General features: G+C 64.6%; 42 protein-coding genes and 2 pseudogenes (2 of these 44 running past the window's edge). 13 read left to right on the plus strand and 31 right to left on the minus strand.

The annotated features are described in order from the left end of the window. Window positions 1–495, plus strand: partial view of a serine hydrolase domain-containing protein gene (locus HGI30_RS17270; RefSeq protein ID WP_168908692.1) — the end only. It extends 1,578 nt beyond the left edge of the window; only the last 495 of its 2,073 coding nucleotides appear in the window; its start codon lies beyond the left edge, outside the window; its stop codon occupies window positions 493–495. Between the two features lie 92 nt (window positions 496–587). On the opposite strand, the gene HGI30_RS17275 is transcribed toward HGI30_RS17270, so the two are convergent. The 8 genes from HGI30_RS17275 to HGI30_RS17310 form a co-directional block, all read right to left on the minus strand. Further along, window positions 588–2,354: a glycoside hydrolase family 2 protein gene (locus HGI30_RS17275; RefSeq protein WP_407945044.1), complete on the minus strand. Its 1,767-nt coding sequence runs from the start codon at window positions 2,352–2,354 to the stop codon at window positions 588–590. A gap of 19 nt (window positions 2,355–2,373) precedes the next feature. After that, window positions 2,374–4,005, minus strand: coding sequence for a response regulator (locus HGI30_RS17280; protein ID WP_168908694.1), 1,632 nt, complete (start codon window positions 4,003–4,005; stop codon window positions 2,374–2,376). Further along, window positions 3,980–5,830, minus strand: a complete 1,851-nt coding sequence (locus tag HGI30_RS17285; RefSeq protein ID WP_168908695.1) for a cache domain-containing sensor histidine kinase — start codon at window positions 5,828–5,830, stop codon at window positions 3,980–3,982. The genes HGI30_RS17280 and HGI30_RS17285 overlap by 26 nt, the downstream gene beginning before the upstream one ends. A gap of 21 nt (window positions 5,831–5,851) precedes the next feature. Beyond that, window positions 5,852–7,300, minus strand: a complete 1,449-nt coding sequence (locus HGI30_RS17290) for an extracellular solute-binding protein (protein ID WP_235680168.1) — start codon at window positions 7,298–7,300, stop codon at window positions 5,852–5,854. A gap of 63 nt (window positions 7,301–7,363) precedes the next feature. Next, the gene (locus tag HGI30_RS17295; protein ID WP_235680169.1) at window positions 7,364–9,028 is read right to left on the minus strand and encodes a glycoside hydrolase family 43 protein; all 1,665 of its coding nucleotides are present in this window, start codon (window positions 9,026–9,028) and stop codon (window positions 7,364–7,366) included. Window positions 9,029–9,125: 97 nt separating this feature from the next. Next, on the minus strand, window positions 9,126–9,965 hold the full coding sequence (locus HGI30_RS17300; RefSeq protein WP_168908696.1) for a carbohydrate ABC transporter permease: 840 nt from the start codon (window positions 9,963–9,965) through the stop codon (window positions 9,126–9,128). Then, a complete protein-coding gene (locus tag HGI30_RS17305; protein WP_168908697.1) occupies window positions 9,966–10,853 on the minus strand; it encodes a carbohydrate ABC transporter permease in 888 nt (295 codons plus the stop codon). A 111-nt stretch (window positions 10,854–10,964) separates the two neighbouring features. Continuing rightward, window positions 10,965–12,263, minus strand: a complete 1,299-nt coding sequence (locus HGI30_RS17310; protein WP_168908698.1) for an ABC transporter substrate-binding protein — start codon at window positions 12,261–12,263, stop codon at window positions 10,965–10,967. 237 nt (window positions 12,264–12,500) lie between these two features. Between HGI30_RS17310 and HGI30_RS17315 the strand changes: the two genes are divergently transcribed. Beyond that, window positions 12,501–12,767: an AbrB/MazE/SpoVT family DNA-binding domain-containing protein gene (locus tag HGI30_RS17315; RefSeq protein ID WP_235680170.1), complete on the plus strand. Its 267-nt coding sequence runs from the start codon at window positions 12,501–12,503 to the stop codon at window positions 12,765–12,767. Continuing rightward, window positions 12,764–13,099 (plus strand): type II toxin-antitoxin system PemK/MazF family toxin, encoded by a 336-nt coding sequence (locus HGI30_RS17320; RefSeq protein ID WP_168908700.1) that lies wholly within the window; start codon window positions 12,764–12,766, stop codon window positions 13,097–13,099. Before HGI30_RS17315 ends, HGI30_RS17320 begins: the two co-directional genes overlap by 4 nt. 18 nt (window positions 13,100–13,117) lie before the next feature. On the opposite strand, the gene HGI30_RS17325 is transcribed toward HGI30_RS17320, so the two are convergent. From HGI30_RS17325 to HGI30_RS17360, 8 genes are all read right to left on the minus strand, one after another. After that, window positions 13,118–14,536, minus strand: a complete 1,419-nt coding sequence (locus HGI30_RS17325) for a family 43 glycosylhydrolase (RefSeq protein WP_168908701.1) — start codon at window positions 14,534–14,536, stop codon at window positions 13,118–13,120. A gap of 547 nt (window positions 14,537–15,083) precedes the next feature. Beyond that, a complete protein-coding gene (locus HGI30_RS17330; protein ID WP_206109940.1) occupies window positions 15,084–15,857 on the minus strand; it encodes an alpha/beta fold hydrolase in 774 nt (257 codons plus the stop codon). 3 nt (window positions 15,858–15,860) lie between these two features. After that, the gene (locus tag HGI30_RS17335) at window positions 15,861–16,139 is read right to left on the minus strand and encodes a hypothetical protein (RefSeq protein WP_168908702.1); all 279 of its coding nucleotides are present in this window, start codon (window positions 16,137–16,139) and stop codon (window positions 15,861–15,863) included. Window positions 16,140–16,341: 202 nt separating this feature from the next. Then, complete coding sequence (locus HGI30_RS17340; protein ID WP_168908703.1) at window positions 16,342–16,605, minus strand: DUF3886 domain-containing protein; 264 nt, start codon at window positions 16,603–16,605, stop codon at window positions 16,342–16,344. Between the two features lie 71 nt (window positions 16,606–16,676). Further along, on the minus strand, window positions 16,677–17,555 hold the full coding sequence (locus tag HGI30_RS17345) for a VOC family protein (protein WP_206109942.1): 879 nt from the start codon (window positions 17,553–17,555) through the stop codon (window positions 16,677–16,679). A 215-nt stretch (window positions 17,556–17,770) separates the two neighbouring features. Further along, window positions 17,771–19,588: an APC family permease gene (locus tag HGI30_RS17350; RefSeq protein ID WP_168909943.1), complete on the minus strand. Its 1,818-nt coding sequence runs from the start codon at window positions 19,586–19,588 to the stop codon at window positions 17,771–17,773. A gap of 562 nt (window positions 19,589–20,150) precedes the next feature. After that, window positions 20,151–21,260: a YhgE/Pip domain-containing protein gene (locus tag HGI30_RS17355; protein WP_168908704.1), complete on the minus strand. Its 1,110-nt coding sequence runs from the start codon at window positions 21,258–21,260 to the stop codon at window positions 20,151–20,153. A 13-nt stretch (window positions 21,261–21,273) separates the two neighbouring features. Then, window positions 21,274–21,921 (minus strand): TetR/AcrR family transcriptional regulator, encoded by a 648-nt coding sequence (locus HGI30_RS17360; protein WP_168908705.1) that lies wholly within the window; start codon window positions 21,919–21,921, stop codon window positions 21,274–21,276. A gap of 215 nt (window positions 21,922–22,136) precedes the next feature. Here HGI30_RS17360 and HGI30_RS17365 point away from each other — a divergent pair, with 215 nt between their 5' ends. The 3 genes from HGI30_RS17365 (at window position 22,137) to HGI30_RS17375 (ending at window position 25,589) form a co-directional block, all read left to right on the plus strand. Next, a complete protein-coding gene (locus tag HGI30_RS17365) occupies window positions 22,137–23,177 on the plus strand; it encodes an AraC family transcriptional regulator (RefSeq protein ID WP_168908706.1) in 1,041 nt (346 codons plus the stop codon). A 41-nt stretch (window positions 23,178–23,218) separates the two neighbouring features. Then, the gene (locus HGI30_RS17370; protein ID WP_168908707.1) at window positions 23,219–24,013 is read left to right on the plus strand and encodes an SDR family NAD(P)-dependent oxidoreductase; all 795 of its coding nucleotides are present in this window, start codon (window positions 23,219–23,221) and stop codon (window positions 24,011–24,013) included. A 142-nt stretch (window positions 24,014–24,155) separates the two neighbouring features. Then, a complete protein-coding gene (locus HGI30_RS17375; RefSeq protein ID WP_168908708.1) occupies window positions 24,156–25,589 on the plus strand; it encodes a SpoVR family protein in 1,434 nt (477 codons plus the stop codon). A gap of 146 nt (window positions 25,590–25,735) precedes the next feature. Here HGI30_RS17375 and HGI30_RS17380 read toward each other — a convergent pair whose 3' ends face one another. Further along, window positions 25,736–25,915: a hypothetical protein gene (locus HGI30_RS17380; protein WP_168905841.1), complete on the minus strand. Its 180-nt coding sequence runs from the start codon at window positions 25,913–25,915 to the stop codon at window positions 25,736–25,738. Window positions 25,916–25,970: 55 nt separating this feature from the next. Then, complete coding sequence (locus tag HGI30_RS17385) at window positions 25,971–26,441, minus strand: hypothetical protein (protein ID WP_168908709.1); 471 nt, start codon at window positions 26,439–26,441, stop codon at window positions 25,971–25,973. A 208-nt stretch (window positions 26,442–26,649) separates the two neighbouring features. Between HGI30_RS17385 and HGI30_RS17390 the strand changes: the two genes are divergently transcribed. After that, window positions 26,650–27,273 (plus strand): FMN-dependent NADH-azoreductase, encoded by a 624-nt coding sequence (locus HGI30_RS17390; protein ID WP_168908710.1) that lies wholly within the window; start codon window positions 26,650–26,652, stop codon window positions 27,271–27,273. Between the two features lie 184 nt (window positions 27,274–27,457). Here HGI30_RS17390 and HGI30_RS17395 read toward each other — a convergent pair whose 3' ends face one another. The 5 genes and pseudogenes from HGI30_RS17395 to HGI30_RS17415 form a co-directional block, all read right to left on the minus strand. Further along, complete coding sequence (locus tag HGI30_RS17395) at window positions 27,458–27,892, minus strand: DUF1801 domain-containing protein (RefSeq protein ID WP_168908711.1); 435 nt, start codon at window positions 27,890–27,892, stop codon at window positions 27,458–27,460. Window positions 27,893–27,995: 103 nt separating this feature from the next. Continuing rightward, window positions 27,996–34,667 (minus strand): annotated as a pseudogene (locus tag HGI30_RS17400) (pullulanase); the annotation flags it as partial. Window positions 34,668–34,978: 311 nt separating this feature from the next. After that, the gene (locus HGI30_RS17405) at window positions 34,979–35,944 is read right to left on the minus strand and encodes a 2,3-diaminopropionate biosynthesis protein SbnB (RefSeq protein WP_168908713.1); all 966 of its coding nucleotides are present in this window, start codon (window positions 35,942–35,944) and stop codon (window positions 34,979–34,981) included. Between the two features lie 85 nt (window positions 35,945–36,029). Then, complete coding sequence (gene sbnA / locus HGI30_RS17410) at window positions 36,030–37,022, minus strand: 2,3-diaminopropionate biosynthesis protein SbnA (RefSeq protein WP_168909944.1); 993 nt, start codon at window positions 37,020–37,022, stop codon at window positions 36,030–36,032. Next, window positions 37,022–38,548, minus strand: coding sequence for a phenylacetate--CoA ligase family protein (locus tag HGI30_RS17415; RefSeq protein WP_168908714.1), 1,527 nt, complete (start codon window positions 38,546–38,548; stop codon window positions 37,022–37,024). Before HGI30_RS17415 ends, sbnA begins: the two co-directional genes overlap by 1 nt. Window positions 38,549–39,157: 609 nt before the next feature. Here HGI30_RS17415 and HGI30_RS17420 point away from each other — a divergent pair. Then, window positions 39,158–39,964 (plus strand): YheC/YheD family protein, encoded by an 807-nt coding sequence (locus tag HGI30_RS17420; protein WP_168908715.1) that lies wholly within the window; start codon window positions 39,158–39,160, stop codon window positions 39,962–39,964. 162 nt (window positions 39,965–40,126) lie between these two features. Here the strand turns inward: HGI30_RS17420 and HGI30_RS17425 are convergent, their stop codons facing one another. The 3 genes from HGI30_RS17425 to HGI30_RS17435 form a co-directional block, all read right to left on the minus strand. Beyond that, window positions 40,127–40,981: a carbohydrate ABC transporter permease gene (locus HGI30_RS17425; RefSeq protein WP_168908716.1), complete on the minus strand. Its 855-nt coding sequence runs from the start codon at window positions 40,979–40,981 to the stop codon at window positions 40,127–40,129. 12 nt (window positions 40,982–40,993) lie between these two features. After that, entirely contained in the window at window positions 40,994–41,878 is an 885-nt protein-coding gene (locus tag HGI30_RS17430; protein WP_168908717.1) for a carbohydrate ABC transporter permease, read from the minus strand. A 98-nt stretch (window positions 41,879–41,976) separates the two neighbouring features. Then, on the minus strand, window positions 41,977–43,218 hold the full coding sequence (locus HGI30_RS17435) for a sugar ABC transporter substrate-binding protein (protein ID WP_168908718.1): 1,242 nt from the start codon (window positions 43,216–43,218) through the stop codon (window positions 41,977–41,979). A gap of 267 nt (window positions 43,219–43,485) precedes the next feature. On the opposite strand from HGI30_RS17435, the gene HGI30_RS17440 reads away from it, so the two are divergent. From HGI30_RS17440 to HGI30_RS17455, 4 genes and pseudogenes are all read left to right on the plus strand, one after another. Continuing rightward, entirely contained in the window at window positions 43,486–46,866 is a 3,381-nt protein-coding gene (locus HGI30_RS17440; RefSeq protein ID WP_168908719.1) for a GH36-type glycosyl hydrolase domain-containing protein, read from the plus strand. 81 nt (window positions 46,867–46,947) lie between these two features. Then, window positions 46,948–47,922 carry a LacI family DNA-binding transcriptional regulator gene (locus HGI30_RS17445; protein ID WP_168908720.1) on the plus strand — a complete coding sequence of 325 codons (975 nt, stop codon included), beginning with the start codon at window positions 46,948–46,950 and terminating at the stop codon, window positions 47,920–47,922. Window positions 47,923–48,139: 217 nt separating this feature from the next. Then, window positions 48,140–49,645: pseudogene (locus HGI30_RS17450) on the plus strand (spore germination protein). Beyond that, window positions 49,642–49,947, plus strand: a complete 306-nt coding sequence (locus HGI30_RS17455) for a hypothetical protein (protein WP_168908721.1) — start codon at window positions 49,642–49,644, stop codon at window positions 49,945–49,947. Before HGI30_RS17450 ends, HGI30_RS17455 begins: the two are co-directional and overlap by 4 nt. A gap of 80 nt (window positions 49,948–50,027) precedes the next feature. On the opposite strand, the gene HGI30_RS17460 is transcribed toward HGI30_RS17455, so the two are convergent. Both HGI30_RS17460 and HGI30_RS17465 read right to left on the minus strand, forming a co-directional pair. Next, entirely contained in the window at window positions 50,028–50,477 is a 450-nt protein-coding gene (locus HGI30_RS17460; RefSeq protein ID WP_168908722.1) for a hypothetical protein, read from the minus strand. Window positions 50,478–50,839: 362 nt separating this feature from the next. Further along, window positions 50,840–52,735 (minus strand): PrkA family serine protein kinase, encoded by a 1,896-nt coding sequence (locus HGI30_RS17465; RefSeq protein WP_168908723.1) that lies wholly within the window; start codon window positions 52,733–52,735, stop codon window positions 50,840–50,842. Between the two features lie 248 nt (window positions 52,736–52,983). Here HGI30_RS17465 and HGI30_RS17470 point away from each other — a divergent pair, with 248 nt between their 5' ends. Next, the gene (locus tag HGI30_RS17470) at window positions 52,984–53,736 is read left to right on the plus strand and encodes a DUF2161 family putative PD-(D/E)XK-type phosphodiesterase (RefSeq protein WP_168908724.1); all 753 of its coding nucleotides are present in this window, start codon (window positions 52,984–52,986) and stop codon (window positions 53,734–53,736) included. A gap of 122 nt (window positions 53,737–53,858) precedes the next feature. Here HGI30_RS17470 and HGI30_RS17475 read toward each other — a convergent pair whose 3' ends face one another. From HGI30_RS17475 to HGI30_RS17485, 3 genes are all read right to left on the minus strand, one after another. Then, the gene (locus tag HGI30_RS17475; protein WP_168908725.1) at window positions 53,859–54,977 is read right to left on the minus strand and encodes a hypothetical protein; all 1,119 of its coding nucleotides are present in this window, start codon (window positions 54,975–54,977) and stop codon (window positions 53,859–53,861) included. A gap of 94 nt (window positions 54,978–55,071) precedes the next feature. Continuing rightward, complete coding sequence (locus HGI30_RS17480; RefSeq protein ID WP_168908726.1) at window positions 55,072–56,400, minus strand: ABC transporter substrate-binding protein; 1,329 nt, start codon at window positions 56,398–56,400, stop codon at window positions 55,072–55,074. A gap of 209 nt (window positions 56,401–56,609) precedes the next feature. Next, window positions 56,610–57,671, minus strand: the 3' portion of a protein-coding gene (locus tag HGI30_RS17485) for an ABC transporter substrate-binding protein (RefSeq protein ID WP_168908727.1). The gene runs 240 nt beyond the window's last position; only the last 1,062 of its 1,302 coding nucleotides appear in the window; its start codon lies off the right edge, out of view — the gene reads right to left on this strand; its stop codon occupies window positions 56,610–56,612.

The raw sequence follows: 57,671 nt of genomic DNA on the forward strand, positions 1-57,671 counted from the left end.
ACGTCGATGCTGTATGTGCTGAATGGGAAGCTCGACATCCGGCGCGCGGCCGACTTCCGCGGCTATGCCGGCGACAAGAAGATCACCGGACCGGACGCCGCGATCAGCGCGCTGCGCATTCCCGGCATGAGCGGCCGGGACACGGCGGAATTCCGCTTCTACCGCCAGGATGGAGCCGAGTTCCTGGAGACGGCGGGCCTGCGGTACATCCGCGAGGATGCGGTCAAGCCGCTGCACCTGGGCAAGCAGTCGAAGGTGACGGTGAAGGAAGACGGCTATGCCCGCTGGTTCCACATTCCGGCGGCGGCGGCCGGCAAGACGATGTCGGTGAAGCTGCCGGCCGCAGGCGGATTCACCGTGTATGACGCTGCGGGCGGCCTTGCGGCCAGCAGCGTCGCCAGCGGCACGAGCACCGTCGTGCTGCCGGCGGGCGGGACGATCGTGTTCGCAGGCGAGCCGGGGGCCGCATTCAGCGTCTCGCTGAGCAAGAAATAAGGCGGCTAGGCGGCCGGATCGGCTGCATGCCAAAAAAAGGGACGAAGCCCGCAATCGGCTTCGTCCCTTTTCCCTTTCCCCTCCGCCCCGCCTCAGCCCTTATACCGTCCCTCGACGATCGCGCGGATCGTCTCCAGCGGCAGCTTGGGCTGCCGGTCGTAGGTGAGCAGGCCGTTGATCTCCTGCTCGACGTCGGTCAGCTGCGTGTAGCACCAGCCCTGCACGACGCCGCCGGCCAGCGGCGAGATGACGTCGTCCAGCCGCTTGGCGAAGTCCTCGTCGCTCGATGCGCCGGAGTAGCCCCAGCCTTCCCAGTCGCTCTTCTTGTAGGCGATGCCGCCGAACTCGGTGACGAGAATCGGCTGCCCTTCGTACGGGAAGCCCTCGACCGCCAGCACGCGTCCGGCCGGCGAGGCCGCGACGGCGCTCTCCGCCGTGGCGTACCGCTGCTGCAGCACGTCGCGCCGCCACTCGTAGTCGTGGATGTTGAACAGGTCGGTGCGCACCATCTCCCAGCCGTCGTTGGAGACGACCGGCCGCGTCGCGTCGAGCGACTTGGTCAGATGGTACATCGCCAGCGCATGCTGCTGCTGGCGCTTGTCGACGGCGATGTTCGGCACGCCCCAGCTCTCGTTGAGCGGCACCCAGGCGACGACGCACGGATGGTTGTAGTCGCGCTCGACGCTCTCCTGCCACTCCCGCGTGAAGCGGCCGACGTACTCCTCGGAGTAGGCGTAGGCATTGGCCGCCTCGCCCCAGACGAGCAGGCCGAGCCGGTCGCACCAGTACAGGTAGCGCGGGTCCTCCAGCTTCTGATGCTTGCGGGCGCCGTTAAAGCCCATCTCCTTGGTCAGCTCGACGTCGCGGCGGATCGCCTCGTCGCTCGGCGGCGTCAGGTTGCCGTCCGGGAAGTAGCCCTGGTCGAGCACGAGCCGCATGAAGTACGGCCGGTTGTTCAGGCAGAGCCGTCCGCTCTCCACGGAAATCTTGCGCATGCCGAAATAGCTCTGGACCTCGTCGAGCGTCCGGCCGTCGCCGTCCACGAGCCGCAGCGCGAGATCGTACAGCTGCGGCTTCTCCGGCGACCACCAGCGGCCGAGGCCGTGGTCGCTGAAGTCGCCGAGCGCGATGCAGCGCGTCTCCTCGCCGCGCCGCACGGAGAACGAGTCGCTCGCCACCGGCTCGCCCTCGAACGAGATGACGGCCTGCAGCGTCAGTCCGTCCGGCAGGGGGCCCTTGACCCACGAGCGCAGCTCGATGCGGTCGGCGTCGATGTCGGGCGTCAGCCTGATCCGGTCCAGCCGGGTCGCCTCGACGGCTTCCAGCCATACCGTCTGCCAGATGCCGGTCGTGCGGGTGTAGAAGATGCTGGCCGAATCTTCCTTCCAATACTGCTTGCCGCGCGGCAGCGTCACGTCGCGGCTGGAGTCGGCCGCACGCACGACGATCCGGTGCGGCCCGCCTCCCGCCGCCAGCGCGTCCGTGATGTCCGCGCGGAACGGCGTATGGCCGCCCTCATGCCGGGCGACGAGCGTGCCGTCCACCCAGACGCTCGCCTCGTAGTCGACGGCGCCGAAGTGCAGCAGGATGCGCTTGCCGGCGAACGCCTCCGGCAGCTCCAGCTCCCGGCGGTACCAGACGATGTCGTGGAAGCCGGCATCGCCGATGCCGCTGAGCTTGCTCTGCGGAGCGAACGGCACGACGATGCGCCGCCCGAGCTCCGTGTCTCCCCGCTGCCAGCCGAGGCTCTCGCCCTCGTCGGCGTCGTCGAACTGGAACTCCCATTCTCCGTTCAGATTGATCCATGCCTCGCGGTAAAACTGCGGCCGCGGGTGCTCCGCGCGCGGTTGTTGTGCCATCATGCGAATCCTCCTCGTGTTAGCGGGAGCGCGCTTCGGCGCTCCCTTTCATGCGTTCCCGGTATTCCTTGGGCGATGCGCCGGTCCGGCTCTTGAACACCCGGTTGAAATGCCGCACATGGGCGAAGCCCGTCTCCTCCGCGATCGCCTGGATCTTGTCGGAGGTGAGCGCCAGCCGTCGCTCCGCCTCGCGCAGCCGCACCCCGGTCAGGTGCTCGATGAACGTCTCGCCCGTGCGCTGCTTGAACAGATTGCTGAAATAAGCCGGGTTCAGGTACACCGCCTCCGCCACGTCGCGCAGCGTCAGCGGCTCCCGATAATGCTCGGCGATGTAGCGCGACGCGGACGCCACCGGATCGCGCTCCCGCTGCGCCCGCGCCTGCGCGATCGCCGCCGCCAGCCGGGCGAGCAGCTCCTGCAGCCGCTCGGACAGCTCCTCGCGCGAGCTGATCGCGCACACCTCCGCGAGCTGCTTGCCGATGTCCTGGCCGCCGAGCCAGGCGGATGCCGCCCCGAGCTCCTCCGCGAGCTCGTAGCAGCGCAGCAGCAGCTTGCACAGCTGCTGGTGGATCGCCTCCGGCGAGCGCGCCGCCTCGCAGAGCTCGCCGACCCAGCGGACCGCTTCCGCGCGGATGCTCGCCGGCGCTCCTTGCAGCACCGCCTGCTCCAGCCGGTCGGCCGAGCGCCGGGCCGCCTCGCCGGCAGCCGACCTGCGGCCGCCGACCTCGGCATAGTCGAGCACGCAGTCGCCGCCCGCGATCAGGCGGTGCAGCAGGGCGATCTCCGCCTCGCCGTAGGCGCGCGGGATGCCGGCCAGCCCCTCGGCCGGGGCGCTGACGCCGATCGTCACCGTCAGCCGCGACAGCGAAGAAATCTGGCGGCGGATCATCTCCGCGAGCGAGTCCGCGCCGGCGCGCAGCGGCTCCGGCGTCGGCCGGTTCACGAGCGCGACGACCTTCGTCTCCGACAGCACGAAGCTGATGCCTTCCGCGTGGCGGTCGAGCATTTCCTGGGCGAACTGCTGGATGTACAGCTGGAACAGCGACGGGTCGCCGCTGCGGTAGCGCTCCTCGCCGACCGAATGCTTGTCGAGGTTGATGACGAGGCAGACGAAGTACGGATGGCGGAAGCTCGCTCCCATCTGCTCCAGCAGCTCCAGCTCGCCGGGGCCGATCCGGCCCGCCAGCAGCGCCTCGGCCACATGGCCGGCAAGATGGCGGCGCATCTCCGGCCGCGCCTGCCAGCCGGCCTCGGCCCGCCGCTCGGCGCCGCGCCGCGTCCGCAGCTCCTCCCCGATCCGGTCGAGCACGCGCGCCAGCTCCTCGCGCTCGACCGGTTTCATCAGGTAGTCCCTGGCCCCCTGGCGCATCGACTGCTGCGCGTAGGAGAAGTCGTCGTAGCCGCTGACGACGACGGTGAGCAAGCCGGGCTGGCGGCTCGCGGCGAGCCGCTGCAGCTGGATGCCGTCCATCCGCGGCATGCGGATGTCCGTCAGCAGCACGTCCGGAGCCAGCGCCTCCAGCCGGTCGAGCGCCTCGTGGCCGTCGCAGGCTTCCCCCGCGATCGTCCAGTCGCCATCGAGGCCGCCGATCATCTTGCGGAGTCCTTTGCGGAAGATCGATTCGTCATCGACGATCAGGATGCTCGGCATCCGGATCCCCCTCCTTTCCGGTATCGAGCGGCAGCAGCGGCAGCCGCAGCGCGGCGCGGAAGCCCCGGTAAGGCATGCTTTCCAGCTGCAGGCCGTATTCCTGTCCATAGCGCAGCACGAGGCGGCGGTGGACGTTCAGCAGTCCGTTGCCGGAGCTGCCGCCGAGCTCGCGCGTATGCCGCAGATGCTCCCGCAGCGCCTCCAGCGCCTCGCCCGCCATGCCGATGCCGTCGTCGGCGACGGCGATGACGAGCGTCTGCCCTTCGGCGGCGGCGGTCAGGACGATCCGTCCTTCGCCGGCCCCCTTGTCGATCGCGTGGTTGATCGCGTTCTCGACGAGCGGCTGCACGAGCAGCGGGATGACCTCGCAGCCGAGCAGCGCCGGATCGGCCTGCAGCGTGAACTTGATGCGCTCCTCGTAGCGCATCTGCTGGATGCTCATGTAGCCGCGCACATGGCCCAGCTCGTCCCCGAGGCTCACCCGCTCCTTGCGGCCGCTCAGGCTGTAGCGCAGCAGGCGGCTGAGGCTGTTGGCCATCGTGACGATCTCGCGGCTGCCCTCGACCTCCGCGTACATGCTGATCGAGCCGAGCGTATTGTACAGGAAATGCGGGTTGATCTTGCTTTGCAAGGCGGCGATCTGCGCGTCCTTCTCGCGGATCTCCGTCTCGTAGAGCAGGTAGCCGAGCTCGCTCAGCTTGGCCGTCATCTCGTTGAACGACTGGCCGAGCGCGCCGACCTCGTCGCGCCCTGCGGCCGGGAAGCGCTGGCTGAGGTCGCCGCGCTCGACGCTCCGCATGAGCCGGCTCAGCTTGCGCAGCGGCAGCGTGACGCGGTACGCGATGAACACGTAGAGCAGCAGCGCGATGCCGACGCAGACGGCGCCGAACAGGATCAGGAACGTGCCGAGCGTCTGCACGTCCTTCATGAGGCTGGCGACCGGCACGATGCCGACCGTCGTCCAGCCGGTCACCTCCGACTTGAAGCGGGAGACGAGCAGGCCGCGCCCGCCCGCCTCCACCTGGCTGACGCCCTCGCCGCCGGCGGCGAGCGCCGCGCCTGCCTCTCCTCGGGGGAGCGGCTCCGGGGCGGACGCTTGCCCGCCGCCGCCCTTGCGGATGACGAGCTTCCCTTCGTCGTCCGCGATATACAGCGACTCCTCGGCGTCGAGCTTCACCTTGGAGAGGATTTCGCGGATGAACTTGGGATCGACGTCGATGACGATGTGGCCGAGCGTCTGCCCGCTGTCGAAGCTGCGCAGCTCGCGCGCGATCGAGAACGCCTGGTAGACGATGCCGCCGGTCGAGCGCACGTCATGCGTCGGCACGAACACCGGCTCGCCGTAGTGCCCCTCGATGCGGTCGAGCCAGGCGGCCGTCTCGTCGAGCTTGTACGTCGTCACGTACTGGCTTTCCGGCAGGACGACGTAGGACGCGCCGTCGCGGCCGTAGAGCGACACCCCGAGGATGTCGACCCGCCCGTTCAGGAACACCTGCGTGACGAAATCGTTGAGCCCGCTGATCTCCTCCAGCGTGAGCGGCTGCCCCGGCGTCCGCTTGGACTCCAGGAACGCCGTCACCTTGGGGTACTGGTACGGCATGACCGTGAGCCGGCTCAGCTCGCTCATGTACGTGTCGATGTTGAGCGTCATCTGCTTGATCGCCTGCAGCTGCGATTCGCCGACCTTGGCCTCCGTCGTCTCCGAGAAGCGGACGAAGGCGAACCCGCCCATCAGTCCGAGCGGCAGGACGATGAACACGGCGTTGATGAGGATGAGCTTGCGCGCGAGCTCGAGATTGCGGAACCAGCTGCCGAATGCCTTCATGCTGCCCCTCTCCTTCGCCCGCTACTTGGCCAGCGCCGCGTCGACGGCCGCCTGCGCCCGCTTCAGCGCCTCGGCCGGCGTCTGCTGCCGGTAGATCATCCGCTCCCATTCCTGGATGAGCAGCTCGATCATGCTCCACTGCTTCACCTGGCGCGGCCAGTAGGCGACGTCGTTGGCCACCTCCGCGTAGTCGCTGCGGAACTTGAGCCGCGCGTACGCCTCGCTCGCGACGACCTTGCTGGAGCTCGGCACATGGCCGGCCTTGGCCCATCGATCGCCGTGCTCGACCGCCCACTTGGCGAACGTCAGCGCCGCCGCCCGCTTCTCCGGCGTCAGGCCGGCCTTGGCCGGCAGCGCCAGCGTATGCGAATCGCCCCAGACGGCGGCATGGTCGTACAGGACAGGGAACGGCACGACCGACAGCTCCAGCCCCGGCGCCTGCTCGAACGCGCCCGTCCCCCACATGCCGGTGACGAGCAGCGCCGCGCCGCCGTCGTGGAACAGCTGGAACGCGTCGTTGATGCCGGGCGGGATCAGCTCCTCCCGGTACAGGCGGTCGACGAGCTCCAGCGCCTCGAGCGCCTGCGGATTGTCGAACACCGCCCGGCTGCCGTCCGCGCTGTAGAACGCGCCGCCGCCGTCCATCTGGTTGTACAGGCTCCACCACAGCCATACCGAGTCGATGCGCGTGCTCGGGAGCGCGAGCGGGGCGATGCCGGGCGGGCTGCTCGCCTGGAGCTGCTTCAGGAAGCGGAGAAAGCCCTCCTTGCCCGGCTCCAGCCTCGGCTTGCCGTCCTCGCCGAGCAGACCGGCGCGGCGCAGATGCGCCTGGTTGGCGTACAGCACGAGCGCATGCGTGTCGAGCGGCACCGCGTAGTGCGCGTTCGCATAGAGCGTCGACTCGACGATGTTGGCGTTGAACTGGCTCCAGTCGAGCCCCGCCGCGGCCGCCGGCTCGTCCAGCCGCTCGATGTAGCCGTTCTGCACGAACTGCGGCAGGTTCGTCGCGTGCACGATCGCCAGGTCCGGCGCGTTGCCGGCGAGGATCGCCGTGCGCAGCCGGGAGTAGTAGTCGTCGAGCCGCGAGTTGATCTGCTCGACGCGGATGTCCGGATGCTCCGAGTTGAACGCCTCCACGATATCGGTCATGAAAATGTTGTCGCCGCCGCTGAACGGCGTCCAGTACTCCAGCACGATCGGCTCGACCGCCGGAGCGGGAGCGGGCCGCGGATCGGCCGCGCCGGAGCATCCCGCCGCGAGCAGCGCCGCCGTCGCGGCGGCCAGCCCGAGCCGCCTCCAGCCGTTCCCATCGCCTCGGACCTTCCCGCTTTTCCGGCGTTCACGGCCGTTCTTGCCCGTACCGAGCCCTCCGATCCGCCATGCCTTTCCGCCTTCGCGCTCCCCGCCGCATCCATCGCTCATCCGAGCGTTCCATCCGCCGTATCCGCCGAACCATCCGCCGCTTCCCATGACGCCATCCCCCTGCCGCTTCATCGTTGTCGCTTCCAGTGTCCTCTGCGGACCCTGCCGGCGTCAACCGCCGGGACGAATCCAGATATCGACCCAGTCGACGCGCAGGCTGCCGGCTCGCGCCGTCAGCTCGATGGCGTTGGCCCCGGCGGACAGCTTCAGCTCCGCTTCGTACACCCGCAGCTCTCCCCGCTCCTGCGGTTCGATGTCGAGCGTCCGCTTCGTCCCGCCGGCGGACAGCTCCAGCCTCGCGCCATCCGCCGGGTTCAGCACGGCCACGGACACCGTGTACGCGCCGGACTGCGGCACCCGCACGTTCGGCAGCCGCACGCCGTCGCCAGGCTCATGCAGCAGCGCGGCTGCGCCTCTGGACGCATGCACGTTCTCGCTCTCCTCCGCGCCGCCGAGCCACTCGCCCCATTCCGCCTCGAAGCGCGGCAGCTCCAGCGCCAGCAGCTCCGCCCCGCCGCTCGCCTGCGCCCGCAGCTCGCCCCCGCCCTCGGGCAGCAGCAGCTCGGCGTAGGCGTAGCCGGTCTCTCCCGGCGCGGTCGCTTCGAGCTCCGCCGCCACCGCTTCGCCGGCGGACGAGCTCAGCGCGATCCGCCCCGCGCCGCCTTCCGCGAGCCGGTACTGCAGCAGCACCGGCACCGTCGTCTCGACGGTGGAGGCGATGTGGCTGAACACGAGCGCATCGCCTTCGGCACGGGCCTCCTCGGCCCGCAGGACGCCCATGCCGGACGGCGCCTCGATCGCCGCCGCCAGCGGCTGCGGCTTGCCGAAGTCCGGCAGCCCGCCGCCGGTCCAGCCGACCTTGGCGGCGCGCGCCTTGCGGTTGGCCCAGCCGTCGGACTCGCCGCTCGTCGCGTGGTAGACGAGCCACGTCTCCGTGCCGTCGGGCGACGGCGCGAACGAGTTGTGCCCCGGCCCGTACACGCCGGCCTCCGCGTTCATGGCGAGCAGCGGCTCGGGATGCTTGCTCCAGTCGTCCGCCCGCAGCGGATCGCCGCCCTCCCGCAGCGACAGCACGCCGAGGCTGTAATACGGCGTCCAGCTGCCCGCGCCGGAGTAGACGATGTGGACGCGGCCGTCCCGCTGCAGCACCGACTGGCCCTCGTTGATGTACGGCGGTCCGCCGGCCTTTTCCCACTCGAGGTCGGGACGGCTCAGCAGCACGCGCGGGCCGCTGATCGTCAGCGGGTCGCTCATCGGAGCGATGTACGTGTTCTGAGCCTCGTTGACGTCGCCCTCCCAGCCCGACCAGACGAAGTACAGCCGGTCCTCCTGCTCCATGACCAGCCCGTCGATCGCCCACTTGTCGGTCTCGTCCGTGATCTGGCCCTGGAAGGCGTACTCGCCCAGCGGATCGTCCGTCGCCGCCTCGAGCGCGTACATCCGGTGGTTGGCGTTGTCGCCGTCGTCGGCCGCGAAGTAGATGTACCACTTGCCGCGCACATGCTGGATCTCCGGCGCCCACAGATTGGCCGAGTAGGCGGCGCCGACCGGCGGACGCCAGACGACCTTGCGCTCGGCGGCGCGGAAGTCGAGCGTGCGCGACTTCATGACCATGATGTCCGTCCCGCCATGCGTGAACGTCATGTAGTAGAATCCGCCATCGTAGACGACGCTCGGATCGGGCGTGTCGATCTCGGCCAGCGTATTCTTGAACGTGCCGCCGTGTCCGACGTAGGGCGCGCCCGCTTCATCCGAGCGTTCTTGCTTGCTCCACATCCAATAGCCTCCTCCCGCGATCAAAAGCAGGAGCAGCGCCGTCCTTCGGTTTCGCTTCATGTCCAACGCCCCGTTCTCCTTCGGAATGCGGCAGCGGTCATTTTACGCCGCTGCTCGTGATCGCGCGGACGAACGACTTCTGGCCGAGGATGAAGATGAGCACGACCGGAAGCGCCGCGACCGTCGTCATCGCCATCAGCTTGCCGTAGCTCTGCGTGTAGCTGCCGGTCGCCATCATCGCGATGCCGGCCGTGATCGTGCGCATCTCCGGCGAGGTCGTGGCGTACAGCGGCCAGACGAAGTCGTTGTAGATGCCCATGAACGTGAAGATTCCGAGCGTCACCAGGATCGGCACGGCCGAAGGCATGAGGATGCGGGCGTACAGCTGCCACTTGTTGACGCCGTCGATCCGGCCGGCTTCCTCGATCTCCTTGGGGAACGAGAGGAAGAACTGGTACAGCAGGAACACGCCGAACGCCCCCGCCGTCGCCGGCAGGATGAGCGCGGGATAGGTGTTGATGAGGCCGAGCGCGTTGAACTCCATGTACATCGGCAGGAACGTCAGCACGCCCGGAATCATGAGCGAGGCGATGAACATCGGCAGCAGCAGCCGGCGCAGCGGCAGGTCGGTCAGGCGCGCCAGCGCGAAGGCGGCCATCGAGTCGATGAGCAGCACGATCGCCGTGCCGATGGCGCCGACGGACAGCGAGTTGGCGATCCAGCGCAGCACCGGCGTATTCATCAGCTCGCCGCCGAGCCCTTGCCGGAAGTTGTCGAGCGTCGGCTTGCGCGGCAGGAAGTCCATGCGCCCGGACAGCGCCTCGAAGTCGTTCTTGAAGCCGGTCGACAGCATCCAGACGAGCGGCAGCGCCATGACCGCGGCGATGAGCGTGGCCAGCAGGAGAAGGATCGCCTGGTTCCGTTTCGAAGTCGTCATCTATGCCTTCTCCTTCCGATTGGTGAGCTTGAACTGCACGACGGACACGGCCATGATGAGCAGCGCCATCAGGATCGCCATCGCCGACGCCGAGCCGACATCCTTGCGCGCGAACGCCTGGTCGAGCACGTTGATGAGCAGCACGCGGGTCGTGTCGCCCGGCCCCCCGCGCGTCAGCAGGAACGGCTGGGCATAGATGTTGAACGAGGCGATCGTGGAGGTAATCATGACGAACAGCAGGACCGGGCGGATCGTCGGCAGCGTCACGGAGACGAACTTGGACCAAGCGCCCGCCCCGTCGATCGAGGCCGCCTCGTACTGCTCCTCCGGCACCTCGTTGAGCGCGTTGATGAAGATAATCATGTTGAAGCCGATCGTCCACCAGATCGTCGCGCCGATCAGCGACACCCACGCCCACGGCGTGTCGGTGAGCCACGGGATGCCGGCGAAGCCGAGCCGCGCGAACAGGCTGTTGATGAAGCCGGCGTTGGTGTCGAGCATCATGAGCCAGATGACCGCCATGACCGACGCCGAGAGCGCGTACGGCAGGAAGTAGAACGTGCGGAACAGGCCGCGCACGCGGGCCGGCAGCGCGTTCAGCAGCATGGCGAGCGCAAGCGCGACGAAGATGAGCAGCGGCACCGAGTAGAGGACGAACTGCGCCGTCGTCCACAGGCCGCGGAAGAACAGGCTGTTCTCGTAGGTGCCCGGCGTAAAGATGGACACGTAGTTGTCCAGGCCGACGAACGCGTGCTCGCTGGAGAGCAGCTCGAAGTCCTGGAGGCTGATGACGACCCCGTACAGGATCGGAAACAGCAGGAACAGGCCGAAGCAGGCCAGATAAGGCAGCACGAACAGGAACGAGGTGAGCCGCGAGGTCCATTTCATCCGATGGGTTCTTCCTTTCATGGGCAGCGAGCGGGCGAGAAGGAAAGAAGGACGAGAGAGCGCACCGCCCGCTCTGCCGTCCTTCCGCTTCCGCTTGCCCGGCAAGCCGGATTAGTTCATCGCCTGGCGGGATTTGGCGACCGCGTCGTCCATCGCCTGCTGCGCCGGCTTCTTGCCGAGGATGGCGTTGCTCAGCTCGCCCCAGAGCGGCTCGACGATCGTGCCCCAGTTGAGCACGTTCGGCGCGAACTGCACGTCGGCGAAGCTGCCTGCGACCGTGCTCTGGAACTCCAGCGCCTTGAACTCGGCCGACTCCAGCACCTTGTTGGAAGCGACCGCCTGGCCGGATTCCGCCCAAGCGAGCGAGTCGCCGGAGACGAACTTGAGGAAGTCGCCGATCGCGGCGAGCTTATCCGCATCCGTGACCGCCTTCGGCACGACGAAGCCGTGCGAGCCGGCGTAGACGGCTTTTTTGGCCTTGCCGATCTGCGGCATGACGGCGACGCCGTAGTTCAGGCCGGCCTCGTCGAACTGCGACTTCATCCAGGGCCCGTTGAACTGGATCGCGTTCTTGCCTTGCAGGAACAGCGTATTCTCGCCGTCCTGCTGCACGTTGCCCGGCGAGATGCCCTTCTCCACCATGTCCCGCAGCCACTGCACCATCTCGACCGCCTCCGGCGAGTTGTAGGCGACGTCGGTGCCGTTCCACAGCTCGCCGCCGTTCTGCCAGACGAGCGAAGGGAAGATGAACTGCTGCGGCCACAGCGTCGGCACGACGTAGCCGTAGACGCCCTTGTCCTTGTCGGTCAGCTTCTCCACGGCGGCGTCGAACTCGGCGCGGTTCGTCGGAGGCGCGGCGATGCCGGCTTTTTCGAACAGGTCCTTGTTGTAGTACATGACGGCCGGGTGGATGTCGAGCGGGATCGTGTACAGCTTGCTGTCGATCGTCGCGTACTTGATCGGCGCCTCGGCGAAGTCCGCCGCGTCGATGCCGGCCTTGGACGCCAGGTCGTCGACCGGCTGCAACTGGTCCTTGCTCTGGTACGTCGGCACGGAGTCGACGTGCATAATCATCAGGTCGGGCCGCTCCTTGCCGGTGCTGAGCGCGACGTCGAGCTGCTTGTAGTACTCCCCGTTCGGCTGGATGACGAACTTCACCTTGTAGGCGTCCTGCGAGCTGTTGTAGCTGTCGACGATCTTTTTCATGAACGGGCCGTCGGAGCCGGAGAATGGGGACCAGAACAGGATTTCCGTCGCCTTGCCGCTTCCTCCGCCGGAGGCCTTCCCTCCGTTTTCCGCCGCGTTGCTGCCGCCGTTTCCGTTGCCGTTGCCTGAGCAGCCGGCCGCCAGCAGCGGCACCAGCAGCGTCATGGCGAGAATCGAGGCTTTGTTCCGGTTGCGTTTGCTCATCCGAGATACTCCCCTTTTTTAGGTCGGTCTTCCACGAGCCGCGCTCGTTGGATAGCCTTATCGTAAGGGAAGGAAGCGCTTCGAAAAATGGCGCTTCTACAGATGAAGTGGACATTTTTACAGGTCCTATTTTCGGAAATAGGAATCTAAACCTGTTTATTTGTATATCCTGTGGATATACAATTGGGAGGGAGCGCGATATAATTGAGCCATCAAACACGAAGGGACATGGTCCTTATGACGACGGTAACGCTCAGCCGTTGGGGCAACAGCAGCGGCATCCGAATTCCGAACCAGTTTCTAAAAAGGATGAATCTGGTTGAAGGCACGGAATTGGAAGCCGTGCTGACGGAAGATAATTGCATCTTGCTGCGTCCGCTGAATCCTCTTGAGTCGAACGAAGATCTGCGGGCGCACCTCGGCATGCTTCTCTCGAAAATCAAGCCGGAATCTTCGAGGCATGAAGAAGTCGATCTAGGAATCGAAGGAGACGAGCTCATTTGACTTATCCAGCACGCGGCGATCTTGTCTGGCTCGATTTTGATCCGCAAGCCGGCAGAGAGCAGGCAGGCCGCCGACCCGCCCTTGTCTTGTCGGAGAGCGCATTCAATGAGCTCACTGGCTTTGCAGTCGTTTGTCCCATTACCAATCAAGCCAAGGACTATGCGTTCGAAGTGCCGATTCCGGAGGGTCTGGCGTTTACCGGAGTCGTCCTGACCGACCAGTTCACGAGCCTTGACGTTCGGAAACGGAAAGTCAAGGTCGTCGGAAATACGCAGCCCGACTCGGATTTTTTCAAAACCGTCCTTCGCAATGTCCGGTCCATCCTGAGCTGATGCTTCCTAGCAGAAGCTTCAGAGGCTCGGGAACACGTCCAGGCTGTCGATCTCGGCATAGTTGCTGACGCGCGTGAAGCGGATCGTGTTCGAGCCGGCGTTCAGATAGACCTTGGCCGTGGACGTCCCCCAGTTGTTCCAGCCGGAGTAGGCGATGTAGAAGTTGGACGCCGCGCCGCCGTTCACGGACAGGCCGTGGATCGCCCACGGCTGGCCGCTCGTGCCGTTGCCGGTGCGCGCCGCCAGCACGTACCAGCCCGCCGAAGGCGCGCTGACCGCGAATTGCACGTAGCTCGCCGCCGTGTCGATGTAGCCGACCTTGCGGCCGCCCGAGGCGCTCGCCTCGTTGGTCGCGGCGGCCCCTCCGCCGAGGGCGGCGTTCTCGGCTTCATAGCGTTCGCGGGACGGCTCGCCGGACGGGATCGCGATCGGCGCGTTCGGAGCGGCGGGCGAGCCGAGGCTCGGCGTGTTGTCGGCGTTCCAGCCGAACTTCTGCGCGCGCACCTGGCGCGTCCAGCCGGCGCCCTGCCAGCGGGCGGAGTGGTAGACGATCCAGTCCTCGGACCCGTCCGGGGACTTGGTGAAGCTGTGGTGGCCGGGGCCATAGACGCCGTTTCCGCTGGCGAAGATCGGCGTGCTTTTTTTCGTCCAGGAAGAGGCGTTCAGCAGGTTCGCGGACGTGCCGGCGGTGATGAGTCCGAGGCAGTAGCCGTCGGTCCAGCTGCCGCTGGCCGAGTAGACGAGGCTGATCGTGCCGCCGCGCACGATGACCTGCGGGCCTTCGTTGACCTGCGGCGTCGTGTTCGTCTCCCAGCCGTACGTCGGCGTGGCGATGCGCGTGCGCGCGCTGCTGATCGTCCACGGGTTGCTCATCTGCGCGATGTACAGATGCTGCTTGTCGTTGACCGTTCCCTCCCAGCCGGACCAGAGGAAGTAGCGGCTGCCGCCGACGGTCAGCACGGTGCCGTCGATCGCCCAGCGGTCGGTCGCATCGCTGATCTTGCCCTTGAGCGTCCAGCTGCCGGTCAGCGGGTTGGCGCTGGCGTTCTCCAGCACGTACATGCGATGGTTCTCGTTGCTGCCGTTGTCGGCCGCGAAGTAGACGTACCATTTGCCGTCGAGATGATGCAGCTCCGGCGCCCACAGGTTGGAGCTGTACATTGTGCCTGCGGGAGGCGTCCAGACGACGGCGCTCTCGCCGGCGTCGATGCCGGTGATCGTCCTGGAGCGCGACAGCGTGATGTTGCCGCCCGTCGTCTGCGTGTAGTAGTAGTAGCCGTCCGTATGCTTGTACATCCACGGGTCGGCTCCGTCCTGCTTGATGACGTTGAAGAAATTCGAGGCCGGGGCGGCATGCGCGCGCTCGGTCCCGAGCGGCAGCAGCAGCGTGAGGGCGAGGCAGCAGGCGGCGGCGAGCAGGGCAAGGCGTTTCAACATGATCGATTCCTCCTTGGGATGGTCGCATGTTCGGAATGCGCCAAGCCCAGTCTAGCGCAAGGAGGGAAGCGCTTCCAGGACATCCTTTTGCGGATGCCGGACGTATTTCTAGATGTTGGCATCGGATGGGACGCTAATGGGCACGTAGACCGGACTCGAACAGGATCGTCGGCGCCCGCGTCGTCCATCTGGAACCGTTCCGGTGCGGTTCGTGCGGCCGAAATGCTTCCCTCTCCGAAGGCAGGGAGCTGACGACGGATCAGAGCGTTAGCAGGTCGAAATGACGCCATTACAATGCCTAACGACGCGTGGCGGGCTTAGCGGCTAAAAAAGCGAAAAAAACGAGCGGAACGGGGGCGCTGGAGCGGTTTAAGCGTCTGACGCGTCGTTCGTCGATGATGAAGGCGGAATATGGGCCTCTAAGCGCATCAGGAATCGTTGCCGCGGAGCTTGGTGGAACGCAAACGAGACGAAGCCGCTTCCTGCGGCTTCGTCTCGTTTGCTGCTTCCATTCCTCTGCGGCAGGAGCCGCGCGGGAGGACCGCTGTCAGGGCAGGCTCTCCAGCCATTCGGCCATCGCCTGCGCCGTCTGAAGCGTCTGTCTGCCTGCGGGCAGGCTCGACTTGCCGTCGCCCCGCTGCGCGCCGTAAGCGCCGAAGCCGGCATGGTTGCCGCCTTCGATCGGCACGTATGCCGTATCCGGCGGAAGCCAGCGTTTGGCCTTGCCCCAGTCGCCTCGGTCCATCACCTGGTCGTTCGTGGCGAACACCGACAGAGCCTTCAGGCCGGTTCCGTTCAAGTCCCCCTTGGAGTCGGGGTAGGAGGCGAGGAAGAACACGCCCTTCAGCCGGTCCGGATGCTCGGCCGCATACCGCGCCGCCATCACGCCGCCCAGGGAATGGCCGCCGATGACGAAGCTCCCGTCCGGGGCCGAGTCCAGCACCTCGTCGGCCCGGCTGCCTCCCAGCACGGCGAGGTCGAGCGGCATGCGGATGAGGTAGACCGGGTAGCCCTGGCGGGAGAGCTCCAGCGCGAGCGGCGCGTAGCTGCGCTCATCGACGAGCGCTCCGGGGTACAGCAGCACGGACGGGCTTCTGGGATCGCCCGCCGGGGCGAAGGCGATATAGGAGCCAGCCTGCTCGATCTCCACTCCGCTCGCCTGCAGCGCTTCCTCGGCCTCGGCGGACGGTCCGCAGTCCAGCGACTTCAGCCCGATCAGCCCGGCTGCCGCCAGCAGGAGCAGCGAGGCGGCGATCCACATCGCCGCCTTGGCCCTGCGCTGGCGCTTCCGCCGGACTTGATGCTCGGCAGATCCGCTCATCGGCTAGACGTACAGCGCAGCGGCCGTCTCCCTGCCGACGATCGAGCAGGCGAGGATCGCCGTATCGAGCAGCTCCAGCTCGCCGGCGAGCGCCGCGCGCTTGCGCTCGAACTGCTGCAGATGCAGCACGCCCGTCTCGTCCTCGGGGTAGCGCTCGACGTACTGCCGCATCTCGGCCAGCGTCACTTCCAGCTCCTCCAGCTCCGCTCGGCAGGCGGCGAAGCCTTCGGCCGATCTGTCGTCCCGCTTGCTATATCCGTTCATCTCGATCATGAATTCCATGGTGGTCGTACCTCCTGAGTTCTCGCTTTCGTTCGGTTCGGATGGGCCCGTTACGCTCCGAGCCGGGCAGCCTCGCTGCCGTCCGCTTCCTTTATTACCACCGCGAGTCCGGGTGAAACAGCAAAGAAGCCCTGCTCCCGTAAAAGGGAAGAGGGCCTCGCGGACGATCTCCGGCGCTCCGGGAAGCGCGTCAGATCGCCTCTTATTTGTAGCTCTTCCAGTCCATGCTGCTGTTCTCCAGCAAATACTCCATGCTGCTCTCGTTGCGCTTCTGCTCCGCCTTGCGGGCTTCCTCGGCGCGCTGGCGCTCCTCCTCGCGGACCCGCTCCTGCTCCGCGCGCATGTCGCTTGCCTGGTTCTTCAGGCGGTCGACGAGCTCCGCCGGCAGCAGGTCCTTGAGCGTGGCCGCCTTCGCCGCCGCTTCCGGACGCGGCTCCGGCGCGCGTCCCCGGTTCTTTTTGGCCATGATGCGGCATCCTCCCCTCGCCTCTAGCTTGCTCGCAGGCGATTATACCACAGCGCGCCTCTCCCGGCATCTCAGCCGATCGACAGGCGCAGCGTGATGCCGGACGGATCGATGACCTCCAGCTCGCCCTCGGCTGCGCGGACGTCGACTCCGCCTTCCCGCAGCCGATCCGCCGCAGCTTCCCGGGTCGCCGCGTCCGGGAACAGGATCGTGCCGAACTTCAGGCCGACGGCATGCTCCGGCGGATGCTTCGCGCCGCGCCCGGCCCAGATGTTGAGGCCGATATGATGGTGATAGCCGCCGGCCGAGATGAACAGCGCGCCCATCGACTGCCAGCCGTCGACGATCAGATCGAAGCCGAGCAGGCCGCAGTAGAACTGGCGGGACGCCTCCAGGTCCGCCACGTGGAAATGGACATGGCCGATGACCGTGCCGTCCGGCAGCCCTTCCCACGGCTGTCCCTCCGCCAGCGCGAGCAGGCCTTCGGCGTCGACCGGATCGGTGCCCATGCGCACATGGCCGCTCTCGTCGTACGTCCACTCGCTGCGCGGGCGGTCCCGGTAAATCTCGATGCCGTTGCCGTCGGGATCGGTGATGTACAGCGCCTCGCTGACCCAGTGGTCGCCCTGGCCGATATGGATGCCCGCCTCCGCCATGTTGCGGAGCACGAGCCCGAGCGACCGGCGATCCGGCAGCAGCACGGCAAAATGGTACAGCCCGGCCGCCGAGCGGCGGTCAACCGCGGCGGCATCCGGCCTTTCCTCCAGCTCCAGCAGAACTTCGTCCGCTCCGGCATGGCCCAGCGCGGCTTCGCCTTCGGCACGGCTGAGCAGACGGAAGCCGAGGATGTCGCGGTAGTAGGCGATGGAGCGGTCCAGATCGCGGATCTTGAGCCGGACCTTGCCGATGCGGACATTGGGATCGATCGTGCCTTGCAAAGGATGGTTCATGGTGGATGCACCTCATTAGTTACTTATTTTTAGTTAGTATAATACATAAAGTAAATGGATGCAACCGTCGGCGGATGCCGATTCATGCCAACGGAAAAGGGACGCTGCGGCCAGCGCCCGCCTCGTCCCTTTGTGCTATTCCGTATCCTGCCCTTTCCGGGCGGCTTCATCCAAATCCGATTGGCCGCTGCGGCCAAGGCCACGGCTCTCCCCCGTCAATGCTTCAGATGGTAAGGAACCGTCGCGATGACGATGTCCTTGCGATTGAACAAATAGGTGCGCAGCAGCAGACCGGTCTGGTTGTGCAGGATGTGCTGCCACCAATGCTTCGTCACGAACTGCGGGATGAGGATCGTGATGTGATCGGTCTCGGCCGTCTTCCACTCCACCGTATCGATGAACTTGAGCAGCGGCCGCGTGATGCTCCGGTAGCTGGAGCGCAGCACGATGAGCCGGACGCCCGGGTTCCACTCCGCCCACTTGGCCTCCATCCGCTCGATGGAGTCGTCGTCGAAGCCGACATAGACCGCGACGACATTGTCGGTCAGCGACTTGGCGTAGCCGATCGAGTTGCTGACGACGCGCGTGATGCCGGCGACCGGCACGACGACGGTGCTGCCCTTGATGGTCGGCTTGTCGGCGGAGAGGTCGATGCGCAGCTCGTCGGCGACTTTGACGTAATGGCGATGGATGCGCAGGAACAGCCACATGACGACCGGGAGAAAGATGAACACCATCCACACCTGGGCGAACTTGGTGAAGATGAAGATGAGCGTGATGCTGAGCGTCGTCAGCATGCCGACGGTATTGATCGCCAGCTTGCCGCCCCAGCCCTTGGGCCTCTGCCGCACCCAGCGCACCATCATGCCGAGCTGCGACAGCGTGAACGGGATGAAGACGCCGACCGCATACAGCGGGATCAGGTTCTCCGTATTGCCGCCGAACAGCACGACAAGCACGATCGAAAACGCGGCGAGGAAGAGGATGCCGTTGGAGAAGCCGAGCCGGTCGCCGCGCACCATGAACGCATGCGGCATGTATTTGTCCTTGGCCAGCATGAACGCCAGCAGCGGAAACGCCGAATACGCCGTGTTGGCGGCCAGGAACAGGATGAGCGCCGTCACGCCCTGGATGAAATAGTAGAGGAAGCCGCGCCCGAACGTGGAGGCGGCGATCTGCGACACGACCGTCTCGTTGCTGCTCGGCGTGATGCCGTACCAGTACGCCAGCACGCTGATGCCGAGGAACATGCTGCCGAGGATGACGCCCATCATGACGAGCGTGGCGGCGGCGTTGCGCTCGGCCGGCTGCTTGAAGTTCGGGATCGCGTTGGACACGGCCTCCACTCCGGTCAGCGCCGAGCAGCCGGAGCTGAACGCCTTGAGCAGCAGGAACAGGCTGACGTTGCTGACGGCCGTGCCGATCTCCGGAATGTCCGGATGCGTGCCTCCGGTCAGGTAGCGGACGACGCCGGAGATGATGAGCACGAAGATGGACACGACGAACAGGTAGATCGGGATCGCGAGCACCGAGGCCGACTCGGTGACGCCGCGCAGATTCAAGAGCGTCAGGAACAGGATGACGACCGTCGCGATCGCGACCCGGTGGTCGTGCAGCGAAGGAAAGGCCGACGTGATCGCGTCGGTGCCGGCCGAGGCGCTGACCGCCACGGTCAGGATGTAGTCGATCAGCAGCGAGCTGCCGGCCAGCAGGCCGGTCGTCGTGCCGAGATTGTGCTTGGCGACGACATAGGCGCCGCCGCCCATCGGATAGGAGTAGATCGTCTGGCGGTACGAGAGGATGAGGATCAGCAGCAGGCCGAGCACCGCGATCGAGATCGGGATGCTGTACCAGACGGCGGCGAAGCCCGCGACCATCAAGGCGATCAGGATCTGCTCCGTGCCGTAGGCGACAGAGGACAGAGCGTCCGAGGAAAGGATGGCCAGCGCCTTCAGCCGTCCCAGCTTCTCTCCTTCGAGCTCCTTGCTTTTCATCGGCCGGCCGATGAGCAGCCGTTTCATGCGGTTTGCCATCATGCTTGCTTTCCCCTTTGCGCGCGCTGCGCCTGACATGGTTGGATGCGTGCCGACCTCCGTCAGCCCGGAGCCATGATGTATGTTACACCCGGTCCTGGTCGCTGTAAATAACCTTTTACATCTAAGCTTCTCACTTCTTTCCTTTACCGTTTCGGACCGGGTGCGAACCAGGGTCAAGCCGTTCTTTTTTAGGATGCCCCGAACAAAGCTTCTTCCGCGCCCTTCGCCCAGGGTCGGGCCTCCGTTTGTAACAGGATTGAGATATCGCGTTCAGGTTCCTTTAAGTTTTACGGCTTAAACTAGAGCTATGACCCCCCTTTGAATAGAGCAACACCTTGGACCTGCCGGCTGCCACCGGCGGGTCACTTTTTTTCAACCCAAAAACGCGCCGGCGATCGATCGCCGGCGCGTTTCGTTCTATAATCCGCTGCGCTTGCCGTGCTGTCCTCAGTCAGTTATCCGACCTATTTCCCTGTCAAGCAGACTCTTGGCGGCGGCTGCGCGCCGAAGCAGCGCCCGGCTTGAAGGCCGACGCGATCGTGACCGCCGCTCCTCCGAGTCAGACCCAGGTGAGCGCTGCCGTGGCGTGGTTCCAGTTCAGCCCTTTGCCGAAGAAGAACAGCTCGCGAAGTCCATCGACCAGGAAGCGCATCGGCAGCCACGGATGGATCCAGTCGCGGTAGAACGGCGACATCATCTCAGGCGCCAGCGCGAGCAGCGGAGCGCCGAAGAACAGCATCAGCGCGAACAGGGCGATGCCTTTGAGGCCCAGCCAGGACACCACGGCCGTAATCAGCAGGAAGAAGCTGAAGAACGCGATCGCGAGGAACAGGGCCGTGTCGGCGAACCGCGGAATCGCGAGCCCGATCATGTCCCTGGCGATCCAGGCGAAGCCGAACCCGACGAGGAGCGCGACGACGGCTCCCGCTCCGATATGCAGGAGCTTCGCGCCAAGCGGACGGTTCCGTCCGGCAGCGGCTTTGGAGAAGGCCAGGAAAAGGACGGCGGAGCAAGCCATGCTTGCCATCCAAAGCGGCTGGAACAACGAGACGGGCGCGTTGCCGTTTGCGCTTTTTGTCCCGATCTCGTTGAAGGGAATCACCTTCTTGGCGATCGGAGCGGCCAACGCCGCCGCCTGATCGGGCGTCAGCGAAGCGCCTTGGGCTCGGAGCGCATCCAGCGTCTGAGCGCGCAGCTTCTCGTTCAGCGTGCCGACGACGCCGTCCAGCACCTGCCCGGCGACGGTCGCTGCCGCTGCGTTCAAGCCCTGATTGAGGTAGATCCGGAGCTCCGGCGAGGATGGCGACGGAGTCCGCATGGAAGCCTGCTTGGCGCTGAAGTCCTCCGGAATGACGAGCGCGGCGTAATAGTCCTTGTCGCTCATGCCTTGCCGCGCCCTGGCCTCGTCCTTGACGACGACCCACTCGACAGCCGGCTCCTCGCCCGGTGCCGTGGGGGCCTGGCGGATCGTCTTCACGATCGTATCCCCCAGGTTCAACTCCGGCTGACCGGAGATCGCGATGCCCTGATCCGCGTTGACGACCGCGATCGGCAGCTGCCGGGGCTTCACTTGCACGGACGGAAACAGCGTGAGCGAAAATACGAAGATGATGAGCAAGGCAAGGACCGGCGCGAGCAGGACGAGCCTTTTTTCTTTAGTCTGCAACATAAGACCCTCTCCTTTAGTCAGATGATGGATTCCGAATGCCGTCCAGCATGAAGCGGACCGCGTCCTCGATCTCCTCGTTCGTCACATGGTCTTGATTCAAAAGCACGAAGCGCGAGGCGAAAAATCCGCCGATAAACGTAAAGAGCATCCTCATGACCGTTCGCGGAGGCAGCTGCGCGAGCTCTCCCCGCTCCTGGAACAGCTCGATGACCGGCAAGAGCCGCGATGCCGCGACATCGGCCAGATAGGGGAGGATCTCCTTCTTGATCTCCTCCTTGTAGACGAGCTCCTTGATGAGGACGCGGAGGATATCCTTGTTCTCCAGCGCGAATTGGACCCGGTTCTGGAGGAAGGCCCGCAGGAAGCCTTCGAGCGAGGAGTTAGTCCGGACGATGCTGCCGATGACCTCCTCCGCCATGACCGGGAAAAACTCCTTGACGCGAGGAACGATCAGATGAAGCAGCAGCTTCTCTTTCGTTCCGTATTGCTTGAAAATGCTCGCCTCCGACACCTCGGCCGCCTTGGCGATTTCCGCCGTCGACGTATTGGAATAGCCCTTCTCGGCGAACAATTGAATGGCCGCCTCGACGATCCGTTCTTGCTTGACCGACAGCTTGGACGCGTTCGAGAGCAGGATTTCTTGAAACAGATTGCTGGACAAGCTCGGCTCACCTCATCCTTTCGCATGCGATTCGAATAGTAAGTACTCACTCACTTAATCCGTTATAGCATTCCATGCCTTCCGGGTCAAGAGCGGTTATCGGGGTTGGCCGGCCATGAGCCCCGCGCTCCCGATTTTCTTTTTCGGACGAGTCGGGTACGATAGACATTCACTTGCTTCATCCCTTTTATCTTTTTCGTGAACGGAGGTCCGACATGCCCCTGTCCTCGCTTGATCCGCATCCGATCGGAGTCCCGCCCGGCCTATGGGCGGCCTTCCGCCGCACCGGCGTCGCCGAGGCGGAGCTGGCCGCCGAGGCCGGCGTGCCGCTCTCGCTCCTGAGCCGGCCGTACGTGTCCCGCGACCACTACTTCGCCCTATGGCGAGCTTATGCCGCGCTGACCGGCGATATGGCGAGAAGCGCGATGGATTTGGCGAGCGCGTATGCGCCCGCCGCCTATCCTCCTTCGGTGCTCGCCAGCTACCATGCTCGGGACTACCGCGACGCCCTTCGACGCATGGCCCGCTACAAGCCGCTTTGTCCGCCGGAAGGCCTCACCATGGACGAGCAAGGAGCCCACTGCAGGCTCGAGCTGGAGCCGCCTGCTGCCGGTCCGGCCCCGCCGCCGCTGCTGCAGGCGCTGACGCTGGCCTTCCTGCTCGAGCTGGGACGCAAAGGAACCGGCAAGCCGCTCCGCGCGCGGAGCGTCGAGCTCGCGGAGATGAGCGGAGACGTCGCGGCGCTCGAAGCGTACTTCGGCTGCGCGATCCGCATCGGCGGGGCGCGCAGCCGCCTGACGCTATCGCGAGGCGATCTCGATCTGCCCTTCGTCACCTCCAACGAAGAGCTGCTCGACATCCTGACGCCTGCCTTGAAGCAGACGCTGGACGAGCGGACGGTCCGCCAGCCCGCAGCCGATCAAGCGTTGCGGGCGATCAAGCGCAGCCTCCCCGACGGCCGGCCCTCGATCCAGACAGCCGCCAAAACGCTCGGCCTCAGCTCCCGTACGCTCCAGCGCCGGCTGGCCGACGAGGGAACGAGCTTCAAGCTGCTGGTCGACGAGGCCAGGCGCGAGCTGGCGCGAGCCTATCTGGCCGATGCCCGGATCGAGATCAAGGACATCGCCTTCCGGATCGGCTTCGAGGACTCGAGCTCGTTCTACCGGGCTTTTCGCCGCTGGGAGAACGCCACGCCGGCAGATTGGCGCGCTGCGCAACAAAAGTGTCGTCCGCCGCTCCTTACGGATTCGCCCTGACCCGGTATCATCGTCAAGGGAAACGAAGGAGGTTCAACTCGATGAAACTGGAAGTGAAAGGCCGAACGGCGCTTGTGACCGGATCGACAAAAGGCATCGGCAAGGCGATCGCGTTCGAATTGGCCAAGGAAGGCGTCCATGTGCTCGTCCATGGACGAAGCCGGACGGAGGCGGAGCGGGTCGCGGCTGAAATCAAGGCAGCCTATCCCGAGTCCTTGTGCCGCGCGGCAGCAGCCGATCTCGTCGATCCGGAGCAGAGGGCAGCTCTCCTCCGCGATCATCCGGCGGTGGACATGCTGATCCACAGCATGGGCGTGTACGGCATCCAATCCTACGAAGAGACGAGCGAGGAAGAGTGGGAGCAGTATGTACGGACGAACGTGCTCGCTGCGAACGCGCTGACGAAGCATTATCTGCCTGGAATGAAGGAACGAGGCTTCGGACGAATTCTCTTCATCGCCAGCGAGGAAGCCGTCATGCCGTCCGGACAGATGCCCGCCTACGCCATGACCAAGACGATGCTGCTCTCGCTGGCCCGAAGCTTGTCGCGGCTGACGGCAGGGACGGATGTGACGGTCAACACGATTCTCCCCGGTCCGACGATGACGGAAAAGGTATCCGGCATCATCGAGGGGCTCTATGCAGGCGAAGAGCTGACGCTGGAGGAAAAGGAGCGTCGGTTCATGAGCGAGGTCATGCCGCAATCCGAGCTCGGGCGCTTCCTCCGTCCGGCCGAGATCGGCCGCCTCGTCGCCTTCCTGTGCAGCCCCCATGCCTCGCCGTTCCGCGGCTCTCCGATCCGCATGGACGGCGGGCTGGTGCCCACGATCTTCTAACGGGTCCCGCCGCGATGCTCCGCCGCGATCTCCCCGATGACGCGCCTGCCCCATTCGGACCGCTCCCATCCCTCATAGTCCCGTCCACCGGCGCATAGATTGGGTATGAACCCCAACTTTCGCACGGAGGGATGGAACCGATATGACTCAGGACGAGATCCGCCAGCTGGAGCGCGCGATCGACGAGATCACGGAGATCGCGACCGGCTTCGGCCTCGACTTTTACCCGATGCGCTATGAGATCTGCCCCGCGGACATCATCTATACGTTCGGCGCCTACGGCATGCCGACCCGCTTCTCGCACTGGAGCTTCGGCAAGTCCTTCCACAAGATGAAGCTGCAGTACGACCTCGGGCTCAGCAAAATCTACGAGCTGGTCATCAACTCCAATCCTTGCTACGCCTTCCTGCTCGACGGCAACTCGCTCATCCAGAACAAGCTCATCGTCGCGCATGTGCTCGCCCACTGCGACTTCTTCAAGAACAACGCCCGGTTCCGCAATACGAACCGCGACATGGTGGAGAGCATGTCCGCCACCGCCGAGCGCGTGACGCAGTACGAGATGCTCTACGGCACGGAAAAGGTCGAGGCGTTCATCGATTCGGTGCTCGCCATCCAGGAGCATATCGACCCCGCGCTCGTGAAGCCGCGTCAGCTCGACAAGTCGCTGCAGGGCGAGTTCCTGCGCCGGGAGGCCGAGGAAGCCGAAGCGCCGCCCGCCGGCGCCTACGACGACCTGTGGTCGCTCGACGAGAACGATGCCGACGGCCAGGACGTGCAGCCGGACCCCAACCGCTTTCCCCTCCAGCCGGAGAAGGACCTCGTCTGGTTCATCGAGGAGCACAGTCCGACGATGCAGGACTGGCAGCGCGACATCATGAGCATGCTGCGCGAGGAGATGCTGTATTTCTGGCCGCAGATGGAGACCAAGATCATGAACGAGGGCTGGGCGTCCTACTGGCATCAGCGCATCCTCCGCGAGATGGACCTGACGAGCGAGGAGACGATCGAGTTCGCCAAGCTCAACTCCTCCGTCGTCATACCCGGACGCGGCAGCCTCAACCCGTATTACCTGGGGCTGAAAATTTTCGAGGACATCGAGAAGCGCTGGGATGAGCCGAGCGAGGACGACCGTCGCCGCTTCGGCTACAAGCCGGGGCGCGGCCGGGAGAAGATGTTCGAGGTGCGCGAGCTCGATTCCGACACCTCGTTCCTCCGCAACTACTTGACCAAGCAGCTCGTGGAGGACATGGACCTGTACATTTTCGAGAAGAAGGGGCCGGAGTGGAAGATCACCGACAAGACGTGGAAAAACGTCCGCGAGCAGCTCGTCGTCTCCCGCATCAACGGCGGCTTCCCCGTGCTCGAGGTGCTGAACGGCGACTTCAACCGCGTCGGCGAGCTGTACCTCGGCCACAAGTACGAAGGGGTCGAGCTCGACCTGAAGTACGTCGAGCGCACCCTGCCGCATGTCGTCAACCTGTGGGGCAAAGCGGTCCATCTGGAGACGGTCGTCGAGGACAAGAAGATCGTCTTCAGCTGCGACGGCAAGAAGACGAGCCGGAAATTCATCTGAATCGAAAGCGAAAGCAAGCCGCCCCGCGCGAACGGGGCGGCTTGCTTGTCGGTAGAGCCTCCATCGGCTTGTCGTCATCAAGGAGGAAGGATTCGATGCACGCGCGGCATGAAGTGTTGTTCAACCAGCTGGAAACGTATCGAAACCTAAAGCCGCCGGTTCCGCTTCTCGTCCAGATAGATGTCCAGCGCGGCGATGGCGCGAATCAGGAACTTGATGAGGAGATAAAGAGCGTATAAGCCTAGAAGAATGAACAAGCCGTAAATGATGAAGAGAACGATCGGCAAAAAGCTCATGAGCGAAAAGACCGTCGATGGAGTTTCCATATTTCCTCCTAAAAGTCAGCTTGAATGGAGGCTTTCCTCGAAAGATGTGCCGAGGTCAACTTCGGGGCTTTCCATCCTCCGCAGCCTGTTCCAGCTCTTGCTCGATCTCGCGATTGATCGCATCGAGCTCGGGATGCCGAGCATCAGCCTCGTCGGCTGCCTCCCGGGCATCCGCTTCGGCTTCCATCGCTCGCTGAAGCTCGCGCTCCGCTAGTTCCTCAGGCCGCAGCAGGCCGAGCTTCTCCCGGATGGCGGTCAAGTCTTCCTGGAGCGACTTTGTTTTCTGATACAGGCTGAACGTCAGCACGATCAACACGATGAGCGCAACTCCCGTCATGCCGGACCTCTTGGCGACGCCGCGAGCAGGCTGCGCTGCTGACCGGCGTGCGAGCCGAAAATAACCGGGACCGCTTCCGGCTTTCGCCGGCGGCAAGTCGCTGCCTTGTTTCCATTGCCGATCGGCTCGCCAAGGGTTGAAGCTAAAGCGTCTTCCACAACGACCACCTCGTTTCGCTTGATCCAGCATACAGATTTTCCCTGTTATTGTAAAGATCCGCCCCCTCCCGAAGTCGGCACATAGAGAACGCTTCCCTTGCGCACGCTAACGGTCAAGCATGGCGATTCCCTCTCTTATTGCTTCTTTGTGTAAAAAAAGTTAGTTGCGCATCTTTAGTTATCGCTGTATACTGTGACTTATTCAGTAACAATTCATGTTCAAGGGAGAGATTATTTTCATGGCAAACGTTTTGTTCATCAAAGCCAACGACCGTCCATCCGAGCAGGCAGTTAGCGTACAAATGTACGATGCCTTCCTGGATTCCTATAAGAGCAACCATGCCGGCGACACGGTGACCGAGCTGGACCTGTACACGGAAATCCTTCCGTTCTACGGCAACACGGCGATGACCGCAATGTTCAAAGGCGCGCAAGGCATGGAGCTGACGGCCGACGAGCAGGAAGCGGCTGATCGCGTCAACCAATACGTCAACCAGTTCCTCGAAGCCGACAAAGTCGTCATCACCGTTCCGCTCTGGAACTATGCCGCACCGGCTCCGCTCATCAACTATGTCGCGTACATCGCTCAAGCCGGCAAGACGTTCCGCTACACGGCGAACGGTCCGGAAGGCCTGGCCAAAGGCAAAAAAGTCGTGCTGCTGAGCGCGCGCGGCGGCGTGTACTCCGAAGGTCCGATGGCGGACTTCGAAGCGGCGGTCCGTCCGCTCAAAGGCGCGTTCGGCCTGTTCGGCGCTGACGTGCAAGAGCTCGTCATCGAAGGCCACAACCAGTTCCGCGACCGCTCCGCCGACATCCTGCGCGAAGGTCTGGACAACGTGAAGGCTGTCGCAGCCGACTTCTAAGAGCCCGTTCAAACCGAAAAAGGAGGATCGCCATGCACGTCATGGAGGTCCTCCTTTTTTCCGCTCTTTTTGAAACCACTAGTGTCCCGATGCCTCCTCAACCACGATTTCGCATCCTAGCGGGCCGATTCGACGAAGGAATATGCCTTCGTGCTGTAAGGGGAGCGTCCGTTCAGGCGCGTATTTATTGCGGACCGGCAGGCGGGTAAGTCTGGAGCAGATGCTCGCGGGTCTGGACGATCAGCTTCTGCAAGATGCCCGGGTCGATATCGGCGAAACGGTTGATGTACAGGCAGCCTTTTCCCGCCGTGAACTTGCCGAGCTGCTGCAGCAGCTCCTCCCGGCCTTCGTGGCCGGACATCAGGTACAGGCTGGTCTTCGCCTTGCGGGGGGAGAAGCCGACGAGCGGCGCCTCTCCTTCATGACCGGAGGCATACTTGTACTGGTAGGAGCCGAAGCCGATGATGCTTGGCCCCCACATCTTCGCCTCCTGTCCGGTCGTTTCCGTGAACAGGTCCAGCAGCCGATAGGCATCCTCGCGCTTCTTCGGATTGTCTACGCTTTCGATGAATTCCAGCACGCTCGCTTCGGTTTGCTTCGTCTTCAGCTCGTAGGCCATGCTCCGCCTCCTTTTTTCTCCTTAGTATAGACCGAAAAAGGACTGCCCCGTAAGGGCAGTCCTTTTTTTGATTGCAGCAGGCTGCTGGAAACGCCTCGGCCCGCTACAGCCCGAGACGATCGGCCAGGTTCAGGATCGCTTGCGCGCTGTCCGCGCGGCTCGCGGATGCCGCCGGCGCGAAGCTGCCGTCGGCGCGGCCCTTGAGCAGGCCGAGCGAGAGCGCGGCCTGCACGTCCTTGGCCGCCCATGCGGAGACGCGGGCGAGGTCGCGGATGGCAGCCGGTGGAGCGGCAGCCTCCGCATCGGTCGCCTGCGCGCGATAGGCGCGCATCAGCATGAGCGCCATTTCCTCGCGGGTAATCGACGCATTCGGCTGGAACGTGCCGTCTCCCTTGCCGCTGACGATTCCGTGCTGGCGCGCCGCCTCTACCGCAGAGGCGTACCAGGCGCTGGACGGAACGTCCTTGAACGCGGCGCCGGCAGCCGGCATGTCCAGCTTGAGCGCTCTCGCCAGCATCGCGGCGAACTCCGCGCGGGTGACGGCCTTGGCCGGCGTGAACGTCGTGGTGCTCGTGCCGCTGACGATCTGCTTCGCCGACAGACGCTTCACGGCCGCCTCGGCCCAGTGGCCGGACAGGTCGGCGAACGTCTTGTCGACTTCAAGCGCTGCATAAAGGCTGAAGTGGCTCACGCTTGCCGTCAGGCGGCCGTTGTCCAGCTTGCCGCCGACGTATTCCGGCTGCTTGCCGGACAGGTAGTAGATGGCGGTCAGCTGCAAGCTGGCGCCGGACTCCAGCGCGAACGTCAGCTGGACCGGAGCGTCGAAGCGGTCGAGCGAGTATGTCTGGCCCGCCTTCGTCACGACGGCGAGGCTGAGCTCCACCGGCTGGCTGCCGAGCTTGACTCCGGCATCCAGCTTCGTCGCTGCTTGCGCGGCGGCCGCTGCCGAAGCGGCGGCATCCAGCTCGGCGGCTTGGAAGCGGAGGTAGGCGCCCTCCGCCTCTCCCGCCGGGATGAGCTTGGCCAGCTGCGCGAGCAGGGCGGACGGCAGCTGCACCGTCAGTCCGTCTCGCTTCAGCTCCAGCGGCTTCGAGCCGAGGACGGCGCTCGCGTCAAGCGGCAGGCGGACTTCCGCGATGCCGGCTTCGAGCGTGATGGACGCTGAGGCTTTCAGCGCATCCGCGGTCAGCTCAAGCGCGTTGTCCGGCTTGGCCGGAGAAGCGCTCGGAGCCGGGGTCGGCGTTGCCGGCGACGGGGTCGACGGATTCTCCGGCGATGGCGTCGGGGTCGGCGTCGGCGTTGCCGGCGATGGCGTCGGGTTCTCCGGCGATGGCGTCGGCGTTTTTTGGTTCGCCAGCACGACCGTGCCGCCATCCGCCATCGCTGGCAGCGAGAACGTCACTTTGCCGTCAGCGGACACCGCATAAGTCTTGCCGCCGTACAGATCCTTCACGCTGCTGCCTGCCGCGAACGGCACGTCGAGCGTAACTTCTTGCGCGGCGGTCTTGACGCCGATCGCCGTCACGAGCTGCTCGCCTTCATAGCGGTTAAGGAAGGCCATGTAGCCTTTGTCGTTGGAAGCCTCCAGGCTGACGCGCTCGCCTTTGGAATAGAGCTTCGAGTAATCGGCACGGATGCCGAGCAGCTTCTGGTAATGAGCCAGCAGCTTGGACTCGGACTCCACCTTGTCCCACGGCATGTCGCCGCGGTTCTGGCTGAACTCGCCGTTCTCGAACTTGCCGCCGTTCTTGCCCGAGCGACCGAGCTCCTCGCCATAGTAGACGACCGGCTGGCCCTTGGCCGTGATCTGCATGGCCGCGGCGGCCATCAGCTTGGCTTTGTCGCCTCCCACATACTCGCTGAGGAAGCCGTCCTCGTCATGGCTGCTCAGGAACTGCCCCATGACGCGCGTATTGTCGAGCTTGGCAGCGCGATCCGCCAGATAGGCGTCAGCCGCCTCTACGTTGCCTTCCACGAAGGCTTTCGCCTGGCCCTTGAAGCCGAAATCGAGCAAGCTGTCCATCTGGCCGCTCTGCAGCGTGCCTCCGTCGCTGTCGACGGTCGCGCCGAAGTATTCGCCGATCAACTTGAAGTCGGGATCAATGCGCGTCAGCTCGTTCTTGAATGCTTTCCACGTCGTATCCTCGACATGCTTGACCGTATCGACGCGGAAGTAGTCGATCGTGTCGCCGCGATCGGTCTTGGCGCGCTCCAGCCAGTCGGTCTGCCAGCGGATGACCTGGCTGCGGACCTGCGGGTTCTCCGTCAGGAAGTCCGGTAAGCCGGCCAGCTCGCCCTTGATCGCATCCGTGTTGGAAGACAGTCCGTCCGTGCGGAGCATGTCCGCGAAGCGGCCCTTGTCTGCCTGCGTCACGCCCGGATACTGGTCTCCCGGCTTCATGCCGTAGCCGGGATGGTTGAGCACGACGTCGACCATGATCTTGATGCCGCGGTCATGCGCCTCGTCGATGAGCTGCTTGAACGTGTCCAGGTCGCCCAGATGCTCGTCGAGCTTGGCAAAGTCCTTGGCCCAATAGCCGTGGTAGCCGTACTGGGTACCGCCGAAGTCAATGCCCTTGTTGAAGTCCACGTTGTCGACGATCGGAGTGATCCACAGCGTGTTGACGCCGAGATCCTCGATGTAGTCGAGCTTGTCGAGCAGCCCTTGGAAGTCGCCTCCGTGGTACGCTTCCGGATGCGTCTTGTCGACGCCGAAGTTGTTCGTCTCGTCGCCGTCCTTGAAGCGGTCCGTCAGCACGAAGTAGATGCGGGACTCGTCGAAGTCGAAGTCCAGCTTGCCGCCGGCCGACGTTTTCGCTTCGACGACCGCTTCTGTTTGCGTGACGTGATGGTTCCCATAGATGTCCACGAGCTCAACCGGGATCGCTTTCGTTCCGGCCTTCGTCGTATCCTTGACGGCGATTGCCTGCTCCATGATTTCGGTATCGAACTTGACCTTGGCCGGTCCGCCCAGCTCGCTCAGATCGAGCCAAGCTTCGCGGTAGGCGACCGGCTCGGACGACTCCGCCTTGACGGCCAGGATCGTTTCCGAACCGGACGACAGCTTGGATTCCACCGACGCAGCCAGCTTTACGGTCGGCTTGGCATAGGTGATGAACGACTTGCCGTCGACCGTGTTTTTCGGATCGCTGACGCGTGTCGTCTCGCCATCGATCGTTGCCTCGAAGGCATAGTCATGCGTCCCGATCGGAAGCTCCTTCATCGTATAGGAGAACAGCTCTTTCTTGGCGTCGTATTCCATCGGGTACGACTGTCCGGCGAAGTCGAGCTTCACCTCCTCCAAGCTGGAGAGGCGGTTTTCTTGGAAGAGCTTGTCGTTCCGATAATAGAACGTCGCGCCTCCATGATCCAGGTAAGGCCCGGTCACGACAGGCTTGATGTCAAGCGCGCGGACTTTCTCCGTCACGTTCACCTTGATGAAGCTCTCTCCCGGCGTCAGCGGGATGAAGCGGTCATCCGGGATGTCCAGCTTGCCGGTCGCCCAGTCCTGGCCTTTGCGCAGCACGAATCCGACTTGGGTCGCTTTCGGGTCGAGCTCGATGAGTGCGGTAGCCGTCTTGTTTTCAATAAAGCTGAATTTGATTTCCTCGTCTTTTACGCCAGTTCCCCACACCCAGATGTTCCAGTCCTCGAAGTCCTTGCCCTCGCGGATGTAATTGAACTGGAGGTAGCGCTTGCCCGGCTGTACGACGGGGCGTCCGTCCGTGCGTACGATGACCGCCGTCAGCGGCTGCAGCGTAATCGAGCCGGACTCCAACGCGTAGCCGCTCGGAGCGGATACGCCGGCTGTGGAAGCCTCGTCGTCGTCCGCGACGACCAGTCCGCCGGTCAGGTCCTCGGACAACGTCAGCTTCCGGGACTTGCTGTCGGCGTTGACGAAGACGTAGTAAGCGCCAGTGCCGTCGGTGGATCGCGTCTTGTACGCGATGACGAGATCCTGCTGCTGCACTTCCGGAATCTCAAGCAGCGTCACGTTGCGGTCCACCAGGTCTTTTTCGCCAAGGCGGAACGCGTCGCTGGACTGGCGCAGGCCGATGAGGCCTTTCGTATACTCGACCGTCTTGACGTTCTCGCCGTAGACGTCCGCGTTCGCCGTCTTGGCCCAGTGGAACTTGTTGATTGCGTCGGAGGCATCGTAGGAGTTGTGAATGAAGTCCGCAACCGTTTCGTCTCCAAAGGTAACGCGGTCATTTTCCCCTTCCGGAGTTCCTTCGCCCAGCCATTGCTTCGAACGGCCATATTCTTGTCCCGCATGCAGGAAGGCCGTTCCCTGCGACGTCAGCGTCAGCAGGTTGCCGAGACGGACGCGCTTCAGGATTTCCTCGTTGTTTTCCGGCACAGACGGGTTCTTCTTAATCGATTTCGCTATGATGTCGTACAACGGCAAGTTGTCATGCGCTTCAATGTATTGCACCATGTCGCCGGGGTCGTCCTGCTTCGTATTGCCGGCCTGAGCCTTGATGTTGTTGAAAATCGTCGTGATGCTGCGGGCTCCGCCCGTAATGAAGCGCGGCTCGCCCTCGCTGCCGAAGCCGGACTTCAGCTCGTTGCGGAACTCGTCGGAAAAGACGCCGACGTCGTCGGTCTTGTCCATCCAATCCTGATCCGCTCCTTGACCCGCCAGGTAAGGATCGGATTGGGCACCTTTGAAGGTTCTCCAGCCTTCGCCGATGAACAGCGCCTGCGGGTTGATTGCCGCGGCCGCATCATAGGCGTTCTGGATGGACTCGTAGGTCGCGTCGCCCATCATGTCGAAGCGCATGCCGTCGATCTTGTATTCGTCGAACCAGTATTTCACCGAGTCGACCATGAGCTTCTCGGCCATCTTGCGGTTGGTCGCCAGATTGTTTCCGAAGTCGCCGACGAAGCTGCCGTCAGGCTTTTGGAAGGCATAGTAGTTCGGCACGATGTCGTTCAGGATCTCCGACTTGGCCATATGCGTGTAGACGACGTCCAGGATGACCCCCATACCGGCGTCGTGGATCGCGTCGATCATCGCCTTCAGCTCGCGGACGCGCAGCTCGGGATCGGCCGAATTCTCGGAGTAAGCTCCGTCCGGGGAGAAGTAGCTGTGCGGATCGTAGCCCCAGTTGTACTCGTTGTTCTTGGCCGAGTAGGCGAGCTCGCGCTCCTTCATCGCCGCCTCGTCGCCGTAGTACCAGGCCATGACCGGCAGCAGCTGCACATGGGTCACGCCGAGCGACTTGATGTAGTCGACCTTCTGCTTGAAGGCGTCGAACGTGCCCCAAGTCGCTTCGTTCAGATCGCTCTCGACCGACGGGTCGGACGTGAAGTCGCGAACGTGGATCTCCCAGATGACCGCGTCCTCGCGCTTCTCGTAGCCGTCGATGTCGGCGAAGCCGTAGCCTTCCGGATCGGTGCCGGCCAGATCGACGATCGCCGCCTTGCCGATCGGATCGCCGTCCGCGCCGGTCTCGCCCTTCGTATTGACGTGGAACTCGGCCATCGACTTGGCGTACGGATCAAGCACGCGCTTCGCCACGCCGCCGTTGGTCACTTCATATTGGTAGAAATGATTCTTGAAATCCGCTACGCCGAGATCGCCCGGCTGGAGCTGGACCGACCAGACGCCGCGCTCGCCCTGGGTCAACGGCAGGGAGCCGATCTTGACGGTCGCATCGTCCGTGTCGTAGACGTTGACGGTGACGCTGGACGCCTTCGGCGCCCACAGCTTGAGCGTCGCTCCGCCTGCGGCGTAGGTCGCTCCTAGATCGTTGCCGTCGTAGGCGTATAGCTCGTCGACTTTTCGCCATTCGGCGAGCGAAGCGGAGACCGTCTTGCCTTCAAAAGAGACGGCCAGCGGAGCTTGGCCTTCCTCGTAAGAGGCGTTCAGCAGCAGCGAAGTCTCGCTTTGCTTCTCCGCCGAGACAATTTCGACAGCCTGTCCTTTACGATCTTTGACCGTCAGCCAGTCCCGGATCGCATCCAGATCCAACCCCTCCAGCTTGCTGAACTGAACGAGGATCTTCGAGCCGGGAAGCAGCTGCGCGTTCAGCAGATCCGGCAGCAGCGATGCCGTCGGCAGCTCGCCGTAGGGCGAGACATACACCTGATCGTCTCCTTGCTTCAGGAACAGGTGCTTGTACAGATGGGCATGGGCGAATTTCCGGTCCCCGCCATCCTTCGTTCCGTCCGCAGGCTTCATGGCGATGAGGCCGAGCGCTTTGGCGCCTGCTTTTACAGGGATATCGACGTAAGCGCCATAACGGTCGACTTGGCCCGCAGGGAATGCGATCGCGCCGGACGGCCAGCCGGAGGACGGGCTGGCCACCTCGTCGAACAGCCACAGTCCCCAGCCGTCATAGTCGCCTGCCGTACGCTGATAATGCACGCGCACCGTATCGGCCGGCAGCTCGGCCGGCTCGAAGCTATGTACTACATCGGAGCCTTGCTTCAGCCACACCTCGTTCATCGCCGGCGAGGCCAGCGCGAACTTCTTATCGCCGCCGTCCTTGTCGCCGCTGGCCGGCTTCATGACGACGAGGCCGACGTTCTTGGCGTCCGCCTTCAGCGGAATATCGACGTACGCTCCATATCCATCGGCCTGTCCGGCCGGGAAAAGCGTGCCGCCGTTCGGCCAGCCCGAAGACGGCTGGGCGACATCGTCGAACTGCCACAGCCCCCAGCCCTCATAGTTGCCGTCCGCGCGCTGGTAATGCACGCGCAGATGGCCCTCCGGCACCGGCGTCGCCGCCATGGCCTGAACGGCTGTATCACCGCCTGCCGCTTCGTTCGCCTGCGCAGGCAGCGCGCCGGAGAACAGGGACAGCAGCATCGCAAAGATCGCGGCGAAGGAAACGAACCGCTTCGTCGTAGCGCTCATCCTCATTTTCAACAAGACCCCCTCGAATGAATGACTGCTAAGACAATGACTTTAAAGCAAACGTTTGCATAAAACGGGAAAAAGAGACTCGCTCGTCCAAGAAACACGTGCGATTCACAGGACGGCAAGCATCGGCAACGAAATAAAGCGCTTACATAGAAAACGTTTGCACAACCTATTCTAGGGAAGGAGGGCTGACTCGTCAACCCTCTTTTATCCCCCTACTCCAGTCCTACCCCAAGCCCCTCCGTCAGCGCGCGGCGGTAGAAATCCCCCGCCAGCGCCAGATCGAAGATGCCGAGCCCCATCGGATTGAAAAAGATCGTCTCTCCGGCGAGCCGCGCCAGCGCGTCGCGGCAGACGGCGTCCGCCAGCGTCAGCGCGTCCGGCTCCGCCAGCAGCCCCGCCGCATGCAGCCGCTCGATGTCCGTATCCTCGCGGCATACCTGGCTCCAGTCGTCGACGAATGTGCGCAGGCCGGCGACGCTGTGCGGCTCGTAGTCCCGCAGCGACACATGCAGCAGCAGCGCTCCCTGCGGCGGCGGCTCGTCGATGTAGCGGCTCGGCGCGACCGTGCAGGTCGCGGTCACATCCGACTGCCGATATAGCTCCCGCCAGTCTGTCGTCGCCTCGACGCGGCCGATCATCTCCGGCGGGATGCTGTCCTCCGCGATGCCGCGCACGTCATGCAGCAGCACCCGCTCCAAGCGCGGCCCGAGCAGCGCCGCCGCCATGTCCAGATGCAGGCGGCCGATCGGCCCCCAGCCGATGACGCCGAGCGTGAAGCCCTTGCCGCCCGCCGGACGCAGCTTCGCGTACCGGCGCAGCATGGCGCCGCTGACCGCCGCCGCGCGCAGCCCGTTCAGCAGGTCGCTGCGCAGCACGGCGAGCGGCTCGCCCGTCGACGGATCGTTCAGCGCGATCAGGTTGCGGGCGCGCGGCAGCCCCCGCTGCGGGTTGCCGGGGAAGCCGGCGATCCACTTGATGCCGGCCAGCTCCGTGCTCCCGCCCAGATAGGCCGGAGTCGCGATGATCCGGTTCGGCGTGCCGGGAAAGCGCAGGTACCCCTTGAGCGGCGCGGCGCTGTCCCCGGCGTCCATCGCGCGCACCGCATCCTCGACCCGGTCCGCCAGCCGTTCCCAATCCCAGCCGAGCTGGCGGATATGTCCGTCGTTCAGGTAAAGCATCGCATCTCCTCCTCTGTCCTGCGCTTCCTGGCCTTCTCCCCGACCTTCTCGATGCCGACCGCCTCCTTGCCCATCAGACGCTCCGTCAAGGCGCGCCGTCCAGCTCCTCGTCCGGCTCCAGGCCGAGCTCGCGGCTCGCCCATCCGGCGTCGAACGCCGTATCGAGATAGCGGTCGCCCCGATCCGGCAGGATCGCCGCGACGACCGCTCCGGCAGGCAGGCTGCCGGCCATCCGGCGGATCGCGGCGACGACGCCGCCCGAGGAGGCTCCGGCGAGGATCGCCTCCCGCCTCAGCAGGCCGCGGCAGCCGCGCACGCAGTCGGCGTCGCTGACGCGCGCGACCTCGTCGGCCAGATCCGCGCGATGCAGCCCCGGCTCCAGCGCCGCCCCGAGCCCTGGAAAGCGCCGGACGCCGCTGCCCCCGCCGAACAGCGCGCTGCCCTGGGCGTCGACCGCGACGATCCGGGTCGGCCAGCCCCGGGCGCGAATGTAATCGGAGCAGCCTCGGATCGTGCCGCAGGAGCTGACGCCGCAGAACAGCCAGTCGACCTCCCCGAGCTCATCGGCGATCTCGGCCATCGTCGTGCGCTCATGCGCGGCGGCGTTGTCGGGATTGGCGTATTGATTTGTCCAGTAGGCTCCGGGGATGGACGCCCGCAGCTCCTGCACGCGGGCGATGCGCGCAGGCAAGAATTCGCCGGTCGCCGGATCGGGACGGCTCACCAGCTCGATCTCGCCGCCATAGGCGGCGATGAGCGACTTGTGCGTCTCGGTCGTGCGCGGGTCGACGACGCAGATGAAGCGCAGGCCCGCCTGCCGGCACAGCTGCGCGAGGCTGATGGCGAGATTGCCGGAGCTCGACTCGACGACCGCGCCGCCGGCACCCAGCTCCCCGCGCCGCATCGCCTCCTTCAGCATGTGGAGCGCGGCCCGGTCCTTGGCGCTGCCGCCCGGATTCATCCCTTCCAGCTTGGCATGCACCTCGAACGCCTCTCCGGCGAACAGCCGCGAGAGCCGCACGAGCGGCGTCCGCCCGATCGTCGACGCGATGCCTCCCTCCAGCTCCGGCCCCTGCATCACGACGACTCCCCTTCCCCGTAAAAAATCTTCTTGCGCTTGATCGGCCCGTCGGCCGCCTCGTCGCCAAGCCGCACCCTCCGCACCGCGATGCTCTCCAGCAAGCCGCTGCGGATCATCTCCCCGATCGCCGGGATGCGGGCCTCCACGTCCCGACCCGCCAGCTCCAGCTCCTCGTCGGAAGCGGACGGACTGTCGATGCCGATCGCCAGCCGGTTGCCCCGCATCTCGACGCGCAGCCGCGCGTCCGGCAGCCGGCGGCTGACCGCGTCCTCGATGTCGTACAGGCTGATCTTCTCGCCATGCTTGAGGTCGGGCCCGATGCGCTTGACGAGTCCGGCGAAGCTTTGTCGCAGCCGGCCGCCCGCGACAATCGGCCGCAGGTCGCGCACGACGTCGTAGGTGACGTAGCGAAGCGCCGGAAACGCCTCGCGCAGCGCGGAGGTAAGCACGAGCACCGTCTCGCCTTCCGGCAGCGGGTCCAGCCCGTCGCCAAGCGCTTCCGCAGGCACGCCCTCCGCGAGCAGCCCGTCGGCCAGCAGATAGCGGCCCTGCTCCGGGGAGTAGGAGGCGATCGTGCCGATCTCGATGGAGCCGTACGTATCGGCGACGTCGAGCTCGGTCAGGCCGAGCCGCGCCGCCGCCGCGTGCCGCCAGCCGGGCGAGGCCAGCTCGCCGACGAGCAGCACGCGCCGGATGCCGAGCTCCGCCGTCCGGTCGGCCGACGCCAGGATGCGGTCGAGGATCGACGGCATCGTGTAGAGCACGTCCGGACGCAGCCGCTCCAGCGCAGATACATGCTCCGCGATCGGCAGCTGGAACGGCAGCGTCTCGACCGAGAGGCCGAGCTCGCGGAACACCTCGCCCGCCGTCGCTTCGGCATGGCCCGTTCCCATGTCGGAGACGGCCGTCCGCCACTCGCCGCCGGCCAGCAGCTCGCGGAACACGTCCAGCTTGACGCGCAGGTAATCCGCCTCGTCCTGCGGCGTGTAGTAGATCGCCTTGCGCCGGCCCGAGCTCGTGCCGGACGTGCGGTAGACGTTCAGTCCCGCCTGCTCGGCGAGCGGATTGCCGTCCGTGTAGTAATGCCGCTCCAGCGCCGCCGCCGTCAGCAGCGGCAAGCCTTTCAGCAGCAGAAGCGACTCCGCCAGCTCCTCGGCAGAAGCAGCCGCGGATAGACGGCCGTCGCCGGCTCCATCCACAGCGTCGGCCGCCTCGGCCGCGGCCTCCGTCCCTTCCTCTTGCGACGACGCTTCGCCGGCAGCACCGGCAGCCGCCCCCTCCGACGACGCTCCGCCCGCAGCACCGGCAGCCGACCCTTCCGACGACGCTCCGCCGGCAGCACCGGCAGCCGACCCTTCCGGCGACGCTCCGCCGGCAGCACCGGCAGCCGCCCCTTCCGACGACGCTTCGGTTGAATCCGCTGCTTGGTTCCCCGATGGTCCATCAGCCTCCGCCAGCCCGTCGATCCACGGAAAGCTCCGGCGCAGCCGTCCGATCGCCGCGCTCCACTCCGCTGCCCGCATCGCTTCGCCTCCTCTTGTCGGCGGAGTCGATTCCGCCCATCGCAATACCGTATGCCATCGCGGCGCGGCAGGTGCGCCTCCCGCCGTCTCTAGCCTCCAGCCCCTATGCACGCAGGTTCCAGACCCGTGCAGACCCGTTGCCGCTTCGACCGAAGCCGGTTTTCTGCTCTTCCGAGGGACCTATGCTATGCATTTCCCTCTCCTGCCAACGACTGCTCAGACGCTTAAAGTCCCTTTTATCGCTTCTCCAAACTTCTAACGACGAGTCAGGCGCTTAAACTAGCCTCCAGCCTCTTCCCGCATGTTTTTTCGGCGTTTTGGCATGGCTAAGCCCATCACGCGCCGTTAGATTTGCGGGCTGCCCCCGCTGGGGGTTCTAACGATCTGATTCGTCGTCAGCTGCTCTGATTCGTCGTCAGCCGATCTGATTCGTCGTCAGCTGCTCTGATTCGTCGTTAGCCGATCTTATTCGTCGTCAGCCCCCGTTCACGCCGCGACCGGACAACCCGCCCGCCCTCCCTCCCTGATCCTCCATCGATCCGCGCCCAGTCGCCCGCCGCGCCTCGCCCATACACTGGAACCATCCCTCCAGCGAAAGGAGCTAGCGGCATGTCTAGCGGTGAAAGCGGCGGCGACGCCACCCGGCGGTCCGTCGCCAGCAAGATGGAGAAGACGCAGCGGCTGCTCCAGCACGCGGAGCTCGCCAAGTCCGTGCCCGCGACGCGCTGGCTGAGCGAGGAGTCGCTCGCGGAGATGCTCCGCAAGCACCGCATGGTGTACGTGAAGCCCGACGTCGGCCGGATGGGCATCGGCGTCATGCGCGTCGAGCGCACCGCCAGCGGCTGGGCCTACCAGAGCGGCGAGACGGTGCGCCGCTTCGCGACCCGCAGCGGCCTGTACCGCTCGCTCGCCAAGCGGATCGGCGAGACGCCCTACCTCGTGCAGCGGGGCATCCGCATGCTGGAGCATGAAGGGCGTCCGTTCGACTTCCGCCTCATGATCCAGCAGGGCGAATCCGGCGCATGGGCCTGCAACGGCACAGCAGGGCGCGTCGCCCACCCCGCCAAGATCGTCAGCAACGGCAGCCAAGGCGGCACGATCTTCGAGCCGAGGCGGCTGCTCGAGCCCGCCTTCGGCAAGTCGGAGGCCGAGGCGCTGCGGCGGCGCATGGACCGGATCGCGCTGCAGACGGCAGGCGAGCTCGGCCGATCGTATCCGGCGCTGCGCGAGCTCGGACTCGACCTTGCGGTCGACAAGAGCGGCAAGCCGTGGATTCTCGAGGTGAACACGCGCCCCGATCCGTGCCCGTTCACCAAGCTCGACGATCCGGCGATCATCCGGCGCATCGTCGAGTACGGCAAAGGCTACGGCCGCCGCTACAAGCTGATCTGCAACAAAGCGAAAAAAGCGCCCTGAGGGGGCGCTTTCGTTCGTTCGCATGTGAAAAGGGCATCGCGGCTGCGCGCCCCGATCACCGCCGGGTCCGCTCCCGGCATTTCCTGCGGGCATGACGTCTGCGCGCCTCCGCCCGCACCGCCGGGTCTGCTCCGCGTTAAACCCTCGAAGCATCTACCTGCTTCATTTGATGCCGGAGATGTTGTAGTTCTCGATGATCTGCCGCTGGAAAAAGATGAAGATGACCATGATCGGCAGCACCATGAACGCCGCTCCCGCCATCTGCAGGGCGAAGTTCGTGCCGTGCTGCCCCTTGAGCAGCTGCAGGCCGACCGAGAGCGTGTACAGCTTCTCGTCGTTGGCGATGATGAGCGGCCACAGGAAGCTGTTCCAGCCGCCGATGAACGTCAGGATCGCCTGCACGGCGAGGATCGGCTTGGACATCGGCAGCACGACCTGCGCGAACAGCCGGTACTCGCTCGCGCCATCGAGGCGCGTCGCCTCCATGATCTCCTCCGGCAGCGTGCTCATGAACTGACGGAACAGGAAGATGCCGAACGCGCTCGTGAAGCCGGGCAGCACGATGCCGAGCATCGTGTTGGTCAGTCCGGCGCCGTTCAGGATGAGATAGACCGGGATCATCGTGACCTGGCCGGGAATCATCATCGTGGCGAGCACGAGCAGGAACAGCTTCTCCCGCCCCTTGAACCGATACTTGGCGAAGCCGAAGCCGGCCATCGCGTTCAGCAGCAACCCGACGAACGAGAACAGCGTGATGAGCAGCGTGTTGCTCAAGTAGGTGCCGAAGTCCATCTCCGTGAACAGCCGGGAAAAGTTGTCCCAGGTGAACGCCTCCGGCCAGAGCGTCGGCGGGATGCGCTTGATCTCGCCCTCGGTCTTGAAAGCGGACAGCACCATCCAGACGAACGGCAGCACCATGGCGATGCCGAATACGGTCAGCACGATGCCGGCGGCCCACTGCGAGAGCCTTCCTCTCGGAGCGGCCGCGGCCGGCTTGCGGGTCGTCGCTTGTTTCATGTGAGCCTCCTCCTATTCCTCGGCTTGCTTCCGCTGCAGCCGCAGCTGCACCATCGTGACGGCGATGATGAGGAAGAACAGTACGAACGAGCCGGCGGCCGCATAGCCGAAGTGGCTGTACTGGAAGCCGTTCTGGTAGATGAACAGCGCGGCCGAGACGGTGCCGTTCAGCGGTCCGCCCTCGGTCATGACGAAGGGCTCCTCGAAAAATTGCAGCCAGCCGATCATCGTCGTGACGGTCACGAAGAAGATCGCGAAGCGCATCATCGGCAGCGTGATCCGCGTCAGCTGCTGCCAGCCGCTCGCTCCGTCGAGCTGCGCCGCTTCATAATAGGAGCGGTCGATGCCCTGCAGCGCGGCGATGAAAATAATCATGTTCAGTCCGATGCTCCGCCAGAGCGCCAGCAGGATGAGCGACAGCTTGGCGATCGTCGGCTCGGTCAGCCACGGCACCTTGTCGAAGCCGATCGACGTCAGGATGAAGTTGAACAGCCCGATGCCCGGGTTGTACAGGTAGCTCCAGACGACGGCGACGGCGACGACGTTGGTCACCGAGGGCAGATAGTAGACGACGCGGAACACCTTGAACAGCCGCGAGCGGCCGAAATGGATGAGCAGCGCCACGCCGAGCGAGCAGGCGATGACGAGCGGCACGCCGATGACGACGTAAAAGAGCGTGTTGCGCAGCGCCAGCAGGAACACCGGATCGCCCAGCACGTCGGCGTAGTTGGTCAGGCCGACGAACGAAATGGACGAGTAGTCGGCCAGTCCCGCAAGGTCCATGTCGGTCAAGCTGATGCCCAGGGCGACGAGGATCGGCAGCAGCGAGAACACCGCCAGCAGGAGCAGCGTCGGTCCGATGAATACGTACGGCGCGGCTTTGGAGGAACCCTTCATACACTCACTTCCTTTGCAAGTCGTGGCCGCTCATGACGGCAGGCGGTGGCCGAAAGCGGACCGGATCCGCCTCCGGCCGCCGCCGCGGCCCCTTCGCTCTACTTGTCGAGCAGCTTCTGGGATTGCTCGTTGAACGCCTTCAGCTTCGCATCCAGGTCCGCGTTCGCCCGGTAGATTTCTTCGAACGTCTGCAGGAAGTTCTGCGAGATGTTGTCCCACGGCTTGACGAGCGGCATCGGCTCGGCGTTCTCCAGCTGCTCGCCGACGACCGCCATGTTCGGATCGCCGCTCAGCTGCGGGTCTTCCCAAGCCTTCCGATTGGCCGGCAGCTCGCCGGTCTGCTTCATCCACTCCAGCTGGTTCTCCGGCTTGCTCAGGAACGCGATGAACTTCATCGACTCCTGCTTCTGCTTGCTGAAGCCGAATACGGTCAGGTTCGAGCCGCCGAGCGAGCTCATGTTGTTCTCCTTGGAAGGCAGCACCGCGGTCGCCCACTTACCCTCGATGTCGGGAACCTGATCCCGGATCGTTTTTATCATCCACGGGCCGCTGATGAACATCGGCACCATGCCGTCGCCGCCGAACGTCTGCGACGTATCGAGTCCGAGGTCGACCGGCGCGTAGCCGTTTTTGAAGTAGCCGTCCAAGTAGGCGACCGTATCGCGGAACGCCGGCTGGTCGAACTGCGCCTTGCCGTCCTCGATCAGCTTCGAGCCGTTCTGGCGGGCGAACATGAAGTTCAGCGTCGGCTCCTTCGGATCGAGGCCGATGCCGTACTTGTCCTTGCCGCGCTCGGTCAGCTTCTTGGAGGCGTCGAGCAGCTCGTCCCACGTCTTCGGCGCCTGGTCGTAGCCGACCGACTGGAGCACGTCCGTGCGGTAGAACAGGATGCGCGTCTCGGCCAGCCATGGCACGCCGACCGTCTTGCCGTCGAACTGGGTGGAGGTGACCGTGCCGTCGAAGAAGTTGTCCGCGGCAAGCTCCGGATAGTCGGCCAGGTCGCCGGTCAGGTCGGCCAGCGCGCCGGCCGCGGCGAACTCCGGCATCCACGTCGTGCCCATCTGCAGCACGTCGGGCCCTTTCTTGGACGCGACGGCCGTCAGCAGCTTGTCGTGCGCGCTGCCCCACGGGATGGCCTGCACCTTGATCGAGACGTCCGGATTCTCCTTGGAATAGGCTTCCGCCATCTGCTCCATCGGCTTGCTGCTGTCTCCCATCGCCCATACGTTCAGCACGGTCTTGCCGCCCTCCGCGCCGTCTCCTCCGGACGAGCAGCCTGCCAGCGTTCCTCCCGCCAGCATCGCCGCGGCGAGCGCCGTTCCGATTTTTTTCTTGTCCATTTCGCCATATCCTCCCCTGGTTTCGGTTGCCCCTCGGTATCGGTGAAACGTTTCGAATTGAATTATAGATCAAAATGAAATCGCATTCAAGCCCTCCTGCTGAAACAATTTTTTCTTCATTAATGCCGAAGAGGGAGCTTGAATGGCATGGAAACGGTCTCCGATCTTCGTTTGACTTCTTTTACTGCTTCCGTTTATACTCGTCTTGGTTGTTGTCGAAACGTTTCTATCGTCATGTCCCACGTTCCCGCAAAAGGAGGAAGCACCATGCGATTCCCATCCCAGCCTTCGCCGTCCGCCCGCTGGCGGCTCGAGCGCGACGGCCTTGCCTTCACCTTCCACCCGACCGGCGACCTGTACGAGGCGACCGGCAGCGGCATGATGCTGAACCAGCTGCGCAGCCATCCGCTGGACGGCTCGCTGAACCAGCTGTACCTGCGCGTGCGCGGCCCGCAAGGAATCCGCTCCTGTCCGCTGATCGGCATCGCCTCGGACAGCCGGGTCGGCTGCGGGGAAGGCCGCGTCGTCTGGAGCGGCGAGGCGTTCGGCATCCGCTACGAGGCGGCCTTCCTGCTCGGATCGGGCGGCGTCTGGTTTTGGCGCGTGCGGCTCGACGCGGACGCGCCCGGCCTGGCCGCCGACGTCGTCTATGGCCAGGATATCGGCCTCGGGGCTCCGGCCGCCGTGCTCGGCAACGAAGCGTACAACGCCCACTACCTCGATCATTCGGCGTACGAGGATGAACGCCGCGGCTGGATCGTCTGCACCCGCCAAAACCAGCCCCAGGGCGGACGCTTTCCCTATCTGCAGCAAGGCTGCCTGACCGGATCGGTCTCGTTCGCGACCGACGGCTTCTCCTTTTTCGGCCGCTCGTTCAAGGATACGCATCGGCCGGAGGCGCTGGAGCGGGACCGGCTGCCCGGAGAGGTGCTGCAGTACGAATTCGCTTATACGGCGCTCCAGTCCCGCCCGGTCGATCCGGCCGGAGGCGCGGAGATCGCCTTTTACGGGCTGTTCCGGGACGACCATCCCGAGGCGGTGTCGGAGGCCGAGTACGGCGAGATCATCGAGCGGAGCTGGGCGGACATCGTCCGGACCTCCGATGAGCCGGTGCCGCTGCAGCCGGCTCCGCGACGGGCCGCCGATCTCGGCGAGCCGCTGCAGGCGCGCTCCCTGACCGAAGCGGAGATCGCCGAGAGGTACCCGGAGCGGATCGAGGAGGAGCGGCACGGAGACGAGCTTCAGGCCTTCTTCACCCCCGACTACGCGCATGTCGCGCTCAAGGCCAAGGAGCTGCGGCTCGACCGGCCGCACGGGCATATTCTGCTCAGCGGCGCGCCGGATCTGCCGGGAGCGGAAGTGCTCGCCACGACCGCCTATATGTACGGCGTCTTCCATTCGCAGGTCGTCGTAGGCAATACCAGCTTCAATAAGCTGATCGGCCATACGCGCAATGCGCTCAACGCGGCGCATGCGTCCGGCCTGCGCCTGTACGCCGAGCAGGACGGACGATTCCGCCTGCTGGCGATGCCGAGCCTGTTCGAGATGGGCTTCAACTACGCCCGCTGGGTGTATGCGCTGGACGGCGATACGATCGTCGTCACGAGCTGGACGGACGCGGACGCGCCCGGGACGACGCTGAGCGTCGCGTCGGCCGCCGGCCTTCCGCGGCGCTATCTGCTCTCCGCGCAGATCACGATGGCCGAGCGGGAGCTGGAGGCTCCGTATCGGCTGGAGGAACGGCCGGACGGCTCGCTGCGGTTCGCCCCCGGCGACGACTCGCCGATCCGCGCCGCATACCCGGAGCTTGCGTACCGGCTGACGACCGCCGGCGCCGCCGTCGAGCGCTTCGACGACCGCCGGCTGCTGCCTGAGCTGGAGCCCGGCGCATCGCCGCTGCTCGTGCTGCAGACCGGCGCCTCGGCCAGCTGGAGCGTGCGCATCGAAGGCCGGCTGGATGGCCTGCGCGAGCCCGCCGCCGCGGGACCGGATCTCGCGGCAGCGACGGCGCAGTACCGTTCCGGCATGGCCGAGCTGATGCGCGGCTTCCGCCTCGAGCATCCCGGCGGCGATCCGGCCGTCCGGCGGCTCGACGCGCTCGCCTGGTGGTACGTCCACAATATGCGCGTGCACTTCCTGTCTCCGCACGGCCTGGAGCAGTATGGAGGCGCCGCCTGGGGCACGCGCGACGTCTGCCAGGGACCGGCCGAGTTCTTCCTCGCGATGCAGCGCTGGGACGCGGTCCGCGGCATCCTGACGACCGTGTACGAGCATCAGTACGAGCAGAGCGGCGGCTGGCCGCAATGGTTCATGTTCGACCGCTACAGCCGCGTGCAGCAGCACGAGAGCCACGGGGACATCATCGTCTGGCCGCTCAAGCTGCTCGGCGACTACCTCGCCGCTACCGGCGACTTCGGGCTGCTGGACGAGGAGCTGCCGTACACCGACGAGGCGACGTTCGATTTTACGGATCGCCGCCGCCCGCTGCGCGAGCATGTCGAGCGCCAGCTCGACCATATCCGCGAGCGCTTCCTGCCCGGCACGATGCTGTCGGCCTACGGAGACGGCGACTGGGACGATACGCTGCAGCCGGCCCGGCCGGAGCTGCGCGCCTCGATGGCGAGCAGCTGGACCGTCGCCCTGACCTATCAGGCGATGCGCACGCTCGGCCAAGCGCTCGCCTCGGAGCCGCGGCACGCCTCCCTGTCGGAGGAGCTGCTCCGCCTTGCGGACGGCATCCGCCGCGACTTCGCCGCCTACATGGAGCCGGACGGCGTCGTGCCCGGCTTCCTCGATCTGGCCGATCCCGCCCGTCCGGCCAAGCTGCTTCATCCGGACGACGTCCGGACCGGCATCCGCTACCGGCTGCTGCCGATGACGCGCAGCATGATCGCCGAGCTGCTTACCCCCGAGCAGGCCGAGGCGCATCGCGGCCTGATCCAGCGGGAGCTGCGCTTTCCCGACGGCGTCCGCCTCATGAACCGGCCCGCGACCTATGAGGGCGGGGTCAGCGTGCGCTTCAAGCGTGCGGAGCAGGCGGCCAACTTCGGCCGCGAGATCGGGCTGCAATACGTGCATGCGCATATCCGCTATATTGAAGCGATGGCCAAGCTCGGCGAGGCCGAGGAAGCGTGGCAGGCGCTGCAGGTCATCAGTCCGGTCGGCATTCAGGCGACGGTTCCGAACGCCGCGCCGCGTCAGAGCAACGCCTACTTCAGCAGCTCGGACGGCGACTTCGCCACCCGCCGCGAGGCGGCGGAGCGGTTCGAGGAGCTGCGCAGCGGAGAGGCCCCCGTCAAGGGCGGCTGGCGCATCTATTCGAGCGGCCCCGGCATCTACTTGAACCAGCTCGTCTCCAGCGTGCTCGGCATCCGCGCGGCCGCCGGCCGGATCGTGCTCGATCCCGCCCTGCCCGCTTCGCTCGGGTGCCTCGCCGTCCGCTTCGAGCTGGCCGGCCGGCCGGTCCGCATCGTCTACCGCCTGAGCGGCTCCCCGGTGTCCCGCATCACGGTCAACGGACGCGAGGCCGCCTTCTCCCGCCTGTCCCATCCGTACCGGAGCGGCGGCGCGGAGCTGCGCCTGGACGAGCTGGAGCCGCTTTGGACCGACGAGTCCGGGCAGCTGCAGGAGCTTCTCGTCTACGCCTGAGCCCGCCGCCGCAGCCGTACGAGATCAGCGATGGAAAGTTGTGGTATAGTGAACAAAAAGCCTTCCACGGGAGGAATCGCGGTGGTCAGCATCAAGGATATTGCCCGGAAGGCCGGCGTGTCGATCTCGACCGTCTCTTACGCGCTGAACGGCAATCCCAAGGTAACTCCCGAAACGAGCGCCCGCATCCTGGCGATCGCCAAGGAAATGAACTACATTCCCAATGCGGCGGCCCGCCAGCTCAAGAAGCAGGAGTCGAGGATCATCGGCGCGTTCCTGACCGACTTCACGGGAGCGTTCTACGGCGACCTGCTGCAAGGCATGAAGGAAGTGCTCAACCGCAAGGGCTACGACCTGATCGTCTGCAGCGGCCTGCAGTCGCATCGGCTGCTGCCGGAGCGGATGATCGACGGGGCGATCATCCTCGACTCCACGTTCTCCGACGAGGAGCTGCTCGACTACGCGGACCGCGGCCACCGGCTCGTCGTGCTCGACCGCGAGCTGAGCCACCCTGCCGTCAACCAGGTGCTGCTCGACAACAAAGCCGGCGCCAACCTGGCGATGGACTACCTGATCGAGACCGGCCATCGCCGCCTGTACGTCGTCTCCGGCCCTTCCGACAGCTTCGACTCGCGCCAGCGGATGAGCGCCGTGCGCCAGACGCTGAGCCGCCATCCCGAGCTGGACGCCGTCGTGCTCGAGGGCGACTTCAATCAGGGCTCGGGCGAGGCGGCCGGCCGCCTCATCCTGGAGCAGTGGCAAGGACCGGCCGGCGTCTTTTGCCTGAACGACGAGATGGCGATCGGCCTGTTCAACGCCGTCGCCGCGTCGGACTCCGGCATCCGCGTCGGCGAGGAGCTGTCGATCGTCGGCTTCGACAACATCGCCCTCACCCGCTACATCCAGCCCCGCCTGGCGACGATCGAGTACTCCAAGTACCGCTGGGGCGCGATGGCGTCCGAGCAGCTGCTGCGGATGATCGCCGGCGAGGAGGTCGAGCACGAGCGGATCTACGTCTCGCTCGTCGAGAGCGAGTCGGTCCAGGACCGGCGCTGAGCGCCGGACCTGCTTTTCCTGCTCGCCGATCAGGGCGCAGTCGGACCGATCGCCTACCGGCGCGCAGCCTGACCCATAGCGGCTCTCCCGCGGCCCAGCGCCGCGCGGAGAGCCGCTATTTCCTTTTTTTCTCCTGCCGGGAAAAAGATGGATAGCCGCTCCGCATCTGGATCACCCTAATTCCTTCCATCCACTACGACAGAAATCAGGTGATGCGATGACGACATCTCCTACAGCAGCCGAGCACCCGGAAGCGGACCGCCTCGGCCGCTCTCTTGAAGCGAACGCGGAGCGCGTCCGCGAAGATTCGGCTCCAGCCCGGATCTGATTGCCCGGGACTTCCAGGTGAAACTGGACGGCGGAGCGCTCGTGCCCGGCAAGCTCTGGTATATAGACGGCATTTCCAATCCCGCCTCGATGCTGCAGGCGCTCTTCGCCTCCGGCGGCGACAACGGCTCGTCCTGCGGCAGCACGGAGGAGTGGCTCGAGCTGTGCCGCTCCCGCATGCTGCCGGAAGGCGCGATCCACTCGGTGGAGCGCCTCTCGGAAACGTTCGCCATGCTGCTGGACGGCCATACGGTCGTCATGGCGGAAGGGACCTGCTCCGCTCTCGCCGTCGGCACCAAAGAGGTGAAGGCGCGCTCGATCGAGGAGCCGAACGTGCAGTCGGTCGTGCGCGGTCCGCGGGAAGGCTTCACCGAGGTGCTGAGCTGGAATATCGCCATGCTGAGGCGGAAGATCGCGAATCCCGACCTGCGCTTCGAGCCGATGAAGCTCGGGAACGTGACCAACACGGCGGTCACGGTCGCCTATGTCCGAGGCATCGTCTCGCCGGAGGTGCTCGCGGAGGTGAGGAAACGGATGGCGGGCATCGAGCTGGACGGCATCCTGGAGAGCAACTATCGAGGAGTTCATCCAGGACCGCATCTACACGCCGTTCCCGACGATGTTCAACTCGGAGCGGCCGGATGTCGTCGCCGCCGGCCTGCTGGAGGGACGGGTGGCGATCCTCGTCGACGGCACGCCGTTCGCGCTGCTCGCGCCGGCGCTGTTCGTCCAGTTCTTCCAGTCCAGCGAGGACTACTACCAGCGCTCGGACTTCAGCACGCTGATCCGCTTGCTCCGGTTCCTCGCCTTCGTGCTCGCCACGCCCACGCCGTCGTTCTACATCGCCATCACGACATTCCATCAGGAGATGCTGCCGACGACGCTGCTGTACAATCTGGCGAGCCAGCGAGAGGGCGTCCCGTTCCCGGCGTTCATCGAGGCGCTGCTCATGGAAGTGACGTTCGAGATCCTGCGCGAGGCGAGCGTGCGGATGCCCAAGACGATCGGCCAGTCCATCTCCATCGTCGGCACGCTCGTCGTCGGCCAGGCGGCGGTGGACGCCGGGCTTGTCAGCGCCGCCATGGTCATAGTCGTCTCCATCACCGCGATCGCCAACTTCGTCCTCCCGGCGTTCAACATGGGCATCGCCGCCCGCATCATCCGGTTCGGCCTCATGATTCTCGCGGCGTCGTTCGGACTGTACGGCATGTTCATCGGCATCATCGGGCTGGTGCTCCATCTGTGCAGCCTCCGCTCGTTCGGCGTCCCTTACATGGCGCCGCTCGCTCCGTACCAAGCGGAAGACCAGAAGGACACGCTGTTCCGGGTGCCGCTCCCGCGCATGCGCGACCGTCCCCGCAGCCTCAAGCCGCAAAAGCTCCGGAGGCAGCGTTGAACGGCCGTCGCCCGGCCGCGCGCCTGCTGCTTGCGCGGCTCCTGGGCTCGCTGCTGGGCGCGGCGCTGCTCGCCTCGGCGGCCGGCTGCTGGAGCCGCCATGAGCTCAACGGCATCAGCATCGTCGTCGGCATGGTCGTCGTCGCTGAGATGTCTTATCCGGACACGGTGTTCGTGCAGGATTTCCTGTCCAAGAACTGGACGGCGTTCGCCTCGATCTTCCTTCTTTACGTCCCCCTGCTCCTTTATGTCGTCCTGCGCTTCCGCGGGCGCGGCAAAAAGCAGCCGGCCCCGTCGTCGTGACGGAGCCGGCTGCTTCACGTTTATTTTCACATTTTAGCTAATTATAATTTATATTCCAACTAATTATGAATCAAGTTAAGTCATTTAAATAACGTAAAAATTAAAATTTCTTTTTCCAACAGCCCATCGCGGCCGATCTTCTTATCACAATCGGTAAGCAAATAACGAAGCTTGATACTGTCTGTAGAATCAGACGAATTATCCGTACGGATACCTTTGCAAATGGCTGTCTCTTTTTTGATTCTATTGGATCCTGATTGGGGATGGAAAACATATTTATATACGATTTCGTTTTTTTGTGTCGATAAAACGGCTTTATCGGCTGACCCTTCATCGTCTATGTAAAGAAATCGGATTTCTTTTGCCTTGCCCGTTTGAAAATCTGTCATCCACTGGTCCAATTGATCTACATTGGTAGCGCCAGTCGGCCCCTCCACTACCTCCCCATTTGAACTCGCCTCTCCCTTTGGATTTGAACTGCACCCTGTTAATAAGCAGATGAGAAACAGTAAAAAATAAAGTCGACGCATGAACACCACCCCTGAATAACAGTATATGGGAGAAATATTAGATGAGGGTTCTCCCCGAAACCTTCGTAGAGATATTGCTAATCCTTCAAAAGAAGATGCCAAGGTTATTGTACCAGGTACTAATTATTAGGTGTTAGTTACCAGAATTCTAAAAGGTGAAACTGCTCAGATAATTAACATTGTCGTAAACGGTGGAACTTATAAAGCTGTATCTAAACCAAAGAGAGCAACATTAGTTAAAGACGAAATTTATGACCGAAGCTAGTCTTTTAAGCATTATAGAAGACCATAAAAAAAACGATCAAGCAAAGAAGGGTCCATTAAAGGACCCTTCTCTGCGTTTTCTCTCCAAAGACTCCGCCCTAGCGGTTCAGCAGGCTGCCGACGTACCGCAGCAGCTCGTTGGCGCTGGCGGGCGTGTAGCCATGCTCGTCGACGAGGCGCTTGGTCACCTCGTTCATGCGCTTGAGCTGGTTCTCGTCCGGCGTCTTCGTCGACGTCGTGATCTTGACGATGTCCTTGAGATCGGCGAACAGCTTCTTCTCGACCGCCTCGCGCAGCCGCTCGTGGCTCGTGTAGTCGAACTTGCGCCCTTTGCGCGAGTAGGACGAGATGCGGATGAGGATCTCCTCGCGGAACGCTTTTTTGGCATTTTCAGAGACGCCGATCTGCTCCTCGATGGAGCGCATGAGCCGCTCGTCGGGATCGAGCGCCTCGCCCGTGAGCGGGTCCTTGATCTTGGACCAGTTGCAGTACGCCTCGATGTTGTCGAGATAGTTCTCGAACAGCGTGCGCGCCGACTCCTCGAACGAATAGACGAACGCCTTCTGCACCTCGTTCTTGGCCAGCTGGTCGTATTCCTTGCGCGCCGCCGAGATGAAGTTTAAGTAACGCTCGCGCTCCTCCTTGGTGATCGAAGGATGCTGGTCGAGCCCGTCCTTGAGCGCCCGCAGCACGTCGAGCGCATTGATATGGTCCATCTCGCCCTTGATGAGGGCGCTGGAGATGCGGTTGATGACATAGCGGGGATCGATGCCCGACATGCCTTCTTCAAGGAACTCGTTCTGCATTTCCTTGAGGTCGGCGTCCTTGTAGCCCTCGACCTCCTCGCCGTCGTACATGCGCATCTTCTTGACGAGGTCCATGCCCTGCTTCTTGGACTCCTTGAGCCGGGTCAGGATCGAGAAGATGGCCGCCGTGCGCAGCGCGTGCGGCGCGATGTGCACATGGCGCAGATCGCTCTGGGCGATCAGCTTGCCGTAGATCTTCTCCTCCTCCGACACCCTCAGGTTGTACGGGATCGGCATGACGATCATCCTCGACTGCAGCGCCTCGTTCTTCTTGTTGGAGATGAACGACTTGTACTCGGACTCGTTCGTGTGCGCGACGATCAGCTCGTCGGCCGAGATGAGCGCGAACCGGCCGGCCTTGAACTGGCCTTCCTGCGTCAGCGACAGCAGGTTCCAGAGGAACTTCTCGTCGCACTTGAGCATTTCCTGGAACTCCATCAGGCCGCGGTTGGCCTTGTTGAGCTCGCCGTCGAACCGGTAGGCGCGCGGATCGGACTCCGAGCCGTACTCCGTGATCGTCGAGAAGTCGATGCTGCCGGTCAGGTCGGCGATGTCCTGCGACTTCGGATCCGACGGGCTGAACGTGCCGATGCCGACCCGGTTGTCCTCCGACAGGAACACCCGCTCGATCTGCACGTTCTCGATGTCGTTCTCGAACTCGCTCTTCAGCCGCAGCTGGCAGTGCGGGCACAGGTTGCCCTCGATGCGCACGCCGAGCTCCTTCTCCAGCTCCGGCCGCAGCTCATGCGGGATCAGGTGGAGCGGATCCTCGTGCATCGGGCAGCCCTTGATCGCGTAGACCGCTCCCTGGTCCGTGCGCGAGAACTTCTCCAGCCCTTTCTTGAGCATCGTGACGATCGTCGACTTGCCGCCGCTGACCGGACCCATGAGCAGGAGGATCCGCTTGCGCACGTCCAGCCGCCGCGCCGCCGAGTGGAAATATTCCTCCATCAGCTTCTCGACCGCCCGGTCGAGGCCGAAAATCTCCTGCTCGAAGAACTTGTAGCTCTTCTGTCCGTGCTTCTCCTCGATGCCGTGCGACTTGATCATCTCGTACACCCGCGCATGCGCCGTCATCGCCGGAGCCGGATCGTTCCGCAGCAGCTCGATGTACTCTTTGAACGTCCCCGTCCAGGCGAGCCGCTCGCCCTCCGACTTGTATTCCGCGATCCGTTTGAAAATATCCATGCTGCGCCTCCTCCCATTCCTTCCGCGTCAAGACCCTCGCCGTCCGCTTCGCCCAGGCTGTATCTCTGCTTCCCACTCCTGAATAGCATCGTATTCGAAGTATTAAAGCCTATGCGGAGGAGAGCGATAACTTGACCGGAAATTTGGAGTCGGACAAGATTTGCCAGACCTCCGGCGATCTCCTATAATGGACGGAATGAGAACGCCTGTGCCGGTGGCGCGGCGGGCAGCGGGGAGGCCGAAAAGGCATGGCGGTGAAGGAGGAAGCGGAGCTGTACGGGCCGGTGAAGGCCTATCTGGAGGCGCGGGGCTACGAGGTCAAGGGCGAGGTGCTGAGCTGCGACCTGGTGGCGGTCCGGCCGGACGGCGACACCGTGATCGTAGAGATGAAAAAGACGTTCACGCTCGCGCTGCTGCTGCAGGGCGTCCAGCGGCTGCCCATCGCGGACAAGGTGCTGCTCGCCGTCGAGCGCAACCGCTCCCGCAAGGGCGCGGTCAACCAGCGCTTCGGCGAGCTGGCGGAGCTGTGCCGCATGCTCGGGCTCGGGCTCATGACGATCACCTTCTACAAGACCAAGTCTCCGGTGCTGGAGCTGCTCTGCGAGCCCGGCGACGCCCCGCTGCGCGGCAGGCGGCCTTCGCGGGAGCGGCGGCTGCTGCAGGAGTTCCGCGAGCGCAGCGGCGACTACAACGTCGGCGGCAGCGGGCGCGTCCGGGGCAGCCGGATCATGACCGCCTACCGCGAAAAAGCGCTCCGCCTCGCCTGGGCTCTCCAGGCGCACGGAGCGCTGTCGCCGGCCCGCGCGCGCGAGCTGACCGGCGTCGCCAAGTCCGGCGAGTTCCTGCGGGCGAACTACTATGGCTGGTTCGCCAAGGTGGAGCGCGGCGTCTACCGGCTGCTGCCCGCCGGCGAGGCCGCCCTCGCGGAGCATGCCGCCGTCATCGACGGCTGGCAGCTTCAGCCGGGCGCGGCGGCGGCCGAAGAGGGCGAGCCGCATTAAGGCGCGTGCTCACGCCTTGCGCCCGGGCTATGAGGCGAGGCGTTTCCTCGCCCAGCCCCGATCGGGCTCGCTCGCGCCGGCCGCGATCAGGCGAGGGGGCTCCTCGCCTGATCGCGGGCCGCTCAGCTCCGCGCCGTGAACTCGCGCATCGCCCCGGCGAGCCCGCTCAGCGCCAGCGCCAGCTGCGCGCCGCTCGCGGCTCCGGCGGCGAGCCGCGCCGCGCCGGAGTCCGGCGCCTCTGCGAAGCCCGCGCCGGCGACCCCGATGCGCAGCCCGCGCAGCCGGGCCGCGCGCTGCAGGGCGCGCGCGTCCAGCCCCTCGGGCAGCAGCAGCTCCACCGCCGCGCCGCGCGGATCTCGCCGCCAGCGCAGCCCGGCCGGCATGGAGGCGGCGCCCAGCGCCTCCTCCAGCTCCCGCAGCGCCGCTTCGCACGCCGCTGCCGCCGCGGCGCGGCGCGGCTCCAGCTCGCCCAGGCCGAGCAGCTCCTCCAGCACGAGCAGCTCCCATCCGCTCGCCGCGCCGGCGCGCCGCTGCTGCTCGCGCACCCGCCGCAGCAGCTCCGGCGGCCCGCTCGCCCAGGCCGCGCCGAGACCCGGCGCGCCGCTCGCGAGCGAGCCGACGGCGATGCGCCGAGCGGACGGCCCGAGAGCCGCTCGCCGCCCGCCCTTCCCTTCCGCATCCATCGGCGCCCGCCAAGACCAGGCGCTGTCCGGCCTCAGCTCGACCTGCCAGTCGTCCGCCCCGTCCTCTTCCGCAAGGTGCCGCTCGTCGCTCAACTTCAGCCGCCCGCTCTCCCTGCCTGGCCCCTGCTCCCCGCGCTCCCGCTCTACGCGCGTGCTTCCCCTATCTTGCTGTTCCGGCTCTATTCCCTCCCAATCCGCTTCGTTCCGTCTCGGCTGGCGCCTCTCTGCGCCGGGCTCCTTGCTCTCCCGACCCGCTTCGCCCCGCTCCCGGTCCGCCGGCCGGAGCCTGCCGCATCCCGGTCCCAGCGCCCTCCGGATCAGCTCCAGCGCGGCTTGCGGGCTCGAGGCGACAACGATGCCCTCGCCCGGCCGCGCCGTCTCCTCGGCGCCGAGCCCCTGCTGCAACAGCGCGGCCAGCCGCCGTCCGGCCTCCTCGCCTGCGGACGGCTCCTCCCGCGCCAGCGTCCGCCTCGCTGCCTCAAGCACTTCGCTGTCCGAATACAGGCGCAGCGCTTCCCCCGGCCGATCCAGCGCCACGATGCCTCTTTCCTTCGCCACGGCTCATCCGCCTCCTCCTTCTTCGCCCGATCCCATCCGCGCCAAAAAAACGTCTCCGAAGCATATATGCTTCGGAGACGTTCCTTAGAACCGCTTATTTCTTCGCCATGCTGGTCCACTTGGACTCGATGTTCTTCAGCAGGCCAGCCTTGTCGACCTTGCCGGCGACATACGCCTGCATCTCCGCTCCCACTTCCTGCGGCAGCCCTTCCGGCATCTGATTGAAGTACCAGCCGGACGTCTTGTTGTCCTTGGAGTACGCCATGATGTCGGTCGCGATCGCGCCGAGCACCTTCTCGTCGGTCACCTCGATCGACTTGAGCGCCGGGATGAACTTGAATTCCTCGACGATGTAGCGCTTGCCCGTCTCGGAGGTCGCCAGCCAGGCGAGGAACTCCTTGGCCGCTTCCTTGTTCTTGGAGTTCTTGTTGACCGCCCAGTTGTTCGGCACGCCGACCATGATGTTGCCGCTCTTCTCGCTGTCGTCGATCGGCATCGGCAGCACGCCGATGTTCATGTCCGGGGTGATGCCGTCGATCTGCACCTGCGTCCAGTTGCCCTGCTGCATCATCGCCGTCTTGCCGCTGGCGAACAGCGTCACCTGCGTGTTGTAGTCGGTCGTCAGCGGGTTCTTGTTGCTGTACTTCATCGTCAGGTCGAACAGGTCGAACCACTTCTCGACGACCGGGTTGCCGGCGAGGCCGCCCTTGCCCTCGTTGAGGCCCTGGATCAGCGCCGCAGGATCGTCCTGGTCGGCGAGCGCTACGTTGAACAGGTGGTTGCCGAGCACCCACCACTCCTGATAGCCGTTGGAGAACGGCGTGATGCCAGCGTCCTGCAGCTTCTTGGCAGCCGCGTCAAGCTCCGTGAGCGTCTTCGGCAGCTCGGTGATGCCCGCCTGTTCGAACAGGTCCTTGTTGTAGATGTAGCCGTAGCCCTCGATGCCGATCGGCATGCCGTACATCTTGCCGTCGCGGCTGATCGGCTCCTTCGCCGTATCGAGCACGTCGCTCACCCAAGGCTGGTCGGACAGGTCCTCCATCTTGTCGATCCACGTCGTCAGCTCGGCGTTGCCGCCGTTGTTGAAGATATCCGGCTCCTGGCCGGAGGCGAACTTCGCCTTCAGGCCCGCGCCGTAGTCCGCGCCTCCACCCATCGTCTCGATGTTCAGCGTGACGTTCGGATGCTCCTTTTCGTAGTCCGCTTTCAGGCGGTTCATCGCATCGGCGATCTCGACTTTATATTGGAAGATATTGAGCGTGACCTTCTCGCCGCTGCCGGAGTCCGTGCCGGAGCCGGCGTTCGTCGCCGTATTCGCCGGAGCTTCGTTGCCGCCGGAGCCGCTGTTGCCGGAAGTGCTGCAGCCAGCCGCCAGGCTGAGCGCCAGGCCTGCGGACAAGATGGTGACCATCGATTTTTTCATTCGGTTTTCCTCCTTGGATAATGACCCTCGTTCTGATCTTGCAAGCGCTTAACCTTTATCGAACTATCGTTCTCCTGGGCTTCCCCTCGGAACAATCTCAGTATACCTTCCGCCATGCAAACGCTACCACCGAGGATGTTGAACAAAAAGGGGGAAAATATTGATGCCGGATATCCGGATCAATATTTTCCCCCTGCGGGTTGACACGCTTACTTGGCGAAGTTGCTCCATTTGTTCTGGATGTTCGTCAGCATCTGTTCCTTGCTCGACTTGCCGGCGACATACGCCTGCATTTCAGCGCCGACTTCCTGCGGCAGCCCTTCCGGCATCTGGTTGAAGTACCAGCCGGATGTCTTGCCGTCCTGGGAGAAGGTCATGATCTCGTTCGCGATCGCGCCGAGCACCTTCTCGTCGGTCACCTCGACCGACTTCAGCGCCGGGATGAACTTGAACTCCTCGACGGTGTAGCGCTTGCCCGTCTCGCTCGTCGCGAGCCAGTTGAGGAAGTCCTTGGCGGCTTCCTTGTTTTTGGAATTCTTGTTGACGACCCAGTAGTTCGGCACGCCGACGAAGATGTTGCCGCTCTTCTCGCTGTCGTTGATCGGCATCGGCAGGATGCCGACGTTCATGTCCGGCGTGATGCCGTCGATCTGCACCTGCGTCCAGTTGCCTTGCTGCATCATCGCCGCCTTGCCGCTCGCGAACAGCGTCACTTGCGTGTTGTAGTCCGTCGTCAGCGGGTTCTTGTTGCTGTTCTGGATCATGAGGTCGAACAGGTTGAACCATTCGCCCACGACCTTGTTGCTCGCCAGATCGCCCTTCTGCTCGTTCATCGACTGGATGAACGCGGCCGGGTCGTCCTGGTTCGCCAGCGCGACGTTGAACGTGTGGTTGCCGAGGATCCACCATTCCTGATAGCCGTTCGCGAATGGCGTGATGTTCGCCGCCTTGAGCTTCTCGACGGCCGCCTTCAGCTCCGTGAGCGTCTTCGGAGGCGTATCGATGCCCGCTTGCGCGAACAGGTCCTTGTTGTACAGCAGGCCGTAGCCTTCGATGCCCATCGGCAGGCCGTAGTTCTTGCCGTCGCGCGTGATGCCTTCCTTGGCCGTGTCGATGACGTCGGACTGCCAAGCCTCGCCGCTCAGGTCCTCCAGCTTGTCCATCCACGTCGTCAGGTCGGCATTGCCGCCGTTGTTGAAGATATCCGGCTCCTGGCCGGAGGCGAATTTCGCCTTCAGGCCCGCGCCGTAGTCCGCGCCGCCGCCCATCGT

It is taken from the genome of Paenibacillus albicereus (assembly GCF_012676905.1).
Lineage (GTDB): Bacteria > Bacillota > Bacilli > Paenibacillales > Paenibacillaceae > Paenibacillus_O > Paenibacillus_O albicereus.

Coding starts and splice junctions, on each gene's coding strand:
- HGI30_RS17470 (WP_168908724.1), top strand. CDS start 52,984: ATGGCGGTGAAGGAGGAAGCGGAGCTGTACGGGCCGGTGAAGGCCTAT.
- HGI30_RS17340 (WP_168908703.1), bottom strand. CDS start 16,605: ATGGCCAAAAAGAACCGGGGACGCGCGCCGGAGCCGCGTCCGGAAGCG.
- HGI30_RS17375 (WP_168908708.1), top strand. CDS start 24,156: ATGACTCAGGACGAGATCCGCCAGCTGGAGCGCGCGATCGACGAGATC.
- HGI30_RS17290 (WP_235680168.1), bottom strand. CDS start 7,300: ATGGGAAGCGGCGGATGGTTCGGCGGATACGGCGGATGGAACGCTCGG.
- HGI30_RS17395 (WP_168908711.1), bottom strand. CDS start 27,892: ATGGCCTACGAGCTGAAGACGAAGCAAACCGAAGCGAGCGTGCTGGAA.
- HGI30_RS17335 (WP_168908702.1), bottom strand. CDS start 16,139: ATGGAATTCATGATCGAGATGAACGGATATAGCAAGCGGGACGACAGA.
- HGI30_RS17300 (WP_168908696.1), bottom strand. CDS start 9,965: ATGACGACTTCGAAACGGAACCAGGCGATCCTTCTCCTGCTGGCCACG.
- HGI30_RS17285 (WP_168908695.1), bottom strand. CDS start 5,830: ATGAAGGCATTCGGCAGCTGGTTCCGCAATCTCGAGCTCGCGCGCAAG.
- HGI30_RS17330 (WP_206109940.1), bottom strand. CDS start 15,857: ATGAGCGGATCTGCCGAGCATCAAGTCCGGCGGAAGCGCCAGCGCAGG.
- HGI30_RS17405 (WP_168908713.1), bottom strand. CDS start 35,944: ATGCTTTACCTGAACGACGGACATATCCGCCAGCTCGGCTGGGATTGG.
- HGI30_RS17415 (WP_168908714.1), bottom strand. CDS start 38,548: ATGCGGGCAGCGGAGTGGAGCGCGGCGATCGGACGGCTGCGCCGGAGC.
- HGI30_RS17440 (WP_168908719.1), top strand. CDS start 43,486: ATGCGATTCCCATCCCAGCCTTCGCCGTCCGCCCGCTGGCGGCTCGAG.
- HGI30_RS17435 (WP_168908718.1), bottom strand. CDS start 43,218: ATGGACAAGAAAAAAATCGGAACGGCGCTCGCCGCGGCGATGCTGGCG.
- HGI30_RS17430 (WP_168908717.1), bottom strand. CDS start 41,878: ATGAAGGGTTCCTCCAAAGCCGCGCCGTACGTATTCATCGGACCGACG.
- HGI30_RS17350 (WP_168909943.1), bottom strand. CDS start 19,588: ATGGCAAACCGCATGAAACGGCTGCTCATCGGCCGGCCGATGAAAAGC.
- HGI30_RS17365 (WP_168908706.1), top strand. CDS start 22,137: ATGCCCCTGTCCTCGCTTGATCCGCATCCGATCGGAGTCCCGCCCGGC.
- HGI30_RS17380 (WP_168905841.1), bottom strand. CDS start 25,915: ATGGAAACTCCATCGACGGTCTTTTCGCTCATGAGCTTTTTGCCGATC.
- HGI30_RS17385 (WP_168908709.1), bottom strand. CDS start 26,441: ATGCTGGATCAAGCGAAACGAGGTGGTCGTTGTGGAAGACGCTTTAGC.
- sbnA (WP_168909944.1), bottom strand. CDS start 37,022: ATGCAGGGGCCGGAGCTGGAGGGAGGCATCGCGTCGACGATCGGGCGG.
- HGI30_RS17305 (WP_168908697.1), bottom strand. CDS start 10,853: ATGAAATGGACCTCGCGGCTCACCTCGTTCCTGTTCGTGCTGCCTTAT.
- HGI30_RS17315 (WP_235680170.1), top strand. CDS start 12,501: ATGACGACGGTAACGCTCAGCCGTTGGGGCAACAGCAGCGGCATCCGA.
- HGI30_RS17465 (WP_168908723.1), bottom strand. CDS start 52,735: ATGGATATTTTCAAACGGATCGCGGAATACAAGTCGGAGGGCGAGCGG.
- HGI30_RS17325 (WP_168908701.1), bottom strand. CDS start 14,536: ATGTTGAAACGCCTTGCCCTGCTCGCCGCCGCCTGCTGCCTCGCCCTC.
- HGI30_RS17280 (WP_168908694.1), bottom strand. CDS start 4,005: ATGCCGAGCATCCTGATCGTCGATGACGAATCGATCTTCCGCAAAGGA.
- HGI30_RS17370 (WP_168908707.1), top strand. CDS start 23,219: ATGAAACTGGAAGTGAAAGGCCGAACGGCGCTTGTGACCGGATCGACA.
- HGI30_RS17355 (WP_168908704.1), bottom strand. CDS start 21,260: ATGTTGCAGACTAAAGAAAAAAGGCTCGTCCTGCTCGCGCCGGTCCTT.
- HGI30_RS17310 (WP_168908698.1), bottom strand. CDS start 12,263: ATGAGCAAACGCAACCGGAACAAAGCCTCGATTCTCGCCATGACGCTG.
- HGI30_RS17390 (WP_168908710.1), top strand. CDS start 26,650: ATGGCAAACGTTTTGTTCATCAAAGCCAACGACCGTCCATCCGAGCAG.
- HGI30_RS17275 (WP_407945044.1), bottom strand. CDS start 2,354: ATGGCACAACAACCGCGCGCGGAGCACCCGCGGCCGCAGTTTTACCGC.
- HGI30_RS17420 (WP_168908715.1), top strand. CDS start 39,158: ATGTCTAGCGGTGAAAGCGGCGGCGACGCCACCCGGCGGTCCGTCGCC.
- HGI30_RS17460 (WP_168908722.1), bottom strand. CDS start 50,477: ATGCGTCGACTTTATTTTTTACTGTTTCTCATCTGCTTATTAACAGGG.
- HGI30_RS17345 (WP_206109942.1), bottom strand. CDS start 17,555: ATGAACCATCCTTTGCAAGGCACGATCGATCCCAATGTCCGCATCGGC.
- HGI30_RS17425 (WP_168908716.1), bottom strand. CDS start 40,981: ATGAAACAAGCGACGACCCGCAAGCCGGCCGCGGCCGCTCCGAGAGGA.
- HGI30_RS17480 (WP_168908726.1), bottom strand. CDS start 56,400: ATGAAAAAATCGATGGTCACCATCTTGTCCGCAGGCCTGGCGCTCAGC.
- HGI30_RS17295 (WP_235680169.1), bottom strand. CDS start 9,028: ATGTGGAGCAAGCAAGAACGCTCGGATGAAGCGGGCGCGCCCTACGTC.